49 protein-coding genes, 1 tRNA gene and 8 pseudogenes (1 of these 58 cut by a window edge) are annotated in these 56,245 nt (G+C 70.2%); 23 read left to right on the forward strand and 35 right to left on the reverse strand.

Annotated elements, in window-relative coordinates:
- A pseudogene (locus tag ACLB9X_RS28200) lies at nucleotides 1-115 on the reverse strand (IS630 family transposase); the annotation flags it as partial.
- Nucleotides 116-145: 30 nt separating this feature from the next.
- On the opposite strand from ACLB9X_RS28200, the pseudogene ACLB9X_RS28205 reads away from it, so the two are divergent.
- The 4 genes and pseudogenes from ACLB9X_RS28205 to ACLB9X_RS28220 all read left to right on the forward strand — a co-directional run.
- Nucleotides 146-565: pseudogene (locus ACLB9X_RS28205) on the forward strand (DUF4158 domain-containing protein); the annotation flags it as partial.
- Between the two features lie 303 nt (nucleotides 566-868).
- A complete protein-coding gene (locus ACLB9X_RS28210) occupies nucleotides 869-1,720 on the forward strand; it encodes a hypothetical protein (RefSeq protein ID WP_410363236.1) in 852 nt (283 codons plus the stop codon).
- A gap of 436 nt (nucleotides 1,721-2,156) precedes the next feature.
- Nucleotides 2,157-3,683: an ISL3 family transposase gene (locus tag ACLB9X_RS28215; RefSeq protein WP_410363315.1), complete on the forward strand. Its 1,527-nt coding sequence runs from the start codon at nucleotides 2,157-2,159 to the stop codon at nucleotides 3,681-3,683.
- Nucleotides 3,684-3,744: 61 nt separating this feature from the next.
- On the forward strand, nucleotides 3,745-4,161 hold the full coding sequence (locus ACLB9X_RS28220) for a DUF4259 domain-containing protein (RefSeq protein WP_410363237.1): 417 nt from the start codon (nucleotides 3,745-3,747) through the stop codon (nucleotides 4,159-4,161).
- A gap of 95 nt (nucleotides 4,162-4,256) precedes the next feature.
- Here ACLB9X_RS28220 and ACLB9X_RS28225 read toward each other — a convergent pair whose 3' ends face one another.
- A complete protein-coding gene (locus ACLB9X_RS28225) occupies nucleotides 4,257-4,979 on the reverse strand; it encodes an IS3 family transposase (protein WP_410363238.1) in 723 nt (240 codons plus the stop codon).
- Here ACLB9X_RS28225 and ACLB9X_RS28230 point away from each other — a divergent pair.
- The 3 genes and pseudogenes from ACLB9X_RS28230 to ACLB9X_RS28240 all read left to right on the forward strand — a co-directional run.
- Nucleotides 4,947-5,585 (forward strand): annotated as a pseudogene (locus ACLB9X_RS28230) (transposase family protein); the annotation flags it as partial. The gene ACLB9X_RS28225 and the pseudogene ACLB9X_RS28230 sit on opposite strands and share 33 nt — an antisense overlap.
- A gap of 115 nt (nucleotides 5,586-5,700) precedes the next feature.
- Nucleotides 5,701-8,436, forward strand: a complete 2,736-nt coding sequence (locus ACLB9X_RS28235) for an RHS repeat-associated core domain-containing protein (RefSeq protein WP_410363239.1) — start codon at nucleotides 5,701-5,703, stop codon at nucleotides 8,434-8,436.
- Nucleotides 8,437-8,532: 96 nt separating this feature from the next.
- The gene (locus tag ACLB9X_RS28240) at nucleotides 8,533-9,441 is read left to right on the forward strand and encodes a DUF4240 domain-containing protein (protein ID WP_410363240.1); all 909 of its coding nucleotides are present in this window, start codon (nucleotides 8,533-8,535) and stop codon (nucleotides 9,439-9,441) included.
- Between the two features lie 476 nt (nucleotides 9,442-9,917).
- Here ACLB9X_RS28240 and ACLB9X_RS28245 read toward each other — a convergent pair.
- Nucleotides 9,918-10,232, reverse strand: a pseudogene (locus tag ACLB9X_RS28245) (carbon starvation CstA family protein); the annotation flags it as partial.
- Between the two features lie 546 nt (nucleotides 10,233-10,778).
- Here ACLB9X_RS28245 and ACLB9X_RS28250 point away from each other — a divergent pair.
- The 3 genes from ACLB9X_RS28250 to ACLB9X_RS28260 are packed head-to-tail and all read left to right on the forward strand — an operon-like array spanning nucleotide 10,779 to nucleotide 13,284.
- Nucleotides 10,779-12,329, forward strand: a complete 1,551-nt coding sequence (locus tag ACLB9X_RS28250; protein WP_410363241.1) for a sodium:solute symporter — start codon at nucleotides 10,779-10,781, stop codon at nucleotides 12,327-12,329.
- A 59-nt stretch (nucleotides 12,330-12,388) separates the two neighbouring features.
- The gene (locus ACLB9X_RS28255; RefSeq protein ID WP_410363242.1) at nucleotides 12,389-13,027 is read left to right on the forward strand and encodes an RNA polymerase sigma factor; all 639 of its coding nucleotides are present in this window, start codon (nucleotides 12,389-12,391) and stop codon (nucleotides 13,025-13,027) included.
- Complete coding sequence (locus tag ACLB9X_RS28260; protein ID WP_410363243.1) at nucleotides 13,024-13,284, forward strand: hypothetical protein; 261 nt, start codon at nucleotides 13,024-13,026, stop codon at nucleotides 13,282-13,284. Before ACLB9X_RS28255 ends, ACLB9X_RS28260 begins: the two co-directional genes overlap by 4 nt.
- A 57-nt stretch (nucleotides 13,285-13,341) precedes the next feature.
- On the opposite strand, the gene ACLB9X_RS28265 is transcribed toward ACLB9X_RS28260, so the two are convergent.
- From ACLB9X_RS28265 to ACLB9X_RS28275, 3 genes and pseudogenes are all read right to left on the reverse strand, one after another.
- Entirely contained in the window at nucleotides 13,342-14,754 is a 1,413-nt protein-coding gene (locus ACLB9X_RS28265) for an aminotransferase class V-fold PLP-dependent enzyme (protein WP_410363244.1), read from the reverse strand.
- Nucleotides 14,755-14,836: 82 nt separating this feature from the next.
- Entirely contained in the window at nucleotides 14,837-15,355 is a 519-nt protein-coding gene (locus tag ACLB9X_RS28270; protein WP_410363245.1) for a RidA family protein, read from the reverse strand.
- A 134-nt stretch (nucleotides 15,356-15,489) separates the two neighbouring features.
- Nucleotides 15,490-15,576: pseudogene (locus ACLB9X_RS28275) on the reverse strand (Scr1 family TA system antitoxin-like transcriptional regulator); the annotation flags it as partial.
- A gap of 282 nt (nucleotides 15,577-15,858) precedes the next feature.
- Between ACLB9X_RS28275 and ACLB9X_RS28280 the strand changes: the two are divergent.
- The 4 genes from ACLB9X_RS28280 to ACLB9X_RS28295 all read left to right on the forward strand — a co-directional run bounded on the left by ACLB9X_RS28280 (nucleotide 15,859) and on the right by ACLB9X_RS28295 (nucleotide 19,072).
- Nucleotides 15,859-17,712 (forward strand): AAA domain-containing protein, encoded by a 1,854-nt coding sequence (locus ACLB9X_RS28280; RefSeq protein ID WP_410363246.1) that lies wholly within the window; start codon nucleotides 15,859-15,861, stop codon nucleotides 17,710-17,712.
- A 261-nt stretch (nucleotides 17,713-17,973) separates the two neighbouring features.
- Nucleotides 17,974-18,312 (forward strand): hypothetical protein, encoded by a 339-nt coding sequence (locus ACLB9X_RS28285; RefSeq protein ID WP_410363247.1) that lies wholly within the window; start codon nucleotides 17,974-17,976, stop codon nucleotides 18,310-18,312.
- Between the two features lie 65 nt (nucleotides 18,313-18,377).
- Nucleotides 18,378-18,677, forward strand: a complete 300-nt coding sequence (locus ACLB9X_RS28290) for a hypothetical protein (protein WP_410363248.1) — start codon at nucleotides 18,378-18,380, stop codon at nucleotides 18,675-18,677.
- On the forward strand, nucleotides 18,674-19,072 hold the full coding sequence (locus ACLB9X_RS28295; RefSeq protein WP_410363249.1) for a PIN domain-containing protein: 399 nt from the start codon (nucleotides 18,674-18,676) through the stop codon (nucleotides 19,070-19,072). Before ACLB9X_RS28290 ends, ACLB9X_RS28295 begins: the two co-directional genes overlap by 4 nt.
- A 16-nt stretch (nucleotides 19,073-19,088) precedes the next feature.
- Here the strand turns inward: ACLB9X_RS28295 and ACLB9X_RS28300 are convergent.
- Nucleotides 19,089-20,708 (reverse strand): annotated as a pseudogene (locus tag ACLB9X_RS28300) (DNA/RNA helicase domain-containing protein).
- Nucleotides 20,709-21,161: 453 nt separating this feature from the next.
- Here ACLB9X_RS28300 and ACLB9X_RS28305 point away from each other — a divergent pair.
- A pseudogene (locus ACLB9X_RS28305) lies at nucleotides 21,162-21,272 on the forward strand (N-formylglutamate amidohydrolase); the annotation flags it as partial.
- Nucleotides 21,273-21,453: 181 nt separating this feature from the next.
- On the opposite strand, the gene ACLB9X_RS28310 reads toward ACLB9X_RS28305, so the two are convergent.
- On the reverse strand, nucleotides 21,454-23,043 hold the full coding sequence (locus tag ACLB9X_RS28310; protein ID WP_410363250.1) for an ABC transporter substrate-binding protein: 1,590 nt from the start codon (nucleotides 23,041-23,043) through the stop codon (nucleotides 21,454-21,456).
- Between the two features lie 180 nt (nucleotides 23,044-23,223).
- Between ACLB9X_RS28310 and ACLB9X_RS28315 the strand changes: the two genes are divergently transcribed.
- A complete protein-coding gene (locus ACLB9X_RS28315) occupies nucleotides 23,224-24,054 on the forward strand; it encodes a DUF6177 family protein (RefSeq protein WP_410363251.1) in 831 nt (276 codons plus the stop codon).
- A gap of 191 nt (nucleotides 24,055-24,245) precedes the next feature.
- On the opposite strand, the gene ACLB9X_RS28320 is transcribed toward ACLB9X_RS28315, so the two are convergent.
- From ACLB9X_RS28320 to ACLB9X_RS28340, 5 genes are all read right to left on the reverse strand, one after another.
- A complete protein-coding gene (locus tag ACLB9X_RS28320) occupies nucleotides 24,246-24,674 on the reverse strand; it encodes an ATP-binding protein (protein WP_410363316.1) in 429 nt (142 codons plus the stop codon).
- 161 nt (nucleotides 24,675-24,835) lie between these two features.
- The gene (locus ACLB9X_RS28325) at nucleotides 24,836-26,116 is read right to left on the reverse strand and encodes a hypothetical protein (protein ID WP_410363252.1); all 1,281 of its coding nucleotides are present in this window, start codon (nucleotides 26,114-26,116) and stop codon (nucleotides 24,836-24,838) included.
- Complete coding sequence (locus ACLB9X_RS28330; protein WP_410363253.1) at nucleotides 26,113-26,376, reverse strand: hypothetical protein; 264 nt, start codon at nucleotides 26,374-26,376, stop codon at nucleotides 26,113-26,115. The genes ACLB9X_RS28325 and ACLB9X_RS28330 overlap by 4 nt, the downstream gene beginning before the upstream one ends.
- Nucleotides 26,373-29,033: an SUMF1/EgtB/PvdO family nonheme iron enzyme gene (locus ACLB9X_RS28335; protein WP_410363254.1), complete on the reverse strand. Its 2,661-nt coding sequence runs from the start codon at nucleotides 29,031-29,033 to the stop codon at nucleotides 26,373-26,375. Before ACLB9X_RS28335 ends, ACLB9X_RS28330 begins: the two co-directional genes overlap by 4 nt.
- Complete coding sequence (locus ACLB9X_RS28340; protein ID WP_410363255.1) at nucleotides 29,030-29,806, reverse strand: class I SAM-dependent methyltransferase; 777 nt, start codon at nucleotides 29,804-29,806, stop codon at nucleotides 29,030-29,032. Before ACLB9X_RS28340 ends, ACLB9X_RS28335 begins: the two co-directional genes overlap by 4 nt.
- Before the next feature lie 293 nt (nucleotides 29,807-30,099).
- Here ACLB9X_RS28340 and ACLB9X_RS28345 point away from each other — a divergent pair, with 293 nt between their 5' ends.
- The gene (locus ACLB9X_RS28345; RefSeq protein ID WP_410363256.1) at nucleotides 30,100-30,957 is read left to right on the forward strand and encodes a Scr1 family TA system antitoxin-like transcriptional regulator; all 858 of its coding nucleotides are present in this window, start codon (nucleotides 30,100-30,102) and stop codon (nucleotides 30,955-30,957) included.
- On the forward strand, nucleotides 30,954-31,157 hold the full coding sequence (locus ACLB9X_RS28350) for a DUF397 domain-containing protein (RefSeq protein ID WP_410363257.1): 204 nt from the start codon (nucleotides 30,954-30,956) through the stop codon (nucleotides 31,155-31,157). Before ACLB9X_RS28345 ends, ACLB9X_RS28350 begins: the two co-directional genes overlap by 4 nt.
- Before the next feature lie 78 nt (nucleotides 31,158-31,235).
- On the opposite strand, the gene ACLB9X_RS28355 is transcribed toward ACLB9X_RS28350, so the two are convergent.
- Nucleotides 31,236-31,937: a DUF4190 domain-containing protein gene (locus ACLB9X_RS28355; RefSeq protein WP_410363258.1), complete on the reverse strand. Its 702-nt coding sequence runs from the start codon at nucleotides 31,935-31,937 to the stop codon at nucleotides 31,236-31,238.
- A gap of 357 nt (nucleotides 31,938-32,294) precedes the next feature.
- Nucleotides 32,295-32,747 (reverse strand): DUF6336 family protein, encoded by a 453-nt coding sequence (locus ACLB9X_RS28360; RefSeq protein WP_410363259.1) that lies wholly within the window; start codon nucleotides 32,745-32,747, stop codon nucleotides 32,295-32,297.
- 181 nt (nucleotides 32,748-32,928) lie between these two features.
- Here ACLB9X_RS28360 and ACLB9X_RS28365 point away from each other — a divergent pair, with 181 nt between their 5' ends.
- The 4 genes from ACLB9X_RS28365 (at nucleotide 32,929) to ACLB9X_RS28380 (ending at nucleotide 35,732) form a co-directional block, all read left to right on the forward strand.
- The gene (locus ACLB9X_RS28365; protein WP_410363260.1) at nucleotides 32,929-33,741 is read left to right on the forward strand and encodes an N-formylglutamate amidohydrolase; all 813 of its coding nucleotides are present in this window, start codon (nucleotides 32,929-32,931) and stop codon (nucleotides 33,739-33,741) included.
- On the forward strand, nucleotides 33,738-34,277 hold the full coding sequence (locus ACLB9X_RS28370) for a nucleotide triphosphate diphosphatase NUDT15 (protein WP_410363261.1): 540 nt from the start codon (nucleotides 33,738-33,740) through the stop codon (nucleotides 34,275-34,277). The genes ACLB9X_RS28365 and ACLB9X_RS28370 overlap by 4 nt, the downstream gene beginning before the upstream one ends.
- Before the next feature lie 73 nt (nucleotides 34,278-34,350).
- Nucleotides 34,351-35,007, forward strand: coding sequence for a hypothetical protein (locus ACLB9X_RS28375; RefSeq protein ID WP_410363262.1), 657 nt, complete (start codon nucleotides 34,351-34,353; stop codon nucleotides 35,005-35,007).
- 266 nt (nucleotides 35,008-35,273) lie between these two features.
- Nucleotides 35,274-35,732, forward strand: coding sequence for a hypothetical protein (locus tag ACLB9X_RS28380; RefSeq protein ID WP_410363263.1), 459 nt, complete (start codon nucleotides 35,274-35,276; stop codon nucleotides 35,730-35,732).
- A 265-nt stretch (nucleotides 35,733-35,997) separates the two neighbouring features.
- On the opposite strand, the gene rbsD is transcribed toward ACLB9X_RS28380, so the two are convergent.
- From rbsD to ACLB9X_RS28430, 10 genes are all read right to left on the reverse strand, one after another.
- Nucleotides 35,998-36,387 carry a D-ribose pyranase gene (gene rbsD, locus ACLB9X_RS28385; RefSeq protein WP_410363264.1) on the reverse strand — a complete coding sequence of 130 codons (390 nt, stop codon included), beginning with the start codon at nucleotides 36,385-36,387 and terminating at the stop codon, nucleotides 35,998-36,000.
- Entirely contained in the window at nucleotides 36,384-37,283 is a 900-nt protein-coding gene (locus ACLB9X_RS28390; RefSeq protein WP_410363317.1) for a ribokinase, read from the reverse strand. The genes rbsD and ACLB9X_RS28390 overlap by 4 nt, the downstream gene beginning before the upstream one ends.
- A gap of 89 nt (nucleotides 37,284-37,372) precedes the next feature.
- Entirely contained in the window at nucleotides 37,373-39,316 is a 1,944-nt protein-coding gene (locus ACLB9X_RS28395) for a substrate-binding domain-containing protein (protein WP_410363265.1), read from the reverse strand.
- The gene (locus ACLB9X_RS28400; protein WP_410363266.1) at nucleotides 39,306-40,841 is read right to left on the reverse strand and encodes a sugar ABC transporter ATP-binding protein; all 1,536 of its coding nucleotides are present in this window, start codon (nucleotides 40,839-40,841) and stop codon (nucleotides 39,306-39,308) included. The genes ACLB9X_RS28395 and ACLB9X_RS28400 overlap by 11 nt, the downstream gene beginning before the upstream one ends.
- Nucleotides 40,838-41,863 carry a LacI family DNA-binding transcriptional regulator gene (locus ACLB9X_RS28405; RefSeq protein ID WP_410363267.1) on the reverse strand — a complete coding sequence of 342 codons (1,026 nt, stop codon included), beginning with the start codon at nucleotides 41,861-41,863 and terminating at the stop codon, nucleotides 40,838-40,840. Before ACLB9X_RS28405 ends, ACLB9X_RS28400 begins: the two co-directional genes overlap by 4 nt.
- A gap of 249 nt (nucleotides 41,864-42,112) precedes the next feature.
- The gene (locus ACLB9X_RS28410) at nucleotides 42,113-42,541 is read right to left on the reverse strand and encodes a DUF2809 domain-containing protein (RefSeq protein ID WP_410363268.1); all 429 of its coding nucleotides are present in this window, start codon (nucleotides 42,539-42,541) and stop codon (nucleotides 42,113-42,115) included.
- Nucleotides 42,542-42,598: 57 nt separating this feature from the next.
- Nucleotides 42,599-43,645 (reverse strand): DMT family transporter, encoded by a 1,047-nt coding sequence (locus ACLB9X_RS28415; protein ID WP_410363269.1) that lies wholly within the window; start codon nucleotides 43,643-43,645, stop codon nucleotides 42,599-42,601.
- Nucleotides 43,642-44,247: a TetR/AcrR family transcriptional regulator gene (locus ACLB9X_RS28420; RefSeq protein ID WP_410363270.1), complete on the reverse strand. Its 606-nt coding sequence runs from the start codon at nucleotides 44,245-44,247 to the stop codon at nucleotides 43,642-43,644. Before ACLB9X_RS28420 ends, ACLB9X_RS28415 begins: the two co-directional genes overlap by 4 nt.
- A gap of 87 nt (nucleotides 44,248-44,334) precedes the next feature.
- Nucleotides 44,335-45,384, reverse strand: a complete 1,050-nt coding sequence (locus tag ACLB9X_RS28425; protein ID WP_410363318.1) for an alpha/beta hydrolase — start codon at nucleotides 45,382-45,384, stop codon at nucleotides 44,335-44,337.
- Nucleotides 45,385-45,668: 284 nt separating this feature from the next.
- Nucleotides 45,669-45,756 (reverse strand) — tRNA-Leu (locus ACLB9X_RS28430).
- A gap of 161 nt (nucleotides 45,757-45,917) precedes the next feature.
- Here ACLB9X_RS28430 and ACLB9X_RS28435 point away from each other — a divergent pair.
- A pseudogene (locus ACLB9X_RS28435) lies at nucleotides 45,918-46,328 on the forward strand (DUF2254 family protein); the annotation flags it as partial.
- A gap of 48 nt (nucleotides 46,329-46,376) precedes the next feature.
- Here ACLB9X_RS28435 and ACLB9X_RS28440 read toward each other — a convergent pair.
- The 10 genes from ACLB9X_RS28440 to ACLB9X_RS28485 form a co-directional block, all read right to left on the reverse strand.
- On the reverse strand, nucleotides 46,377-47,000 hold the full coding sequence (locus ACLB9X_RS28440) for an HAD family acid phosphatase (protein WP_410363271.1): 624 nt from the start codon (nucleotides 46,998-47,000) through the stop codon (nucleotides 46,377-46,379).
- 191 nt (nucleotides 47,001-47,191) lie between these two features.
- Nucleotides 47,192-48,373 (reverse strand): sugar phosphate isomerase/epimerase family protein, encoded by a 1,182-nt coding sequence (locus tag ACLB9X_RS28445; RefSeq protein WP_410363272.1) that lies wholly within the window; start codon nucleotides 48,371-48,373, stop codon nucleotides 47,192-47,194.
- 13 nt (nucleotides 48,374-48,386) lie between these two features.
- The gene (locus ACLB9X_RS28450) at nucleotides 48,387-49,811 is read right to left on the reverse strand and encodes an alkaline phosphatase family protein (RefSeq protein WP_410363273.1); all 1,425 of its coding nucleotides are present in this window, start codon (nucleotides 49,809-49,811) and stop codon (nucleotides 48,387-48,389) included.
- Nucleotides 49,808-50,980 (reverse strand): metabolite traffic protein EboE, encoded by a 1,173-nt coding sequence (eboE, locus tag ACLB9X_RS28455; protein ID WP_410363274.1) that lies wholly within the window; start codon nucleotides 50,978-50,980, stop codon nucleotides 49,808-49,810. The genes ACLB9X_RS28450 and eboE overlap by 4 nt, the downstream gene beginning before the upstream one ends.
- 15 nt (nucleotides 50,981-50,995) lie before the next feature.
- Nucleotides 50,996-51,844, reverse strand: coding sequence for a TatD family hydrolase (locus ACLB9X_RS28460; RefSeq protein ID WP_410363275.1), 849 nt, complete (start codon nucleotides 51,842-51,844; stop codon nucleotides 50,996-50,998).
- The gene (locus tag ACLB9X_RS28465) at nucleotides 51,844-52,524 is read right to left on the reverse strand and encodes an EboA domain-containing protein (RefSeq protein ID WP_410363276.1); all 681 of its coding nucleotides are present in this window, start codon (nucleotides 52,522-52,524) and stop codon (nucleotides 51,844-51,846) included. The genes ACLB9X_RS28460 and ACLB9X_RS28465 overlap by 1 nt, the downstream gene beginning before the upstream one ends.
- Nucleotides 52,521-53,411: a sugar phosphate isomerase/epimerase family protein gene (locus ACLB9X_RS28470; RefSeq protein WP_410363277.1), complete on the reverse strand. Its 891-nt coding sequence runs from the start codon at nucleotides 53,409-53,411 to the stop codon at nucleotides 52,521-52,523. Before ACLB9X_RS28470 ends, ACLB9X_RS28465 begins: the two co-directional genes overlap by 4 nt.
- Nucleotides 53,408-54,643 (reverse strand): UbiA family prenyltransferase, encoded by a 1,236-nt coding sequence (locus ACLB9X_RS28475; RefSeq protein WP_410363278.1) that lies wholly within the window; start codon nucleotides 54,641-54,643, stop codon nucleotides 53,408-53,410. Before ACLB9X_RS28475 ends, ACLB9X_RS28470 begins: the two co-directional genes overlap by 4 nt.
- On the reverse strand, nucleotides 54,640-55,788 hold the full coding sequence (locus ACLB9X_RS28480; RefSeq protein ID WP_410363279.1) for an inositol-3-phosphate synthase: 1,149 nt from the start codon (nucleotides 55,786-55,788) through the stop codon (nucleotides 54,640-54,642). Before ACLB9X_RS28480 ends, ACLB9X_RS28475 begins: the two co-directional genes overlap by 4 nt.
- Before the next feature lie 106 nt (nucleotides 55,789-55,894).
- Nucleotides 55,895-56,245: the 3' portion of a ThuA domain-containing protein gene (locus ACLB9X_RS28485; RefSeq protein ID WP_410363280.1), read on the reverse strand. Its footprint extends 3,339 nt past the window's final position; 351 of the gene's 3,690 nt are visible here — the last part of the coding sequence; its start codon lies beyond the right edge, outside the window — the gene reads right to left on this strand; the stop codon is at nucleotides 55,895-55,897.

The following is a 56,245-nucleotide window of genomic DNA, read 5'->3' on the forward strand; positions in this document are numbered from 1 at the left end:
CGAGCTTGTAGCAGGTCAACGCGGCGATCGAGAACCGCCGCTGCGAGCGCCCTCGGACCCGGATGACGGGTGTGCTGCCGCGCTTTGCCCAGGTGCGTGAGGTCGGCGGCGTCATCGAGAACCCGGCGCCGAGCACGGGGCGCGCTCGCAGACGGTGTACGAGCATGCGTGGGAGATCCGGGACGAGTACGACTACCGGGAGTTTGCCGCCGGCGAGGAGGAGCTGCGGGAGTTTCTGGCGGCGCGGGTGTGGTCGTCGCTGGAGGGGCCGCGCGCGTTGTTCGACCGGGCGGTGGTGTGGCTGGTGCAGGGTCGCCGTGCAGGCGCTGCACTCCGGGCACGGAAGGGGCGCCGAGTTCGCAGCCCACCAGGGGCCCGGAACGACCCGCGTGCCGCGGCACGTTCCGGATCGGCCGTCCCCCGTACGTATCCACTGGCGGCATCGCCGCGCCGGGACACCGTCTCCGGCATCCCTGCCGCGCTCCGCACCATGCTCGGCGGCCGTGGCCTGGGGTGCGGGCGTGCCGGCGCCGTCGGGACGCCGCACGCCCGGAGCCAGCCGTGAGCGCGGATCCGGTCCGCTCCTGGCGGCCTCTACCGAGAGCCTGGCCGTTGCGAAGGACCTCAACCTCCTTGGGGGGCGATGTGGCTCACAAGCAGGTAGGCCAAGGGCCTGGAGTCCCAATGGTCGCGACCTCTTCCCTGCCGGAGGGGACGCGGTCCTTGACGCTTCGGCCGGGCCCCGCCCTACGCGGGTCAGCCTTGCGGCAGGTCGATGGCGGCTGCCGACGAACGGCGGAAATCCGGCATGCCGTCAGTAGCTGGTTCACGCGGGCACGGCGCGTCCTGGTGCGCGAGCCAGCCTCGAATGCTGATCTGGTCCGTGACGGGAGGCACGATGCGAGGTCAGCAGGGCGACGGGCCAGCAGAGAACCAGGACAAGCCGTTCCTTCACAAGCCGCAGGGGGTGATCTCCGTAGTGGGAGGAGCGGTTGCGATCCTGGTCGCGATTCTGGGCCTGGTGTTCGACCTCTTCCCGGGGTGCACGCCAGAGCGGGATCCGCCGAAGCTGGAACTTTCCAACGTGGACGTCGCCCGGGAGCAGGACATCGCCGCCGACTGGACTTTGGGGGATGAGCCGCAACCGGTCATTCAGGACTGGGAGGCCTCGCTGCTCTCGATCGCCCTGCGCAACCGATCCGCGGACGAGGTGCTGGTGACAGGGGCGGAATTCGCGATCAGCGCGGTCACGGAGCTGGGCTGCCCGTACGGTGCGGGTGGTTCGGTGGTAATGGCCCGGTACGACATCAAGGTTCCCGATGGGTTCACACCTCCGGACATGTTGACTCGGCCGCTGAAGTTCGAGGTGCCGCCGCACGGCAACGAGCGCATCGGATTCACCGTGGGACCTGAGATCCTCCCGGAGGGCTCCTTGCCGAGGGTGTACACCTTCACCGTCACCCTCTTGGCGGACGACAAGAGCCGCCTGACGACCGACGCTGTGGTCTTCATGAACCCTCAGGGCACGAAGTCAGTGCTCCAGGCGGCAGAGGAGGCCATGCGGGATGGCAAAGGCTTGACGACGCCAGCCTGTGTAAGGGAGCAGGCGCGCAAGGCGCGCGAGATCGTCGAGGGCGCCACCCTGGTCTCCCCCGAGCTGAGGGAGTACGGCGACGAACTGAACAGGCTGGCGACCATGCCCACTCCCACTTCAGGCTGAACCCGCGGGAACGTTCGCTACGCCTGAGCTGCCCCGAGTTTCGTAGAGTCCGGTGATCTTGTTTCAGGCGGACTGCGGGGTTTGCTCTTGGCTTCGCCGGAACGCTTCCTCGTACTCGGCCGGCGGCACGTAGTCGAGCGCGGAGTGCAGACGCTCTTCGTTGTACCACGTGACCACTGGAAGATCGCCCGCTCGGCCTGGTCGACGTCCCGCCAAGGGCTGGCTTCGTTCATTTCAAGCGGCTCTGGCTCGCTTTCCGTGATGAGCGCACGCTGAGTGACGGCTGATGCTTCGATCAGGCTCCGGGAAGTTGCCTGAAAATGACCAGCGCCGATCTTGATGTGGTCGACAGTGCGGCCTCGTGGGAGAGACTTCGCCCCGTCTGGAGGGCCTGCTGTTACCGTCCATCGCGGACGTGTCGGTGCTGTCGCTGAACGTGAGCCACAAGGCGATACGCATCGACGTCCGCAGTACGACGGCCGGGGCGGCATGCCCGGACTGTGGGAGCGAGTCGACCCGGGTGCACAGCTCTTACCTGCGGTTTCCTGCAGACGTGCCGAGCGGGGGACGTCTGGTGGCCCTCCAACTGCGAGTTCGGCGGTTCTTCTGTCCGGAGCCTTCGTGTGCTCGGCGGACGTTCGCTGAGCAGATACCGGGGCTGACCCGGCGGCACAGCAGGTGGACGGAGCGGTTGCGGTCGACTCTCGCCGCGGTGGGTCTCGCCCTCGCAGGCCGGGCCGGCGCCCGGATGGCACGGGCCTTCGGGGTGTCCATCAGCCGCAGCGCGGTGTTGCGGCTGCTCGATGCATTGCCCGAACCCGAAGCCCCCGCCCCGCGGGTGGTGGGTGTTGATGAGTACGCCACACGCAAAGGACGGGTCTACGGCACGGTGCTCGTCGACGTCGAGACCCGCCGGCCGGTGGATCTGCTGCCTGACCGGGACGCGTCCAGCCTGGCCGCATGGCTCGCGAAGCGACCCGGGATCGAGATCGTCTGCCGGGACCGCGCACCGTTCTTCGCGGAAGGCGCCACAGCCGGGGCACCACAGGCGACGCAAATCGCCGACCGCTGGCATTTGTGGCACAACCTCGGGGAAGCGGCTGAGCGGGCTGTCGCCCGTCACCGCCAGTGCCTTCGCGTCCTGGTCCCCGATCCCGAGGGAAAGGCCGACGAACCGGCGCCGCCCGAGGAAGAGGCGGACTCTCCATGGCGGAGCGAGCGGTTCGCCAACCGCGTCCGAGCCAGGCACGCCACGGTCCACGCACTGATGGAAGCCGGCCACAGCCGCCGTTCCATCGGGCGCCAGCTGAACATGACCCACCGCACCGTCAAGAGCCTCGCCGACGCTGCGAAGCCGGAAGACCTCTTTCGTGGCCAGTGGCAGCACAACAGGACCTCCATCCTCGACGAGTACAAGCCCTACCTGGACGAACGCTGGGACGAGGGCTGCACCAACGCCTGGAAGCTCTGGGAGGAGATCGTTCCCTTGGGTTACCGAGGCAGCTACGGCCGGGTCAGCGCCTACCTGCGAGAGAAGCGGACCTCACCACGGCCGGTCACCGCGCAACCGCCGGCACCCCGCGTGGTGACGAGATGGATCCTCAGCCGACCCGAGACGCTGACCGAGATCGAACAGCTCCGGCTCAAGGCCGTCCTGGCCAACTGCCCCGAACTCGAAGCCCTGACCGGTCACGTCCGGTCCTTCGCCCAGATGCTCACCGAGCGCCAGGGCGAACGACTCCCGCAGTGGCTCGACGCCGTCCGCCAGGACGACCTCCCCAGCCTCCACACTCTTGCAGCCGGCATCGACCGCGACCGCGACGCCGTCACCGCCGGACTGACCCTGCCCTGGAACTCCGGCGTCGTCGAAGGACACGTCAACAGGATCAAGATGCTCAAGCGCCAGATGTTCGGCCGCGCCGGCTTCGCACTGCTCCGCAAGCGGGTCCTCCTCGCCCCGTGACCGATGTCAGAGGCGCCTGGAACCATGCCTTCGTCCGAGACAGCCTTACCAGGAGCCATGCATGGGAACGTGGGGAACCGGCCCGTTCGACAGCGACCTCGCCGCAGACTTCGTCGATCAACTTGAGGGACTCACCCACCAGCAGGTCATCGACGTACTGGAGCGGGCATTCCAGCGAGTCACCGACTCGGGAGAACGCGTCGATGGCGGAGACGGGGCCGAAGCCGTTGCCGCTGGCGCTCTCGTCGCCAGCACCCTCCCGGACAGCCCCATCGCGATCGACCCCGATGACGGCCCCAGCCAACCGCTGCCCGAACTGCCCGCCACCCTTCGCGCGTCGGCGAGACTCGCACTGGACCGGGTTCTCCGGGACGGATCAGAAATGGCAACCGGCTGGGTGGACAGCGCCGACGCCAACCAGTGGCGCCAGGAAGTGCGACAGATCCTCCAAGCACTCGAAACACCCACTGATCACTAACCGTGACCGCTTCACGGAAGTCGTGCCAGAACCACGACTCATGAACAAAGCCAAAGGGCCCTGCATCTCGATCAACTCAGCCTTGAAGGTGCCGTTCAGGGCCTCGGCCATCGCGTTGTCGTAGATGTCCGCGACCGAGCCGACCGAGGCCGAAGCCCGACGTCGGACAGCCTCTCGGTATACCGAATTGATACGTATGGCGACCCGCGGTCGCTGTGATGAATGAGGCCGGAATCTTTCTTGACCCTCCTTCCCCACAGCGCCATCTCCGGGGCATCCAGCAGAAGTTCGGTCCGCATGTGGTTCGCGACCTGCCAGCCGACGATCATCCGTGAGTAGACGTCCAGGACGAACGCCACGTATGCCCAGCCGGACCAGGTACGCACATACCTCATGTCAGCCACCCACAGCTGATCCGGCCGCGTAGCGGTGAAGTCGCGGTCGAGCACGCCCGGCGGGCGGGGCGCCGACGGCTCCGCCACGGTGGTCCGCCGCCGTTGCCCACGGATCACGCCCTCCAGGCCCAGCTCGGCCAGCAGCCGCTCGACGGTGCACCGGGCCACGTCGACGCCCTTGCGCCGAAGCGCGCGGGTGATCCGCCCGGCGCCATAGGTGCCGCCCGACTCCGCGTGGACAAGCTCGATAACCCTTCTCATCCTTTGGTTCGAGGGTGATGACGGCCGGTGGTCGGGTCCCGTGACGCGGCAGGGCTCCTGGTCGTTGCGGCTGGTGATCTCACTCGCCAACGTTGCGACACAGGAGCCCTGTTGGTCCCGTATCGTGCCATGCTCGACGTCCCGCACGAGGTCGTTGAGCACGTTTCCTGGCTCACCTACGCCCGAAGGTGTGAGCTGAACTCCCGCTGGCGCAGGCTGGGCTGCTTCCGGCAGGCCCTGCTGGTCCTGGTACACCTGCGCAAGAACGAGACCCTGGCCCAGGTCGCAGGAGGGTTTGGTGTCTCCACCGCCACCGCCGGCTGGTACGTGAGCGAGACGGTCGAGCTCCTCGCCGAGTGCGCTCCGAGCCTGCACGAGGCCCTGCGCGAGTCACCCCCGGAGGGGTTCGTCATCCTCGACGGCACCCTGATCGCCACTGATCGCATCGCGGCGGATGAGCCGTACTACTCGATGAAACACCGCCGTCACGGGATGAACGTACAGGTCGTGGCCGCCCCGGACGGAACACCCCTGTGGTTCTCGCGAGCGCTGCCCGGCCGCACGCATGACCTGACCGCGGCCCGCGCACACGGTGTGATCCAAGCCTGCCTGTCCCGTCAGCTCCTCGTCCTGGCCGACCGCGCCTACCAGGGCGCCGGAGCCACCGTGCGCACCCCTTACTACGGCCGCGACCTCCCCGAGAAGTACGCCCAGTTCAACCGGGACCACGCCCGGCTGCGGGCGCTGGCCGAACGTGCCTTCGCGCGCCCCTCCAGGGTGCCAGTGACCCTCCGCGTAATACATCGCCTCCCTGCCCCGTCTCTTGGAAGTGAAGGCGCACACGCCTCGCGAGGCGCTGGCTCCTGACCAGCACCTTCGCCCCATGGACTCGCACTCGGAGCACACGCGATGCCGCAGCCGTACACGGCCAGCACCATCACCGACCCCGTGCGTCTCCGGCCGTGAGGTCAACACGGCGACTCCGGGCGGGCACATCACCACCACCGAATACGACCGCTTCGGCAACACCGTTCGCGAACTCTCGGCAGGCAACCGCGCTCTCGCCCTCGGCATCAGCGCCGCAGACCGGGCCGTACAGGAGGACTTGGGCATCCGATTGCTGCCCAGTGCCGAGCGGGCGAACCTTCTGGCCGCCATCTCGGTCTTCAACGAGACCGGCACACGGGCACTGGAGAAGCTGGGTCCGCTGCGCCGCATCGATCTGACCGCCGACCTGAAGTCGGGGACCACCACCTTGGTCGCGGCGGGTACCTCGGTGACTGCCCGCAGCTGGGTCATCAACGAGTACGACACGAGCCGACCGACAGACGGCACGGCTAAGGTCAGGGACCAGCTCACCAAGAGCACCATAGGTGCCCAGGTTCGGGAGCATTCCACTGTCCACGGCGAGACCAGAACGTCCCAGATCTCCTACGACTGGGCAAAGGGTCTGCCGACCCAGACCGTGCAGGATCCTGGTGGCCTGGCGATCACCACCACGACCGAGTACGACGCCCAGGGGCGCGTCACCAAGCAGCTCCGGCCCGGAACTACCGGCACGGACGCCGCGACCCGCGTGACCACATACTGGACGGCCACGGGCACGGGCACCTGCCAAGGACGCCCGGAATGGGCTGACCTGGTCTGCTCCACCGGACCGGCCGGTGCCATCACCGGCGGCGGCACCAACCCGTCCCAGATGCCGACCACGACCACCGAATACAACTGGTGGGGCCGATCGGCCACGGTGCGCGACACGGCGAACGGCAGCACCCGTACCACCACGATCCAGTACGACGCGGTCGGCCGCCCCACCAGGACGGCCATCACTGGCGGAATCGGGCAGGCGGTTCCTGAGTCCACCACGGAATACGACCCGGCCACGGGCCATCCCGTGAAGCTGACCTCACCGACCGGCGGCACCATCATCAAGGCGTACGACAAGCTCGGCCGCCTGATCTCGTACACCGACGCCGACGGTGGTATCACCACCACCGAGTACGACCTGCTCAACCGTCCGGAAACAACGGACAACTCACCCTCGACTGTCACATACACCTACGACCATGCCGTCGAGCCGCGCGGCCTCGCCACGAAGGCCACCGACTCCGTTGCGGGTATCTTCCAGGCTGCCTACGACGCCGACGGCTCCGTCCTCTCGCAGAAGCTGCCCGGCGGCTACACCCTGCAGCACACAGAAGACACCACCGGGGCATCTGTCCGGCGGCGCACGTACACCCGCGACAGCGACGGCGTCAGCATCATGACCGACACGGTGACCCGGTCTGTTCTCGGGCAGGTCACCACCCACGCAGGCTGGTCCAACCAGTCCTACGCGTACGACAAGGCAGGTCGCCTCGCCACTGTCGAGGACACCGCCGATACCGTCTGCACGAGGCGGACGTACGCCTTTGACAGCCGCAGCAACCGCACGTCCCTGACCACCAACGCCGGCGCCCCCGGCGTCGACTGCCCCACCACAGGCGGCACCACCAACAACCACACCTACGACAGCGCCGACCGCATCGTCGACACCGGCTACACCTACGACGCCTTCGGCCGCGCCACCGCAACCCCCGGCAACGGCACGATGGCGTACTACGCCAACGACCTCGCCTACCAGCAGACCGCCAACGGAGAGCGCCAGACCTGGCAGCTCGACGCCAGGCTGCGGTTCCGGTCCTGGAAGACGGAGACTGGCAGCGGCTCCACCTGGACCCAGACCGCCTCCAAGATCAACCACTACGACAGCGACGGCGGCAACCCCCGCTGGATCATCGAGGACACCGCCACCGGGGCACTGACGCGCAACGTCAACGGCCTCGATGGCGGCCTGGCGGCCACCACCACCAAGACCGGCGGGACAGTCCTCCAGCTCACCAACATCCACGGAGACGTCAGCCTTCTGCTTCCTCTGGACACCAGCATCGCACCGACGGTGCTGGACGCTGACGAGTACGGAAACTCCAAGGTCGGCCGGACCGAGGCCCGGTACAGCTGGCTCGGAAGCCAGGGCGTCTCCAAGGACGCCCTCGGTGGTCTGCTGGTCGCGGGAGTTCGGGTGTACAACCCGGTAACGGGGCTCTTCCTGTCTCCCGACCCTGTCGTGGGAGGAAACCCCAACGCCTACGGTTATCCCACTGACCCGGTCAACTACATGGACGCGGACGGCCGCTACGCCATTGCCATGAACCCTGGGGCCCTCCTTGCCCTCGGAACCGCAATCCTGATCGGCTATATCATCCTTCTGGCAACCGCTTGGATCTGTCAGCAACTTGGGTGCTCGATCAGCCTACCCGGCCCAAACGTTGCCATTCCAGACAAGAACTCGGGTTCTGCCAAGAAGTACAAGAACACCAAGTACATCGGCTACATGATCTATTACAAGGGAAAGATCTGGAAATACGGGATATCTCGTGTCGGCAACAGCAGGCCGGCCAGTCAGATTCGCACCTGTAACAAGTACTACGGCACATCCAGCGGATGTAGGTACACCGTACTGAGGAGAAACTTGGGGGGATGGTTCTACGCCCGCAGTTGGGAAGCAGCCATGATCCTGCAGTACGTGGCCAGGCACGGCCACTGCCCACCCGGACAGGCGAAGAAAGTCTGCCGGTAAGATGCCGCATGCACAGGGCTGAGTGAAAAATAAGCGGGTGGGGTGCCACAATGGCGCCCCACCCGCTGCACTCGCCGGCAGAAAGGAGGCTAATCCATGACAGAAGAAGAGTTCTGGTCCCTCATCGACCTTCTTGGAGGCGTGGCAAACCAGCGCACCACTTCCGCACTGACAGAGGCCCTGACCAGAGAGGGAAAGGCTCGCACTGAAGAGTTCGCCGATATACTGACGGAAAAGCTTCAGCGACTCGAAAGTGAGTCCCTATCGGGAATCCCCACACGTGATGTGAATGATCCATCAGACGCGCCGCCCCTGCCACTGGTTGGTGACGCACTTATCAGTCTCCACTTCGCGGTTGTGGCAGCCGGTAAGTCACGATTCCATCAAATCCAGGAACATCCAGACCGGGTGGCTGACTGGGCCTGGGACTTCAGCGAGTCAGACGGCCTGGCCGATGCCGTCTCCATGGCCTACGAGAACACCACCGGACAACCATGGCCAGGCCCACCGCCTGGATTCCATGTAGATGAACCCGAAACGTCGACGGCCACTGTGACCGCGGATTTCCCATGGCTCAGCCTCGCTCTGCACGGCGACAACGACATTCCTGTGGCGTACTTCGATGCGGCTGGCACCGTAGTCGAGTTGATGCGGAGCGACTCGCAGTGGCGTACTTGGTGGTCGCGTGCCGAGCAGAGCGACCTGGCTATCGAGATCGAATACGGTTCTCGGACGGAGCGCAATAGCGTCACTACTAGAAAGGGACGGGCGTGGGCCTCGTTCCGCAGGAACGAGGCCCGCTTTCGCGGGTTGAACAAGGGTGCTCTTGCCTACCTGGCTGCCACTGACCTGGAAGAAGTCTTCACCCTCGTATCCACGTCCCTGAGCCTGCCTACGCCACCCCAGGTGCCTCGTCCGGCACAGGCAACCCCGCCGACGAGGCGAACCGAAGCGGCCCGCGCAAGGCTGGAGGAACTACGACAACGGCGTCACAAACGCCCCTGACGTCACACCATCAGACAGCGGCCAGGGTCGGGGAACCCTCGCGGACTTCGCCGAGGAGCACAAGACTGGCTGCGGATCTTCCAGATGCCCTCCTACGCACCGGAGTTGAGAGGCTCTATTCCTATCGATCTTGAGTGCGGTGTGATCGAATATGGCTGGTGGCGGGGGTGAACTCGGCCGAGTCTGCGCATGAAGACAGGGCCTCTTGGTATCTCGGAGTTGTTGAAGCAACGAGGTACACAGGACGCCCTGTTGTCGCAGTTGTACGCTCTTGAGCCATCCGAGTCCAACGCGTACGCCTCGTCGCGTGACTGTCTCGCGCACAGGTTCGGCAACGCGGCGGATCAGCCCGACCGGGCGCCGGTGTATGACACGGATCTGACGGATGAGCAGTGGGCGGAACTCAGGCCGCTGCTGCCGGTGCCGGCGTGGATGGCGGGCCGGGGCGGGCGCCCTGAGGGCCACTGCCACCACAAGATGCTCGACGCTGTTTTGCCGAACAGGACTCGGCGGTCGGTGAGTTGGTAGTCGATGCCGTCGTCCAGCCGCTCGGCCGGGGTGGCGCGGCGGTCGTCGAGTTCCAGGACGCGGCGGGCGATGAAGCGGGAGTAGAAGCGGTAGGCGATCGCGTACGAACTGAGGGCGGCCACGACCAGCCAGACGGCGGAGATCTCCTCGCCCCTGGCCAGTGCGACCATGCCCCAGGCGACGGCGCCGACGAGGGCGACGCCCGTCCAGGTCAGGATCGTTGTCGGAGTGGGTCTCGCGCTGCGGGCGCCGTTACGTAGCACAGTTGCTCCAGTTGCCGGGGTCTCCTGCACGAAGGCACGGAGAACACGCGAAGCGGATCGGGTGCGGGCGGCGCAGGGTCGCGACGCGCGGCGGATCCGCGGAACGGATTCACGGAGGAGTTGCGGTCGGCCGTGCGCGGGTTGACAGCCGGTTTCCGGAAGTTTTCGGCCACCGTCCTCAACCGCCGACGACCGACGCAGCGTTCGACGCCTGCCCCGCCTTGCCCGCTGCTGAAACGGGATGACGGGCAGCTGGAGGTGTCACACCGCGCGGTTCTTCCCCACGTCACGGGGTCTATCCCTTGGCTGAATTCAGTGGTTCACTCCTCATCTGTTGGGGGTTGCTTTCTCCGTGCTGGTGATGCGTTCGGCCTCGCGACGGCCGCCCGGCATGGCTTCTGCGTCCGTGTAGTTGCGCTCGGCCCCGCAGGGGTTTACCGCGACGTGGCCGGATTTCCCTCGCCGAGGGCCGGTGCGCCGTCGGGCTCCCGAGGGTGATCCAAGGGCCGTGAACGGGCAACAGGCCACAACGAGCGTGGAGGAGCCATGAGTAACCTCGCCCCAGTGATCACCTGTACGGCGGTCGTACTGGTGGCCTCGGCGATCGCACTGAAGGGTGCCCGCCTCGCCTCGGGCGGCACCGGGGTGAGGGCGGACCTCGAGGACTGGGCCCTGGCCGACCGCCGCCAGGGCGGTGGCCTCGTCTGGTGCCTGCTCGGCGGCACGATCTACACCGCGTACACGTTCACCGCCGTGCCGGGCGCCGTCTTCACCTCCGGCGGCATCGGGTTCTACGCCCTCCCGTACACCGTGATCATCTGCACGATCGCCTTCGTCCTGCTGCCGCGGCTGGCATCGGCGGCGCGCGCCCACGGTCACGTCACGGTCGCCGACTTCGTGCGGGAGCGGTACGGCTCTCCGCTGCTCGCGCTCGCGGTCGCGCTCACCGGGATCTTCGCCACGATGCCGTACATCGCGCTCCAGCTGATCGGGCTCCGGGCGGTCCTCAGCGTGCTGGGGCTGCGGCCCGACGGACTGCTGGGCGACGCCGCCCTCACGGCCGTGTTCGCCGTGCTGGCCGTCTCCACCTACCGGTACGGGGTGCGGGCGCCCACCCTGGTGTCGGTGGTGAAGGCCGTGCTGGTGGTGGGCGCCACGCTCAGCATCGGCGCACTCGTCCTCACCGACATCGGGTCCCCCGCCTCGCTGTTCGCCCGCGCCGACGCGGCGTTCGCGGCACGCGACGGTGTCGCCACGCTCGTCCCCGACCCTTCCCTGGCGCCGGCCTATGCGTCGCTGGCCCTGGGCTCGGCTCTCGCCCTGTTCGCCTTCCCCCACGTGCTCCAGGTGGCCTTCTCCGCCCGCACGACGGACGTCCTGCGGCGCTCGTCCGTCGGCCTGCTGGGCTGGACGACGATGCTCGGCCTGTTCGCCCTGTTCGGGATCGCGGCACTCGCCTCGGGTGTCCGCCCGCCGCCGGGCCGCTCCGAACTGGCGATCCCCCTGCTCGTCCTCGACCTCGCACCCGGTTGGGCGGCCGGACTCCTGCTGGGCGCCATCGTCGTGGCGGCGCTCGTGCCGGCCGCCGTGATGTCCATCGGCGCGGCGACCCTCTTCGCGCGCAACGTCTACCTGGAGTTCGTCAACCCCACCGCCACGGCGGCGCAGGTGACCCGGATGGCCCGGCTGATGTCGCTGGTCGTCAAGGTGGGCGCGCTGGCCTTCGCGCTCGGGCTGCGCGACCAGGCCGCGATCAACCTCCATCTGCTGGGGGCGGTGTGGGTGTTGCAGATCCTGCCGACGATCGCGCTGGGCCTGCTGCATCGCACCCCGCACCGCGTTTCTCTGCTCGCAGGATGGCTGCTCGGCATGGTCGTCGGCACGGCCCTGGTGAACGCGAGCGGCTACTCCTCCCTCGTGTCACTTGCCCTCGGCCCCGTAGAGGTCCAGGTGTACGCCGGCGTGGTCGGCCTCGCCGTCAACCTCGGCGTCGTCGCGCTGACCAGCCCGCTGCTGGACCGGCTCGGCGTGCCGCGCGGCCTGGCGGGAGTGCTGAGACCGGGCCGCTCGGCGTACGGCAGGGGGGTGGCGCGATGAGGCGTACCGAGCGCACGGAGCGTGTCGAACGCACAGAGCCTGTCGAGCGCACGGAGGGCATGGAGCGTACGGACCAGCCGTGGCGCCGTGGCCGCACCGCCACGGAGCCCGACGCCGTGGGGCCCGCCTCCCCACCTCCCGTCTCCTCCCCCGCCGGCACGCCGGAACCGATGCCCGCGGGCACCGAGCCCGGTGTGGACCTGCGGGACGTGGAACGGGAGACGGCGATGATCCGGCTCTTCGACGGCCACCATGCCCAACTGGTCCGCCTGGCCGTACTGTTGGGTGCCGAGCAGGACGCCGAGGACGTGGTGGCGGAGGCGTTCTGCGTACTGCACCACCGCTGGTACCGACTGCGTACGCCGGAGGCCGCGCCCGCGTACCTTCGTTCTGTGGTGTGCAACCTCGTCCGGATGCGAATACGGCGCCTTCAGGTGTCCCGTCGCCATGCCGACATGGAGGTCTCCGAGATCGCCTCCGCGGAGTCCACCGCGATGCTCCACGAGGACCAACGGCAGGTCGTGGACGCGCTGAAGAACCTGCCCACCCGGCAGCGGGAGGCACTGGTCCTCCGCTACTGGATGGACCTCAAGGAGAGGGAGATCGCCGAGTCGATGGGGATCAGCACCGGTGCGGTGAAGTCGCACATCTCCCGCGGGATGCACGCGTTGTCGCGGGCCATGGAGACCCATCGATGAGTGTGGACGACCCCGAGGCCCGGCTGCGCGACACCCTCGACTCGCTGGCGTCGACGGTGGTGCCGTCGCCCGACGCCTACGCCAGGGCCCGCTCGGAGTGGCAGCGGCGGGACCGGCGGCGCCGGCTCGTCATGCTGGTCCTCGCCGTACTGGTCGTGGCCGTCGCCGACGTGGTGGGTCTGTGGGCGCTCCACTCCTTCGCCGCCCCCGACCGGCCGCCGGGCCAGGAACGGATCGACGTGATCGTACAGCCATGAGCCCATGCAGGCGAAAGGGGGCCGCGGAGGGAACGCCGCGGCCCCTTGTCGAGGTACTCAGGCCATGTCGCCGGACAGCTCCCACAGTGCGTCGACGACCCGTTCCACGTCCTCCTTCTGGTGGAACAGGTGCGTGGACACCCGGACCGCCTGATGGGGCCTGGCCGAGCCGATGACGGGGAAGTCACTGGTGCGGATCACGATGCCGTACTCGTTCTTGAGCCGGGCGACCAGCGTGGTGGTCTTCTGCGCGTCGTGCACGTCACGCGGGTCGCGGAACGGCGCGAAGGAGGTGAGGGCGCACATCAGGCGCGGGTCGTCCTTGGGCGAGTACAGGGAGTCCACACCCCACCGCTCGACGATCAGCTCCTTGAGGTACGCCGACAGGCCGAGCACATGGTCCTCGATGCGCTGCCGCCCGATGCTGTCCCACACCTCGCAGACATGCCGCACGCCGGCCATGACCGCGAGGCTGCTGTTGCCGACGGTCTGGAGGTCGGAGCCGATGTCGTAGCTCTCGGTGGGGCCGTTCGAACGGGGCGGCACTCCTCCTTCGGAGGGGTAGCCGCTGGACACGACGGGCCAGAACTCCGGCAGGGGGTTGGGGTTGTAGCGGGGCAGGACCTTGTTGCGGATGTAGAGGACGCCCGTACCGCCCGGCCCGCACTGCCACTTCGCCGCCGACCCGGCAAGGAAGTCGACGCCCAGCTCGTGGAAGTTGTACGCCATCATGCCGGGAATGTGCGCACCGTCGACCACACTGATCAGGCCGTGGTCCTGCGCGAGCCTCGCCAGCATGGCGATGGGCAGCATGGTGCCGGTCTTGTAGGTGGGAGCGGAGAACACGAGCGCCTTGGTGCGCTTGGTGATGGCCCGCCGGAACAACTCGACGTAGTCCTCGGCACGTTGCCTGTTGCCGACAGGCAGGGCGACCCGCTTGATCACAACGCCGTGGCGGTCCCGGGCGATGGCCATGGGCACGTTGCCGCCGGAGTGCTCGTGATTGGTGGTGAGGATCTCGTCGCCCTCCTTGAGGGCGAGACCGGCGAGGATCTTCGACATGCCGTCGCTGGTGTTGTGGGAGATCACGAGCTCGTCGGGATCGCACCCGTAGCCGCGGGCCGCCACGGCACGGACGTCGGGGAAGTCGCTGTAGGCGGATATCGCCCCGGCGGCGACCTCGCGGTGGACCCGGTCGACGGTCTCGACGACCTCGCGGGGCGGCGAGCCGACGGTGCCGACGTTCATGAAGAGGACGTCCTTGTCCAGCATGAACAGCCGCTCCACCTCGCGCCAGTAGCCGGGGGACGACGGGGGCGGGAGGGTGGCGGCGGTCGCACCGGGCGTGGCGGCGTGTGCGGCCGGGGCGGCACCGGCGGTCCCGATACCGACGCTCGCGGCCCCGGCCCCCAGGAATCCGACGAAGCCGCGCCGGGAGACCCCGGAGCGTGTGCGCGTGTGTCTCGACATGATCATGTCCCTTCAGCGGTGACGCGACGAACGGCGATTCGATGGACGACGACTCAACGGACGCGACTCAACGGAACGCGACTCAACGGACGGCGATGGCGGAGATCTCGACCTTGGCGTCCCGCGGCACGCGGGCGACCTCGACGGTGGCGCGCGCGGGAGGCGCGGCGGACCCGAAGTACTCGGCGTAGGCGGCGTTGAAGCGCGCGAAGTCGTCGAGATCGGCGAGGTAGACGGTGGTGCTGACCACGTGAGACATGGACATCCCGTCGGCCTCGAGCACGGCCTCGACATTGCGCAGCACCTGCCGTGTCTGCTCCTCGACGGAGGCGCCGGCGGGAATGGCCCCGGTCCTGGGGTCGATGGGCAACTGCCCGGAGACGAAGGTGAAGTTCCCGGCGGAGATCCCCTGCGAGTAGGGCCCGATGGCGGCGGGCGCGTCGGGGGTGGCGACGACACGGTGCCGGGGACTCTGCTGGTCGGTGGTCTCGGCGACGGCGGAGGCGCCGCCGAGGCCGAGGAACAGGGCGGCGGTGGCGGCGAGGGCGGTCACACCCCGCCGCCGCCCACTGCCCCAACCGTCTTGCTTCGAGGTCTGCATTCGCACGTCCTCCCGCACACATCAGCACATGGACACGCCCTCGTTCGGGGCGTCGTTGCGTGCTGGTTGGTTGCGGGAGGGCGGGGGGAGGTTTACGGGCGGGGCAGTGAAATTCAGATATGCGCACACGGCACCGCGTAGGCCTCGGTCTGCAGCAGCCCTGGCGCCACCCGGCACTCGTACGTGCACAGGCTGACAGCCGTGGCCTCCAGCTGCGCCCACGGGCCCGGGGCGTCATCCGGGCCGATCTCGCGACGGCGCAACAGCAGCACACGCAGGCGACGCAGAGCCGCGACGCGGCGAACTCCGCTCAGGCCGGCGCCCGGAGGGAAATCGCCGAACAGACGGCCCTGATCGAGAAGATCGGCATCCCACGCGGTCTGTTCGCCGACCGGAAGCAGAAGCAACTGGACGACGCAGAGGCGGCCGTCGCCGGTGCCCGTGGCCGCCTGGAGTCGATCACATCGAACCTCGCCGCTGCCGAGCGCACCCGGCGGCATGCCATGGCGGAGGTGACCCGGCTGCTGTCTGCCCTGCCGGTCGAGGAGGCCAAGGTGTCCGGCCTGCCGGGTCGGGCATTGCTGGTGTCGCAGGCCGACCGGCTGCAGCAGGAGATCAACACGATCGAGGAGCAGCGCCGCCAGATCAAGGATACGGTCCGCTCGAAGTGCCGGGTCCTCGGCGCGACCGTCGCCAAAGCCGTCCAGTCGCGCAAGCTGCTCGACCGGGTCGACGTAGTCGTCATCGACGAGGCGGGGATGGTCGACCTTCCCTCCGCCTGGTACGCCGCAGGTCTCGCCGGAAAGCGGGTCGTCGTGGCCGGCGACTTCCGTCAGCTTCCGGCCGTGACCAAGGGCAGCGACGACCGCAAGGCGACGCCGGAGGAACGCGACCACGCGCTGCAGTGGTGCGCGCGTGACGTCTTCCACGCGGCGGGGATGGTCGGGGCGTCCGGGTCCGTCGTACCGGACAACCGGCTCGTGGCACTGAACACCCAGTACCGGATGCGCAGTCCCATCTGCGATCTGGTCAACACCGTCGCCTATCCGGACGCGCCGCTCTCCACTGGACGCGGCGACAGCTCCCGCATCCCCTTCAATCCGCTCGTCGAGGCGCCGGTGATCCTCATCGACACGTCGAAGCAGCGGATCGCCGGGCGGGACCACCTCACGAACACGGTGCACGAGGCGGCCGTCCATGAACTCGTCCGCGGCCTCCAGTACGAGGGCGTGCTGCCCGGCCGCAAGGCGGAGGACGTACTCGCCGGCGAGCAGGCTACAGACCGGCTGGCGGTGATCGCCCCGTATCGGGCGCAGGTGCAGGCTCTCAAGAGCAGCCTGGCATACCGGTTCGGAAAGCCCTACGAGGGCCTTGTGGACACCGTCCACCGTTTCCAGGGGAGCCAGCGGCCGATTGTCATCCTCGACACGACGGCCGGTTCGGGCAGGTCACCGGGCTACTTCTTCAACGGCAGCGGACTGTCTTCGCACACCTGCCGTCTGCTCAACGTCGCGCTGAGCCGGGCGCAGGACCATCTGGTCGTCCTCGCGGACGTCGAGCACCTGCGGGAGCATCTGACCGCCGGCAGTGAGGCGCTGCGCATGCTCGATCACCTCGCGGCGAACGCACAGTGCATGTCCGTGGACCAGCTCATCCCGGTCCGTGATGCCGCCCAGTTGTCGGCCCTGTCCGAGGAGGAACTGGCCCGGCCCGCGTTCTTCCCCGCCGACGAAGTCCCCGCAGCCGTCCAGTGGGACATCGCACGGGCAGAGCGCACCATCGAGCTGTACTCACCGTTCCTCGACCGCCAGCCGGTCCGCACCTGGTCGGCGCACCTTGCAAAGCGCGTTGTGGACGGCGTGCAGGTGACAGTCACGACACGGGATCCGCAAGAGCAGACGACCGATGCGGCGGCTGAACGCGTCCAAGGACTGGTCGACGAGCTGCGTTCGGTGGGCTGCCGGGTCGAGTACCGGGAGCGGATGCACGAGAAGGTGCTGATCCTGGACCGCACCGTGCTGTGGCACGGCTCGCTCAATCTCCTGGCCAACAAAGGCCCCACAGACCTGATGATGCGCCTCACGGACCCGCTGGCGTGCGAGCGGGTTGGGCGGGTCATCGAGCGCGCCCGCAAGGAGAAGGCAGCGTGGAACCCGCGAACGGCAGGGGCAGGGAGAGCCGGCGGAGGGAGTGGCGCCGACGGAGAGCGCCTCTATCTCGAAGTTCCATACGCCGACAAGGACGAGGCGAAGAAGCTCCTCGGCGCGCGGTGGGATCCCGCCCGCGGGAAGTGGTACGTGGACGCGGCCAAGGTCAGCCGCGAGCAAGCTGCGCGCTGGCTGCCGCCGTCGCCCTGATTGCTGCCGGACTGTCGTACATGCGACCTAGACTCATCAGCACACGGGCGCGCGCGAAGAGCAACGATTTCGTACAGCACCTCCTGGAGCACTTCAACTGGCAGCGGACAGGTCGCCGACAGCCAGGACGCTGACCGGCCGTCGGCCTGATCGGCCGGTTTCGCAACCGGATCGTCTTGTCAGTGACCTGCGCTTGTATGGGGGCATGACTGTCCATGATGTCGCAGCCGCGCTTCCCTCCATCCGTGATCTGCGGGCCCTGTGCCGCTCGCCTTCAGGGACGGCGACATACCCAATGTGACCTTCTGCCTGTGGCGTCAGGTCGATGACGACCGCTGGCGCACCGGCCGGATCGAGTTCCCGAGCGCTCACTCGGACCCGGACGGCTCGGGATGGATGTTCGACCTTCTCCTCGATCCGAGACCCGAGGCCTTCCAGTCGTTCGCCGAGGACCACTACGAGCGCCCCGTCGACCTGGACGCCGTGCGGCACATCTGCGAGCAGCGGTCACTGACTGGGCATGTGGTGGCCCGGCTGAATCCGGACGTCTCCTTTGCGGACGTCGTGCGGGAGGCGAAGGACATCGGCTACCCGGTCTGACCATGCCAGGAGGCCGCTTCGGGCCGAGCTGGCCGACGCCCGGCAACGCCGGTATGGTCGATGGTATGGCAACCAAGAAGTACACCGTCACGCTCCCCGAGGAGCTGGCCGAGGCCATCCGTGCCGAAGTGGGGCCGGGCGGCTTCAGCCGCTATGTCACGCACGCCATAGAGCGTCAGCGTGAGAGAGAGCGCCTCGGTGAGGCGGTCGACTGGTGGGAGTCCGAGTACGGCGAGGTCACCGACGCCGAGATGGCCGACGCCGCAGCGGAGCGCCGGGACATCGAGCGCCTGCACGCACAGCTGGCTCAGGACCGGCAGGCAGCGGACCATCCGGCGTCCGACGGGAACGGGCGGGCCGCGTGACGGACGAGGCGATCTACCTGCTCGACAGCGAGGGCCTGTCGCAGTGGGTGCGAGGTGAGCGCCGGATGGGCCTCCGACTCAAGGAGGCACACCGGCTCGGCATCCGGGTCATGACCACGTCAATGACGCTGATCGAGGCGTACGACGTGAAGGCGTACCGCCCGGCCTGGCACTGGGCGCTGTCGCGCATCCACGTCGAGCCGGTCACAGAGGACGTCGCCGACGAGGCAATCGCCCTCCTCCGGGAGGCAGGGCTGCACGGCCACAAGTACGCCATCGACGCGGCGCTCGCAGCCGTCGCCCTGCGTCAGCACGGGCCCGTCACCGTCTTCACCTCCGACGAGGACGACATACGCAAGCTCTGCGGCAACCGCGTGGTGGTCGTCAAGCTCTGACGGCGCCGGCCGCCCGTCACACCGCAGCCGGCTGCCGCTCCAGGCTGCCCACCAGCTCCCGCAGTTTCGCCCGCGTCTCCGGGTCCGTCGAGTACACGACGGTGCCGACCATGCCGCGCGTGAGCAGCACCTTGTAGGTGTTACGGATCAGCCGGTCGACGTCCGCGTCCGGTGTGGACTTCTTGAAAACCGGGTCCTTGGACGCCGTACGGTCTGTAACCCAGAGGTCGCCGCGCCAGACCAAATCAGGGCCGATGATGACGCCTGACCAGTCGTACTCGAAGCCCTGGGCGGTGTAGACACAGCCGACCTGGCCGAAGCCCGCCGGGTCGGTGGCCCACAGGGCCGAGGGCGGGGCGCCCGAGATGGCGCGGTCGCCGCGCAGGTTCCAGGGGCGGGCCCAGACGCCGATGACGACGTCCGCAGGGAGTGGGTCGCCCGGCTTGGGCTCCTTCGACCAGGGCCAGCAGCAGCCGGCCGACATGCGGGCGCCGTAGCCCTGATCGCGGCGGCCTTCGAGGAACGTCTCCATCTCCTCGGGGCTCTCGGCGACCACGAGCTGCATACGGTTGTCCGGGTCCCAGGTCACCGGGCCGCCCGGCTCCAGGCCGAGGAGCCGTACGACCCACCCAGGTAGGCGTCACTGCCGCCGCAGCGGAACTGGCTGTCGAGCGGTATGACATGGCACTCGAAGCCCTTCTTCGCGGCGGCCGCCCTGATCTCGGCCACCGTGCCCATCTCCCCCGGCCGCACCACTTGGTGTTCGTCGAGAAGGAAGACGGGGACGCGTGCGACGTCGATGAGCTCCTCGATCTGCGGCCGGCCGGTGCGGTGGGCGGCCGGAGTATAGCGGTTGGCTGACGTCTCGCGGATGCGATCGCTTGGCCTTATCGACGGCGTTGAGCACCATCCGGTACGCGACCTGTTGTTCGTCGAGGAGAACGAACTGCTCCCGGTGGCGGACCTCGTCGGCGGCCACCGCTATGAGTTGCTTGGACGGGACGGGCTTACCCGCGAGCAGTTCGTCTGCCGCGACGGCGCCGGCATGCTTGTCGCTCAACTTGGTGCGGAGGTGGTCGAGGAACGCGCCGCGCTGCTGCGCGGTGAAGAGGCGGCCGCGGTCGTCCGTCTCGATCGCACGCAGGCCCGACGCACCGAACTCGGTGGCGTTGTGAAGGTAGGCGACACCAGAGATGCGTCCGGGGTGGGGCGCGAGCGCGCCGTTGAAGTTGACAAGGTACTCGCTGCGTACCTGCTCGATCGGGTTGAGGACGGCGTATGCGTAAGCGCCGATGCGGCACAGGGCCGGATCGTCCTCGTCTGGTTCGGCCTGGCTCCACTGCTTGAGTTCGACCACCACGTACGACGGTTCGCCTGTCGTGGGGTGGACGCCGGCGAGACGACATCCGCGCGCTTGCTGTTGACGGCAGCGCGTACTCGATCAGCACCTCGACGTCACCCAGGCCGGCCTCGTTGAGGGCGTTGACCAGGGCGGGATGCTGCGCTCCCAGGAACGGGCTTCCGAGGCGCTGGGGCGGTAGCCGTGCATGTGGGAGAACTGCTCGGTCAGATGCAGGAACAGCGAACTGTCCAGCACTGCGGCCGCGACCGACGTGGCTGACGCACGGAACAACAAGGATCCCCCAGGCAGCACGAAGTGACTCGTGCGGGTGGGGGCATGTCCTTCGAGACTCCACCGGGGTGGAGCGGAAGCCCGTCGGGCCGCGATGACGATGTGATCAAGAATACCTGTGCGAGAGGTGATGTGGAGTGGCATCGGCAAGCCGTCCCGACGGCGGACCGGTTCCCGGTGCGGGAGCGGCTGCGCGCTGCCGCACCGGGAACCGGTGGGGCCGTACCGTGATTCGGCCCCGCCAGCAGGTCACACCTTGTCGTCGAGCCTGACCAGCGCCGCGTGGAGTGCCGGCTCGACGCGCAGGCGCGTGCCGTCCCGGTCCAGGACCTGGAGGGTCCAGGCAGGTGACGGCCCACCGTGCGTCGTCAGGGGTGAGGCCGGCGAGTTCAGCCGCTGCCACGCAGTCGGCGCGGGCGTTCCATCCGGTCCCGAGCTGGTCGACGATCGCGTCGCGCGCTGATGATCGAGATCCGGCGGGACGTGTACATGAAGGAGCCGGGCGGCGCCGCCCATGCGGGGCTCGAGAGGTTGGCCGGCGCACTGGTGGACCTTGTGGATGCCGTGGTCGACATCCGAGTGGCAAGTAGGGGAACGGCATGGCCGCTGCTCGGCGTTCTGCCACCCGCCGCGCCGAGGCCGGAGGTTCGGTCTGGCAGCATTCCGTTCACGGGCGATTGTGGAGCCTGCGAGAGCAGCCCGTGCGTCCCCGGCGCCCAGCGGGCAGCCGGGGCGCCGGGAGGGCGAGTCAGCTCTTCTTGATCTCCCAGAAGCGGAAGACGGTCGATGCGTCCAGGGTCCACTCGAGCCCCGTGATGTTGCGGTAGGCCACCGCGTACTGCTTGCCCTGCCAGAGCGGCAGGATGGGCAGTTCCGCCGCGACCAGGTCCTGGAGTTCCCCGTACTGCTGCTCGGTGGCGGCCCGGTCGGCGACGGCGGCGGTCCCGGGGAGGATCGAGCCGGTGATCCTCTTGTTCTGGTAGTGGTTGCCGAGGACGTTGTCCTGGCCGAAGAAGGGCTGTGTGAAGTTGTCGGGGTCGGGGTAGTCGGGGATCCAGCCCTTCACGTAGACGCCGTACTTCCCGGCCGCGATGTCCTTCTCGTACTGCTCGAATCCGACCGACTTGACCGTCACATCGAACAGGCCGCTGTCGTTGAGCTGCTGGGCGATCGCGTGGAACTCCTGGTCCGTGGCGGGGCCGTAGCGGCTCGGCGTGGACCAGAGGGTGAGCTTCACCTTGTCGTTGATGCCGGCGGAGCGCAGTGCCTGCTTCGCCCGCTGGGGCTGCGGAGTGCCGCCGTACATGTCGAAGTAGGCGGTGTTGTGGCCGGTGATGCCGGCCGGGACGATCGAGTACAGCGAGGTCGCCGTGGACTGGTAGACGTCCCGGACCAGGGCGTCGCGGTCGATGAGATACGCGATGGCCTTGCGTACGCCGAGCTTGCCGACGACCGGGTCGTTGAGGTTGAAGACCAGGTGCTGCACCTCTGCGCTGGTGCCCTCGATGACCCCGATCCCCTGGGCGTCGGCCGACGCCGAGCTCTGAAGCTCGGATATGTCCTCCGCGGTCAGTCCTCGGTAGGCGATGTCGACCCGCCCCTCGCCGAGTGCCGATGCCAGCGCCTTCTGGTCGCTGTGGAAGAGCTTGAGGGTGATGCCCGAGTTCTGCGCCTTGGCGGTGCCCCGGTAGCCGGAGTTGAGCGAGAAGACCGCCTCGTCCTTGCCGTACGAGTCGAGCTTGTACGGCCCCGAGCCTACTGCCTTGCCGTCGGTGCGCAGCTCGTCGGCCTCGTACTCACGATGGTCGACGATGGAGCCGGCGCCCGAGGCGATCTTGCTCGGGAAGGTGGCGTCGGGGACGTTGAGCCGGAAGACGACCGTCTTCTCGTCCGGCGTCTCGATCTTGTCGATGGTGGAGAGCAGCGGCAGGGGCCCCGCGTCGCTGGCGATCTCCCGCACACGCTCGAAGGAGAACTTCACGTCCTTGGACGTCAGAGGGTTGCCGTTGCTGAATGTCAGACCGTCGCGCAGTGTGCAGCGGTAGACCGTGCTGCCACCCTCGTCGAAGGCGCAGCGCTCGGCCGCCTCCGGCTGTGGGGTGGCGCTGCCCTTGGGGAAGCTGAGCAGCGACTGGAAGACGTTGTTGAACAGCAGCCAGGAACCGGGGTCGTAGCCTGCCGCCGGATCAGTGGCGAGGACCTCGTCCGACATTCCGATGACCAGCGAGTCGCTGCCGTCACTACCGGCACCGCCCTCCTGGTTGCCGCAGCCGCTCAACAGGCCGGCCGCCAGCCCGGCCGCGAGCGGGGTGGTCAGCCACTTGTTACGTGCCTTCACAGAACCGTGCCTCTGAATCTCTTGTGCCATAGGGCGGTGTTGTGCCCTGCCGAATACTACAAGTCGGACAGCTCCCAGGCGCAGCCGGCCGGAAGCCGCGTAAACGGAGGTGGCGCAGCGCCCTGCACACCTTCTCCGTGAGCATCTCGGGCGGGACAGCCCGGCGCGTCGCGGCGGCCTGTGACAAACGTTCCCGCCCGCTGGATCATCCACAACCCCGGCAGCGGCTACTACGACGGCCTGACGGGCGCCGTACTCCACTGGCACGAAGGCCGCTTCACCCCAGTGCCCGCGACGGACGGCGACGGCGACGCTCCGATCGCGGACGCCTTCCACACCGGCGCCGACACCCAGGACGAAAGACAGCTCCACGTCTCCATCCGCACCACACACCCCGCCACCGACGACCTCCTCCTCGGCGACGCGCTGGAAACCGCTTGGCGGACGCTCACCGGCGCCCCACCCGCCGGCTGGGCCACCGCCGAACCCGTCACCCTCCCCTGGTCACCGCGACAGCTCACTGAACTCGCCCGCACCCGCGCCCAGAATGCCGCCCCCACCTGGCTCGTCGCCGTCGGCACCCCGAACCGGCCGGCGATCGCGATCTGCCGCATCACTCGCACCCCGGCCGGAGTCGAGGAACACATCACCCTCGCCATCGGCCACCCGCGGGACCAGACGCCGCGCCTCGACGCCCTCCCCACACTGGCCGAGTCCCTCGCCACCCGGCACAACCTCACCTCGATGCTCACGTACCTGCGCCCCGCCCGGGCAGACCTGACCACTCCGCCCCACCACGAACCGCCCCCGGTCCCGCTCTCCTTCACCCTCGGCCCCGACGCCGCACACGCCACCGGCCACACCCACGCCGAATCCGTCCAGCACCCGCGCCCGACTCGACTCGGCCCCGCCGCCCGTCCCGCCCTGCACTACACGCTCGGAGAGGGCACCGACCCCATCGCCTGGCAGCACCTCCACCACCTCAATAGCCGCCTGAAAAGCCGCCGATGATTCCCGTGGAACACCCTGACCGGCTCTGTCCAGGAGCTTCGACAGCACCGGCTCGAAGCAGCGGCCCGTCTCCGCGTCGCGCGGGCGAACCATCCCGGTATCACGCGGCAGGGTCTCTCCCGGGTTCTTTTGATTCGAGGTTGGCCGCGACAGCTCCCAAGAGGGCGGTGCCCCCGGGGGCACACCTGCGGTCACGCCCTTCCTCGGGCAGGTGAGACCTCCGCCCAGACCGTCTTCCCGGACGGCGGGTACGGCAGCACACCCCAGCCGTCGGTCAGTGCGTCCACGATGACCAACCCGCGACCGTCCTCGTCGGCGACGGGGCATGCGGCAGGGAGCCGGTCACCGCGCGGGTCGGTGACCTCGATCCGCAACCGCGAGTCGGGAAGCAGCATCAGCCCCAGGCGGAAACCCCGTCCGGGCAGACGCCCGTGGACGACCGCATTCGCGGCGAGCTCGGCGACGACGACCTCCGCGGCTTCCACTCGCTCGCTGTCGCGCGGCCATCCCCACTGCACGAGCTGCTCGACGGTGAGCAGCCGCGCCAGGCGGGCGCCGCGGCGCGTCGCGCTGAGCAGCTGGGTGAACTGCAATACGGCCGCGTGCGGTTGAGGGGGCATGTGGATCTGTACGGATTCGCTCGTCACACCATTCAGCGTGGCGATGCACAACGCCGCTGACCAGCAACGACGGGGGTACGCACCTGGTACGTACCGGTCTCGGCAGCCTGCCGTACCGGAGCGTCCACGGTTCCCGCGTGGGGCCCTGGGACTGCACCCGGTCAGAGCTTCCCACCGCCCCGGAGCGACGACAGCACCAGTCGGCCGTACCGGGTCGTCAGCGCGCCCGCCGTGACGAGGACGGACACACCGAGCGCCACGAGCAGATGCGTGGGCGACTTGTCTCCGAGCACCTGGAGTATGCCAATAGCCGTTCCGAGCGGAAGGCCCAGGATGGTCAGGATGCCCAGAGCCCCGCTGATCTGCAGGCTCTCGCGCGTCTGCACGAGTCGGCTGTAGTCGGCGGCTTCCGCGAGGATCTCGCCGAAGCGAGCGGGCAGACGGTGCTGCTCCTGGAAGGCGAGCAGCAGCTCGTTCGCAGGACCGTGCGCGGTCAGGTGCTGGCGCCAGTAGGTGCTGCGGAAGACGGCGATGTTCCGCTCCAGCGCGGCGACGCGGCGGGCGAGGCGCGGAGAGTCGAAGACGTCGGAGAGTTCGTCCGTCAACTCGTCGATGTGGTCACGCTGCAGCGAGCCGAGCAGCAGTGCGTCCAGGTAGACCGTGCGCGAGTGCAGGGCGCCGAATTCGAAGAAGTCGCCCGGCCCGGTGTCGGAACGGTGGCCGAGGAACGCGGCTCCCTGACGCAGGACGAGTGCACTCCAGTCGGCCGAGATCCGGACGGCACCGGCGAGTTGCTCGCGGGCCGTCTCGGGGGCCAGGGGGAAGTCGTCCGGGTTCGATCGGGACGCCAGCTGCCACAGCCAGCGGTCGGCTCCGGCGGGCAGCTCTCCTTCGGTTCCGAGGCGGTGCACCGGTGTGTGCTCAGGACCGGGAGTCATGAAGGCGACGGTGTACGGGCGGGCGATGGCGAACGGTCCGTCGCCGTCGCGTACTTCCGCGATGCCGGCGAGGAGTTCGGACGGGGTCAGCGGACCCGAGAGCGGGGCGGGCAGCGCGGCGGCCGGTCCCCTTGTCGCTATGGCGCGCAGCACGGGCAGCAGGGGCCGGTCCACGCTCAGGTGCAGTACGGCCAGTGCGTGATCCGGGTTGCGGGCCGTGGCCGTACGCAGGAGCTCCATGCCGAGCAGCCGCAGCCCGTCGTGCTCGACCTCAAGCGGCCGGTACCACCGCCGGGGCCTGCCGGGCGCCCCGTACAGGACGCGGGCGGATGCGGGGGCGAAGTACGTCGACCGTGTCACTGCGTCGGTGCGGCGGCTCCCGAGCTCGAACGGAAAGGGCCCTTCCTCCCAGTCCGGTGTGCGCCGCAGTCGCACGGGCAGGACGACGGTCAGCTCCTGGCGGGCGCCGGTGACGGTGTCGAGCGCCTGCATGGAGGCGGTCATCCGTAGTACTCCGAGGGGTCGGGCTGGTCGAGTCGGACGACGAACTCCGCCCTGCCGTAGCCCTCGGCGGAGATGTGGAAGCGAACCCTCTCCCCGGTGCGGATGGTCCGGAATCCCTCGGTCACGATCTGCCGGTAGTCGAAGCTGTAGTAACGCTGGTCCTCGTCGTCCTGGACGGTGTAGGAGCCGACGCTGCCGTTGAGGCCTCCGCCGCTCCCCCGCCGGTCGACGATCGTGCCGTGGCGCGGCCCGGTGCTCATCGTTCCGCCTTCTGTGTGCTCGATGGTTCGGTGACGTCCTGGACGCAGCGGAAGCCGACCGCGTTACTGCTTCCGCGTTTGCGATACATGCCCTTGCTGCTGGTCTGCACGGCCCGCATCGGGTTGTCGTAGCTGCCGCCGCAGATCACCGCTTCGCCTGCGTCGGCGAGGCTGGTGGACGTCCATTCCCAGCAGTTGCCGACCATGTCCGCAACGCCGAACGGTGAGCGGTTGCCGGGCCGCCGGTCCGCCGGCGTGACCCCGGCGCGGCGTACCGCGTCCTGGGCGAAGTCGCGGTACCAGGCTTGGTAGGTGACGACCGGGCGGCCGACCCAGAAGTCCGCGCAGTTGACGCGTGCGGTGTCGGGTTCGTCGCCCCAGGGGAAGAGGCGGCCGTCGGTGCCGCGCGCGGCAGCCTCCCATTCGAGGGACGTCGGCAGGCGTTTGCCTTCGAATGCGGCGAAGGCGTAGGCACTCCACCAGCTGACGCAGACGGCGGGGTGGGTCTCGTAGCTCGGGTTCTCGTAGTAGTCGGGGGCGCGCAGGCGGTCCGTCCAGGGGTGGTGCGTGACGTTGGCCGGCTGTTCGGGGTGGTCCCAGGTGGAAGTGCCGTCGCTGTTCAGCGCTGCGAGGAAGCGGCGGTAGCGTCCGACGGTGACCGCATGCCGGTCGAAGCGCACCGGTCGGTCCACGCGGTGCAGCAGCAGCCGCTCTGCCGGGCCGACGAGATACGTCCCGGCGGGCAGTACGCAGTCGTCGCGAGAGGGCTCGGCCGGCAGCCCGGCCAGGAAGGCCCGGACCTGCTCGGTGAGGAACGCGCCGCCCGGAATCTCGGCGGCGGCATCCCGGTGTGCGGGCTCCGCGAGGTAGCGGGCGGCCAGGAGTTCCTGGTAGGCGGTGTGGACGAAGGCGACCTGCTCGGGTCCGGCCGGACGCAGCAGCGGGAAGAGTACGCAGGCATCGAATGCGAGACGGCCGTCCGCGAACGCCGATGCCCCGAGCAGTCGATGCAGGTCGAGGAGGGAGAAGACCGTCCGGTCCGCGAGGAAGGCCAGGCCGAACGCCTCGGGCAGGAGCTGCCCGAGGTCCGGTCGGCCGGCATCGGCGAGGATGCGGTCGATGTGGGTGCCGAGGATGTCGGCGAGCGGTCGGCCGCCGGGCAGTTCGAGTGTGGCGGTGAGGTGCTTCTCCAGCGGTGTGTCGTCGGGTTCGGCGAGACGCACCACGTGGAAGTGGGGGACGAGAGCCGGGTCGACCCCGTTGGCGTACAGCTGCTCGACCAGTTGCTCGGAGCGGCCCGCGCCGCTGTCCAGCAGTTGGCGGACCTGCGGGGAGTCGGCCAGGAACGACACACGTGAGCTCATGACCACCGCGGATTCGGCAGACAGGACCGCCGCGAGGTCCGCGAAGAGACGCAGGAAGCCGGCAGCGCTCGGCTCCTCGACACCCTCGTCGACGGCGTCGAGAACGCAGAGCGCGGTGCCGGAGCGGATCAGGTAAAGGAAGAGGTCGTAGGCGCGGGCGCGGTCTTCGGCCGCCATCGAGGGGGCGAGGAGACGGCCCGCGTACTCGGCGAAGGCTTCGTCCTTCGGTTTCAGGCCGAGGTCGAAGTAGAAGCGGAAGCGGCGGACGTCTGGGTCGACTGCCAGTGCGCGTAACAGGGTGCTCTTGCCACTGCCGGGGCGGCCGGTGACGAGGACGTTGGCGCTGCCGTGTGCGAGGCGCGTCAGCAGCCCGACCGCGTCCCCGGATTCAGCGACCGTGATGTCGCCGGTGTGCGGGTCGGTGGAGAGCACCGCTGCGGCGACCGTCGTCCGAGGACCGACGGGTTCGCCCGCGGTCATCACGGGACCGAGGTGGGTGTCGAGGTTGACGAGGGTGTCGACGAATCCGTCGTAGCGCACGACCCGGAAGTCGAGCCCGAGCAACTGGTGCAGTGCGCCGGAGCCGTCGTCCTCGTGGTTCTCCAGGATGACGAAGCGTGTCAGCTTCGGCAGTCGCGTACGCAGCAGCTCGCCGCCACTGGAGCCGAGGACGGCGCTCAGGTCGTCGGCGTCGCGGGAGAGCATCAGCTCCACGTATTCCAGCCGTATCCCGGCCTCGCGGCAGAAGAGCTGGTAGACGGTGTCGGGACTGAGGACGAAGCGCTTGGCCTGCCGGTACCCGAGGGTGACGTACAGGCCGGCCAGGAACTCGCAACGGGCAGCGACCTCGGGAGCCATGTCGGGTTCGCCGCCGAGGAGGGCGGCGCTGCCCGTGTCCGTGAACCAGACCAGTACGTCGACGAGTCGGCGTACGGCGAGCAGGCCGTCCTCCTCGCTGATGTCGTAGCCGTCGTGGGTGGAGCGGTTGCGCAGCCGCCGGATGTCGTCGAGTGCGTCCATCACGGTGCTGCTGCGGATGTGCGGACGGCAGCGTTTCACCAGGTCGTTCAGCGCCTTGGTGGAGGGGTCGCCCTCGATGCCGTGATGCCGCCACAGCTCCTTGAGTAGTTTCTCGGTCAGCTTGCCGATGAGGGCGACGGCGTTCTCGGGATAGCCGTCGTTCAGGGAGCGCAGCGGACGTTCGAGGTCCAGGCCGAGGCGGTCCGCGATGCGCGAGTGGTCGTCGAGCTCGCTGCGTAAGCGCCGGAGGCGTTCGTCCACCACGGCGCTCACGCGTCCTCCCCGCGCCGCTCGCCGAGAATGAAGGCGAATCGGTCGGGGAAGACCAGGACGGGCTCGGGATGGGCGGCGCGCATCTCTTCGATTCCCTTCTCGATCTCGTTGTCGGTGAAGGTGGAGAGCAGCGACATGTAGCGTGCGCGGACCATGCCGCAGTACTTGTCCCGGTCGATGCGGAGTTCGTGCTCGACATGCCCGAACCCGGCCTCGAGCCCTGCCGCCTGCAGGTGTCCGACGATGTCCTCCGGGGCGGGCTGCAGTTCCTCGAAGCGGGTGAGGGCGGCAGCGAACAGGGGGTACTGGATGGTGGCCGGAAGCATGACCACGAGGAGGCGACCACCAGGTGCCAAGCGGTCGGCGAGGCCGCGGAGTGTGCCGGCCTGGTCGGGCAGATGATGCACCGACTCCTTGAGCCACATCGCGTCGAGCTGCTCGTACGGGAGGGCGCAGCGCCCCTGGGCGATGTCCTCGGCGGAGGCGACAACGGGCGTCAGGCCGGCCGGAGGCGGCGTGCCGAGCCGGCGCAGCATCGCGGCGGAGGGGTCGACGCACAGGATGGGGTGGCTCGGCTGCAGCGCCTTGACGACCTCGCGGGCGAACAGGCCGGTGCCGGAGCCGATGTCGGCGATCCGGTCGGTCGAGGTGAGGCGCAGCGCCTCGGCGATACGGGCGGACATCCACGGGACGTAGTCCGGCCCGTAGACCCAGTGCTCGTCGTACTCGGCGGCAAGTTCGTCGTAGTGCCCCCGCACATCGCGCCGCTCCACGATCCCCCTCGTGCGTCACTGCTTCTGAAATTGCGTCACTGCTTCTGAAATACCGACCAGCGACAGGCTATCGCGGGGTGCAGACGCGGCAACAGCGCGTAATGCGACGTCCGTTGCTTCATGACCACGGGCGGCCGTCCCACCGCGCCGGGCGGTGGCTGGACACACGATGGGGTGCCTTGTCGCCCGTATCGGGGTACGGCGTGGTCGCCGCACCATAACCTTCCGTTGACGACCGGTACACGGTGGGTGTGTACCGGGGCAGCACGCATCGAGAGCGGGGGGCACGGGCGGTGGACCTCACGGGGCAGGCCGACGACAACGACGAGGCCGAGGACGCGGCGGATCTGTTCCGGGTCGTCGGGCGGCAGTTGCGGCTGCTGAGGGAACGGGCCGGGTTGACGCAGAAGGAGCTGGGGGAACGGCTCGGCTACAGCGAGGAGCTGATCCGCTCATTGGAACGCGGGCGCAGGACGCCGCAGGCGGAGTTCCTGGATGCGGCGGACGAGCTGCTGGGCGCGGGTGGGCTGCTGCGGGCGGCGACGGAGGACGTGGCGCGGGCGAAGGCTCGGGCGCGGGTGAAGCATCCGGCGTGGTTCCGGGACTACGCCAAGCTGGAGCAGGATGCGGTCGAGATCCATGACTACAGTTCTCTGGCGCTTCCTGGGCTCCTCCAGACCGAAGCACACGCACGCGCCGTCTTCACCAGCCGGCAACCACTGCTGTCGGACGACATCGTTGAACAGCGGGTCCTCGCACGGCTGGAACGCCAGAAGATCCTCACTCAGTGGCCGCCACCACTGACGACCTTCACCATCGAGGAGTCCGTCCTTCGGCGGCCGACTGGCGGGGAGGACGTGCATCATCACCAGTTGCGGCAACTCCTCAAGTTTGCCGCTCTGCGCAGCGTCGAGTTGCAGGTCATGCCGACCCAGCTGGAGCAGCATCCAAGCCTCGGAGGCCCCTTCATCCTGCTCACGCCAAAGGGACGGCAGCAGGTTGGCTACTTGGAGATCCAGAACACGAGCAAGCTGGTCACCGATCCCGAAGAGGTACGTATTCTGGCGGCGCGATACGGAAGCATCCGCGGTCAGGCACTCAACCCACGAGAGTCTGCGACGCTGATCGAGAAGATCTTGGGAGAACTGTGAGCACTCATCAGCGCATCGAGTCCGCCGACCTCGCCTGGTTCAAGAGCACTCACAGCAGTGGCGAGGGAGGCGCCTGCATCGAGGTCGCCGTCACCGAGCGCGCCATGCTCGTACGGGACTCGAAGGACGTCACGCTCCCCCACCTCAGCGTGAGCCACACCGGCTGGGCGGATTTCGTGCGGTACGCCGTCGAAGGCTGAGCACCAACCCTGCAGCTCAGTCCGCACGAAGGGCGTCATCGCAGCCGCCCGCACGGCGGCTGCGATGACGTAGAACGCTCAGAAGTCGTGGCGGTTGGCCTCGATGACCTTGCATTCGAGCTTCTTCGCACCCTCGAGCTTGTCGGAGGACACCAGGACGCCCGCGTCCTCGTCCTTGAAGGTCTGGCCGGGGGCCAGGTTCTCCGCGGTCGACAGGAAGTCGCTGATCTTCTTGCCGTCGGCGAGGACCTCACCCTCGAGGAAGTACGAGTACCGGCGGTCACCGTTGTTGGTGTAGTCGATGTGCAGCGCGAGCTCCTTGCCGCCCCATTCCGAGGTGGTGACATCGCACTTGGAGAGGCGGAAGTCCTTCAGGACCGGGTTCTCATCCGTGCCCTCGCCGGTCTTGGCGCTGCCGTCGTCGACCTTCGCCGAGTCGTACGACTTGTCGAGCTCTTTCTGCGTCTCCTTGACGGCCTCGTCGACCGCGGACACGAACACGGCGTTCATGACGAAGAACATCACCACCGAGACGAGCGAGGTGACCAGGGCGGTGATCGACGCTCCCTTGCCCTTTCCGACCTTCCCGGACTTGTTCAGACCGATGGCACCGAAGATGAGGCCGAGGATCGCGAGCGGCCACACGATCACGTTGACCAGAGGGATGAAGCTGAAGATCACCGCGATGATACCGAGCACCAGGCCGGCCGTGGCCAGGCCGTTGCTCCTGGCCGGCTGACCGCCGTCGACAACTGGTCCGGTCGGCTGAACGTAAGACATGGAAGATCCCCCCACGGGATGCCGTGTATGGACCCCGGCGCACAGCCGGGTCGATCACCAGGTGGTTGACGTGCACACGACCTGGTCGCTGACCAGTCGCGCATGCATGAGACCCCCACCCTCGAACCAGACGACGAGGAACCCCACCCCATCGCAAGCCCAGAAAGCAAAGCATGACATGAAAAACGTCGTCAATTGCCTGACATGTTCGACGCACAGCCTATCGTTGTGGTCGGTATCGGCAGGCGCTGGGCAGCACGAACGCCCTCGTGGACGCGTTCCGCTCCGGTTCCAACTCCATGGTGGAGACCCGCGCCTGCTGGACCGCGTGACCGTGTGGGCATCACACGGCCCCGCTCAGGACCCGTACAGCCAGCTGTCGTACGGAGCGATGTCGACTAGGTGGTAGAGGCCGATAGCGCCGGGGAAGAGCACCAGCGCGAGCACGCCGAGACGGAAGAGTGCCGGTCCCATGACCGTGACGGCGTCCGTCTGACCGGTGATGGTCCGCCAGTCGCGCCACCGTCGGACATCGCCCCTGCAGACGGCCCAGAAGAAACCGCCGAACACGAGGCACACCCCCGAACCGACCATGGAAAACCCCGCCACGACGGCCAGGAACGTCTCGCGGTCGTGGTGGTCGGCGACGAACAGCGAGACGACGGCCAGCAGGACCACCGCGGCGACTCCTTGCACGGCTCCGCGGACCACCACGTCCGTGAAGCGCAGTCGCGGGAGGCGTACGCCGTCCGCGTCGGTCATCGGCGCGGGGACCGGCTCCGGGCGGGGTCGCTGGGTGCTGCGCGTCATGTCGGCACGCTACCCGGCGCTTTCGCGGGGCGATGCGGGGGGCCTGGTCACGCACGACTTCGGTGTCGGACCCTCCCGTTAGAGTCGTTCACAGGTCGCCCCCGCGGGCGGACCACACCACCGGTGGGGAGGCGCGCTTGCCAGCCCGAGTTCGATCCACAGCAACCACAAGGAAATTGGCGTGAACGACAGCCCGCCGTCCTTCCACCTCCTCCCCGGCGCTCCCGACTCCCCCGTCCTCCTGCATGTCCCCCACTCCTCCCGCGCCATACCCGCCGACGTCCGGCGCGGCATCGTGCTCGACGATGCGGCGCTGGTGCTGGAGCTGGACCACATCACGGACTCGCACACCGCGGAGATCGCCGCGGCGGCTGCCACAGCCGCCGGTGTGACGCCCTGGCGGTTCGTCAACCAGCTGTCCCGGCTGGTGATCGACCCCGAGCGTTTCCCCGACGAGCGGGAGGAGATGCTCGCTGTCGGGATGGGCGCGATCTACACGCGGACCACACACCGCGAGCCGCTGCGGCCCGATGGGTACGACGGCGGCGACCTGGTCCGACGCTACTTCGAGCCGTACGCCGCCGCCATGACCGCGGCCGTCGACGCACGGCTCGCCGCCGCCGGGCGCGCCGTGGTCATCGACGTGCACTCGTACCCGACCGAGCCCCTGCCGTACGAGCTGCACGGTGACGGGCCCCGGCCGCCGATCTGCCTGGGGACCGATCCGGTCCACACGCCGGCCTGGCTGCTGGACGCGGCACGCGAGGCGTTCGCCGGGTTCGGCGGGACCGGGACGGACAGCCCGTTCGCGGGGACGTACGTGCCGTTGAAGCATTACGGGCGGGACGAGCGTGTCAGCGCGCTGATGATCGAGATCCGGCGGGACGTGTACATGAAGGAGCCGGGCGGAGCCGCACATGCGGGTCTCGGGAGGTTGGCCGGCGCACTGGCGGGCCTTGTGGATGCGGTGGCGAACGAAGGAGAAGCCGGATGAACCGTGGCCCGCAGCCCGCGGAACGGCCCGAGCGGGCCTTTCCGACTCCCAATGGGCTCGTCGGCGTCGGTGTCGTCGTGCTCGACGCTCGGAGTGCGGACCTGCGGGAGCAGTCGGACGGAGATGCCGTCCCGGCCCTTCACGGGCGGGTGCTGCTCGGGCTCGGTCACGACGGCGTGTGGGAGCTACCCGGTGGCAAGGTCGACCCCGGGGAGAGCTTCGAGGAGGCCGCCGTGCGTGAACTGGCCGAGGAGACGGGGCTACGGGCGGACGCGGACGGCGTCCGCATCGGCGCTGTCCTCGTGGACGGCACACGCGGGGTCAGCAGGGTCACCGCTGCCGCGCTGGTCGCGGCGGCGTCGGGCACGGCCGAGGTCCGTGAACCGGAGAAGATCGCCGGCTGGGAGTGGTGGCCCCTGGACGCCCTGCCGGAGCCGCTGTTCGCGCCCTCGGCCGCCGTGCTCGACAGCTGGCGGCCGACGCCGGGGCTGAGGGATGAGGCGTTTCACGGCTACCCGGTCGGCGGGGACCGATAGCCGCGCGGCTGACACCGTCGGCGCGACCCGGCCTCCCCCTGTCAATGTCAGTGGCGTGCGCTTTGATGGCCGCATGACCGTTCACGACGTTGCCGCCGCCCTTCCCGACATTCCCGCCGTGCGCAGGCTGTGCCGGGCCGTCGCCGTGGCCGAGGCCGTGCTCAATCCCGGGGACTACCGCACCTACTCCTTCGACGCCAACTGGTCGGAGACGGAAGAGGTCTTCTCGATGCGCAACGGCGGCGGTGACGAGTTCGACGTCGTCTTCTCACCGGCGGGTGCGTACATACGCGGCTTCGACCACGAGTCGCCGATGAGCCCTTATGACGGTGACGTGGTATGGCCGGGTGTCGTCGACGCGGTGCCCGAGGTCTTCCGGTCCTGTGTCGAGGAGCCTGCGTTCTCGCACGGATACATGCCCCTGGTGACCGCGTGCCTGTGGCGCGAGGCGGGCGACGACAGCTGGCACACGGGCCCGGTCGAGTATCCCGAGGGCGAGGCCGATCCGGACGGTTCCGGCTGGCTGTTCGAGCTCCTGGTCGATCCCACGCCGGAGGCCTTCCAGTCGTTCGCGGAGGATTACTACGAGCAGCCCGTCGACATCAAACCCGTGCGCCACATATACGAGGAGCGTCCGTTGACCGAGGACGTCGTGGCCCGTCTCAACCCGCGGGCGTCCTTCGCCGACGTCATGGCGGAGGTCGCCGCGACGGGCTACCCGGGCCGGTGACCCCCGGGTTCGACGTCGCCGCCGCGCTGCGCGGTGGTGTGGCGGGCCTGGAGCATGCCTGGGCGTTCGTGCGTGACTTCGCCGCCGCGTGGACCGGGCACCCGCTGCGTGACGGCGATGGCTGCTCAGAAGGCGAAGTGGCCGCCGCTGAGCACGCATTGGGGTTCGCGTTGCCGCGAGTCGTGTGCGACGGGTAAGCGCTGCTCGGGCGGCGGGCCGATCTGACGACCGGGCAGGATCCGCTCGTACCGCCCAGTGGGCTGTACGTGGACGACGGCTACGACGGCGGCGGCGTGCTGGTGTTCCGCCGCGAGAACCAGGACTGCGCGTCGTGGGGCATCCCCATGGACCGTATCGCGGACGAGGACCCGCCGGTCGTCGTCGAGGCGGTCGACGGGTGGCTCCCGTTCCTGGAGCGGATGTCCACCGCGTGGGTGGAGCTGGTTCTCAGCGAGACGCTGCTGTCCTCCGGCCGCCGGTACGACGCCTGCGAACTTCCGGACGCCCTGCTGCCGGCGCTCGAGTGCGAGTACGCGCGGGTGGATCTGCCCGACCATCCGCTGTGGGCGGGGGCCGCCGACTCGCCCTTGCGCTGGTACGCCGCTCCCGGCCGCGTACTGCGGCGTGACGGGCTCGCGGACCACTCCTGGGTACACGCCGGCGGGCAGACGGCAGCGCACCTCGACCTCATGCGCGGACAGCTGCCCGGTCCCTGGGTCTGTTGACCGCCGTCGACCGGCAGACCGTTCAGACGGTCTCGGCACGGGCGTCAAGTACGGCGGTGCGGGGGCGCGCCGGAAAAACGCCGGCTGGGGGCGGTGGTCCTCCGGGCCGCCGAGGCGCTCTGAACGCGTGCGCGGCGGTCAGGCCCGCTACACCGCCGCCCAGCACGGCGACCGGCCCGGGCGCCGTGGTGGCGCCGGGGGCCGCGGCCACCGCGCTGACGCTCCGGGCGGGCCGCGCCGGGCCGCCCCGTGACAGCCGCGCCGGTCAGAAGAACACGCCGCAGCGCAGCAGCACGTTCGCGTACGGTCGCGCCTCGCCCGTACGCACCACCAGGCGCGCACCCGCCGACAGCGACTTCAGGTCGTCGTGCGGGACGAAGTTCAGGTCGGGGAGGCTGCGTTCCAGCAGGGTCGCCGCGTCCGGGTTGGCCGTGTGGATCTCGGTGGCCGCCGTTCCGGCCTCGACCACCAGCTCGGCGAGGAGGCCGTCGAGCACGTCCACGAAGGACGGGACGCCGGCGACGAATGCGAGGTCCACCACCTTCGGTCCCGGCGGGATCGGCATCCCGGCGTCGCAGACCAGGACCGTGTCGCCGTGGCCCAGTGCGGCCACGGCTCCTGCGAGATGGCGGTTGAGGATGCCGGAGCGTTTCACCGGTCCGCGACTTCCTCCGCCGTCGGGTACGACTCCTGGGCGCCCCGCCTCGTGACTGCCACCGCGCCGACCCGTACCGCGAAGCGGGCCGCCTCCGCCAGGCTGTCGCCCTGTCCGACGCGCCAGGCGAGCGCGGCCGTGAAGGCGTCCCCGGCCCCGGTGGTGTCCACCGCGTCGGCCTTCGGGGCCGGGACACGTACGGCTCCGGCGGCGGACGCCACCAGCGCGCCCTCCGCGCCGAGCGTGATCACCACCGACTTCGGGCCGAGGGCCAGCAGCCCCTGAGCCCGGTCCTCGGGTTCGGGGCCGGCCGCCGGGCCCAGGATGAAGGCGGCCTCGTGCTCGTTGACCACCAAGGGGTCGCAGGCGGCGAGCACTTCGTCGGGCAGGGGCGCGGGCGGAGACGGGTTCAGCACGAGACGGGTGGTGGGTGGCAGGCAACGCGCCACCTCGGCGACGGACTCCAGCGGGATCTCCAGCTGGAGCGAGACCACCCGGGCGCGGTCGAGCAGGCCGCTCGCGGCCCGGATGTCGGCCGGGGTCAGGCGGGCGTTGGCGCCCGGTGCAACCACGATGCTGTTGTCGCCCGACGGGTCGACCGTGATCAGGGCGACGCCGGTGGGCGCCCCGCCGGTCAGCACGGCGTCGGTGTCGACCCCGGCGGCGCGCTGCGACTGGAGCAGCAGCCTGCCGTGGGCGTCGTCGCCGACCCGGGCGAGCAGTGCGGTCCGCGCGCCGAGCCGGGCGGCGGCCACCGCCTGGTTGGCGCCCTTCCCGCCCGGGTGGACGGCCAGGTCCGAACCGAGGACGGTCTCGCCGGGCCCGGGGCGGCGCTCGACGCCGACGACGAGGTCCGCGTTGGCCGACCCGACGACCAGCAGGTCGTAGTCGTACATTCCTGTCCTGCCTGTTCCGCTGTCGCTCTCGTGCGTCACGGGCGACGTGCCGCCGTTGTCCCGCGTCACGCGCTTCTGGCTGTCGTGCGTCACGAGAAGTCGGCCACGTTCTTCTGCGTCACGACCTTCACGGGCACCTTCACCATCTGCTCGACGTCCTTGCCCTGCGCCGCCCGGACGGCGTTCCGCACGGCGATCCTCCCGAGCTCGGCGGGCTGCTGGGCGATCGACGCGTACAGCGTGCCCGCCTCGACCGCCTTGAGCCCGTCGGGGGTTCCGTCGAAGCCGACGACGGCCACGTCCTTGCCCGCCCTGCTGCCGAGCGCCTTGACCGCGCCGAGGGCCATCTCGTCGTTCTCGGCGAAGACGCCGGTGACGCCGGGGTTGGCCTGGAGCAGGTTGGTCATGACGTCGAGGCCCTTGGTGCGGTCGAAGTCCGCGGGCTGCTTGGCGACGACCTGGATGCCCGGGTACGCCTTGATGCCCTCGGCGAAGCCGGCGCCGCGCTCGCGGCTGGCGGAGGTGCCGGCCGTGCCCTGGAGGATCACGATGCGGCCCTTGCCGCCGAGGCGTTCGGCCAGGGTCTTCGCGGCGAGCCTGCCGCCGGCCACGTTGTCCGAGGCGACGAGTGCCGCGGTCTCGGCCTCGTTGACGCCGCGGTCGGCGGCGATCACCGGGATGTCCGCCTTGTTGGCACCGCGTACGGCGGGGCCGATGGCGTCCGAGTCGACCGGGTTGACGATGACGGACGTCACGCCGGAACTGGTGAAGTTCTGCAGCTGGTTGGCCTGCTGGGAGGCGTCGTTCTGCGCGTCGGTGACTGTGAGGTCGATCCCGGCGGCCTTCGCCTCCGCCTCGGCACCTTCCCGCATCTGCACAAAGAAGGGGTTGTTGAGGGTCGACAGCGACATGCCCACCTTGGTGGTGGTCGAGGAGGAGCCCGGGTTGAGGACCGACACGGCGCCGACGACGGCGGCGACGCAGACCGCCGCGACGGCGAGCTGGATCGCACCGCGCTTCCCGCCGCCGCCGGAGGCCCCGGCGGCGACGGGCGTGGCGCCGGCGCGGCGGCGGACGGTGTCGAGCAGGACGGCGAGGGCGATGACGACGCCGATGACGACCTGCTGCCAGAAGGCGGACACCGAGAGCAGGTTGAGGCCGTTGCGCAGGACGGCGAGGATCAGCGCGCCGATCAGGGTGCCGGACGCCTTGCCGACGCCGCCCGCGAGGCTCGCGCCGCCGATGACGACGGCGGCGATCGCATCGAGTTCGTAGCCCTGGGCGGCCTGCGGCTGGGCGGAGACCAGCCGGGAGGCGAGGACGATGCCGGCGACGGCGGCGAAGAGGCCGGACAGGGCGTAGATGACGAGCTTCTGGCGCTGGACGCGCAGGCCGGACAGGCGGGCCGCTTCCTCGTTGCCGCCGATCGCGTACATCGAGCGGCCGATGTAGGTGCGGGTCAGGATCAGCGCCGTGACGAGGCCCATGGCGACCATCACGAGGACGGGGACGGGGAGCCAGCCGCCGAGGGTGTCGCCGAGGACGGAGACGGAGTCGGGGAAGGCGATGGGGCTGCCCTGCGAGATGACGAGGGACAGGCCGCGGCCGATCGACAGCATGGCCAGCGTCGCGATGAACGGCGGCAGTTTGCCGTACGAGACGAGGGCGCCGTTGACGAATCCGCAGGCCAGACCGGTGGCGACGGCGAGGACGACCGCGAGCCAGACGGGGACGCCTTCGGAGGTGGCCGTCCAGGCGAGCACGGTCGCCGAGAGCGCGGCGACGGAGCCGACGGACAGGTCGATGCCGGCAGAGACGATGACGAAGGTGACGCCGAAGGCGAGGATCGCGGTGACGGCGGCCTGGACACCGACGTTGAAGAGGTTCTGCGTGGTCAGGAAGTCGCCGGAGAGCAGCGACATGGCGACGACCAGGGCCACGAGGGCGGTCAGCGCGCCGTTGTCGAGGAGTATGCGGCGGACGGGCCAGGCGCCGCCCGCGCCCGTGTCGTGCTTCAGCGTGTCAGTGGCCACGGGGGCCCTCCTCTTCCTTCACTGCGGTGTTCGTCGTGGGGGCCGAGACGGCGAGGGTCATCACGGCGTCCTGGGTCGCCTCGTCGGCGGGGAGTTCGCCGGCGATCCGGCCCTGCGCCATGACCAGGACGCGGTCGCTCATGCCGAGGACCTCGGGCAGGTCGCTGGAGATCATGAGGACGGCGTGGCCGGAGGCGGTGAGTTCGTTGATGAGCTGGTAGATCTCGACCTTGGCGCCGACGTCGATGCCCCGGGTGGGCTCGTCGAGGATCAGCACCCTGGTGTCGGCGAGCAGCCACTTGCCGATGACGACCTTCTGCTGGTTGCCGCCGGAGAGGGTGCGCACGTGCTGGCCGAGGCCCGCCATGCGGACGCCGAGCTGCTCGGCGATCCTCGCGGCGGCGGTGCGCTGCGCCTTGAGGTCGACGAGGCCGCCGCGGGTGGCCGCGCGCAGGGTGACCAGGCCCAGGTTCTCCTGTACGGAGGCGTCGAGGACGAGGCCCTGGCCCTTGCGGTCCTCGGGGACGAGGCCGATGCCCGCGCCCATCGCTGCGTTCACGTCCCGGGCGGGCAGGGTGGTGCCGAGGACGTCGACGGTTCCGGCGTCGTACGGGTCGGCGCCGAAGACGGCGCGGGCGACCTCGGTGCGGCCGGCACCGACGAGCCCGGCGAGGCCGACGACCTCGCCCGCCCGCACCTCGAAGCTGACGTCGTGGAAGACGCCGTCCCGGGTCAGGTCGCGGACGGACAGCAACGGCTGCCCGGTCTCGGGCCGTTCACGCGGATACTGCTGCTCGATGCTGCGTCCGACCATGAGCCGTACGAGCTCGTCCTCCGGTGTGGAGGCGGGCACCTGGCCCACGGACCGGCCGTCACGCAGGACGGTGACGCGGTCGCCGAGCGCGGCGATCTCTTCCAGGTGGTGGGTGATGAAGACGATGCCCACGCCCTCGTCGCGCAGCTGCCGCACGATCGTGAACAGCCTGTCGATCTCCTCGGAGGTGAGGACCGCGGTCGGCTCGTCCATGATCAGGACGCGGGCGTCGAGGCTGAGGGCCTTGGCGATCTCGACCATCTGGAGCCGCGCGATGCCCAGTTCGCGTACGCGCGCCCGCGGCGAGACGTCGACGCCCACGCGCCGGAGCAGCTCTTCGGCGTCGGCCTCCATCCTCCTGCGGTCGATCATCCCGAAGCGCCGCGGCTGGCGGCCGAGGAAGATGTTCTCGGCGACCGTCAGGTCGGGCACCAGGTTGAACTCCTGGTAGATGGTGGCGATGCCGAGCCGTTCGGCGTCCTGGGCGCCGTGGATGCGGACCTCGCGCCCGTCGGCGACGATGCGGCCGGCGTCGGGGCGGTAGGCACCGGAGAGCATCTTGATGAGGGTGCTCTTGCCGGCGCCGTTCTCGCCGAGCAGGACGTGCACCTCGCCGCGGCGCAGGTCGAAGTCGACGGCGTCGAGCGCGACGACTCCGGGGAACGTCTTGCGTATGCCTTCGATGCGCAGCAACGCGTCGGGGCTGCTCACACGGTGCTCCTCTGGTTCGGGTCGGTCGAGGGGGTTTCGCCGCAGGAGCGGCGTACGACGAGGCGGGCGGGGAGGGTGACCGACTCGGGCGTACGGCCCTCGATCAGGGCGCTCAGGGCCCGGACGGCGGCCCGGGCGAGCTCGGCGGTCGGTTGCGCGATGGCCGTGATCGGCGGGTCGGTGTGCACGAACCACGGGATGTCGTCGAACGCGGCGAGGCCGATGTCCCGGGGGACGCCGAGGCCGCGGGCGCGGATGGCGTCGAGGGCGCCGAGTGCCATGAGGTTGTCGGCGGCGAAGACGACATCGGGGCGTTCGGGCAGGTCGAGGAAGCGCTCGGTGGCGCGGCGGCCGCTCGCGGCCTGGAAGTCGCCCTGGCCGATGAGGTCGTCGGGGAGCGGGAGCCCGTGTTCGCCCAGTGCCTCGCGGAACGCCTCGACGCGTTCGCGGCCGGTGGTGGTGGCCGCCGGGCCGGCGATGATGGCGAGCCGACGGTGGCCGAGGCCGTGCAGATGGGCGACCAGGTCGCGGATCGCGGCGCGGCCGTCGGCGCGGACGACGGGGACGTCGACGCCCGGGAGCCAGCGGTCGAGGAAGACCATGGGCGTGCTGCCGTGGGCGGCGTCGAGGGTGAGCGGGGAGCGTCCGTCGGCGGGCGACACGAGCAGGCCGTCGATGCGCCGGTCGAGCAGGGTGCGGACGTGGTGGTCCTGGAGCTCGGGGCGCTCGTCGGCGTTGCCGATGATGACGCTGTAGCCGAGGGCGCGGGCCTCTTCCTCGACGAAGCGGGCGAGCTCGGTGAAGTACGGGTTGAGGACGTCGCTGATGACGAGCCCGAGGGTGCGGGTCTGGTCGGTGCGCAGCGACCGGGCCACGGCGTTGGGCCGGTAGCCGAGGGCGTCGACGGCGGCGAGGACGCGGGCGCGGGCCTCGGCGCTGACGGACGGGTGGTTGTTCAGGGCGCGCGAGACGGTGGCGACGGACAGCCCCGCCGCGGCGGCGACATCCTTGATGCCGGCCATGTCCGGACCACCTCCTTGTGGTTCCGTGAGCCTTCGTCCAGGCCGTATCGAGCCATGGAAACGATTACAAGACTGAATGGAATCGATTACATGGCCGGAATGCAAGAGCCCGGTCGGAGAGCGAGATCAGATCGTGATGCGGGCGCTCAGGCGAGCGGGCGGGCCGGGTGCCTCCCGAGCGCCGTCACGCGCGGGCGGCGGACGGAGCGGCCGTACCGCCCGACCGCCTCACGAGCGAGCCGTGGAGGTTCAGGAGCGAGCCGCGGCCGGGGCCGCCGTACCGCCCGACCGCCTGACGAGCGAGCCGTGGACACACCAGCCCAGGGCCGCGCCCACGGCGTACCAGACGAGGTCGGGCGCGTTGAAGGTGGAGCCGAGGACGAGGCGGGCGACGGCGCTGTGCCGGGACAACTCGGCGGGGACATCGGTGAGTTGCAGGGCTTCGACCGCCCAGCTGAACGCCAGCGCCACCCCCGCTGCCACCGCGGGCCGCGTCCGGGGCGCCAGGCACACGACCAGCGCAAGAACGAGGACCGTGTAGAGCGCGTCCCCCGCGTACGTGGCGACGCTCCCGTGCGCCAGCGCCCTGACCCCGAGCCCCGCCCCGACCATCACAACCACCGCTGCGGCAGCGGCCAACCGGGTGCGCCACGGCCCGCCCATTCCCTGAAGGATCATGCGAGCACACTAGAACCACCCCGGGCCCGGCCGGTGGCCTGCCCGCCGCCCAGCCGATCAACCCTCCGCCGTGTACGCCTGCGCTGGAGCGGGCGTGCCGCCTGGGTGCGCCATGCCCTCCCGCCCCGCATCGCCGGCATGGTCCGCCGCGGCAGTGTGCAGGAGGCGGCGTCGGCTCCGGCTGCCACCAGCGCCGGTCGGCGTGGTCAGCACGGCGAGGCACATGACGACGAGCGCGATACCGGCCCACCCGGCGGCGGGGAGGCGTTCGCCGACGACCAGGACGGCGAGGACGGCCGCGACGGCCGGTTCGAGCAGGGACAGGGTGGTGGCCGTGCTGGCGGGTACGTGCGCGAGTCCCCAGCCGAACAGGACGTAGCCGGCGAACATCGGGACCAGCGCCATGTAGATGCCGACGGCCGCGTTGGACGGGGAGTCCACGAGCGGAGCGCCGGTCACCAGCAGAACGGGGGCGAGGAGCAGACCTCCGAGCCCGAAGACGGCGCCCATCGCCGCACGTGAGGGAACCTCATGGGTGATCAACCGGTGCGCGGCCCAGGAGTAGAGGGCGTACGTCCCGGCCGCGACGAGTCCCAGGCCGACGCCCAGCAGCGTGTCGGCCACGGCCAACTGGCCCGCGCCGTCCGAGGCATGGGCGGCTTCCGCCACGCACAGCAGGACCGTGCCGAGCAGGCCGAGGCCGGCCGCGAGCATCCAGCGGCGTGTGAGCCGGCGGCCGTCCATGACGCGTTCGATCACCGCCGAGGCCAGAGGGGCGGTGCCGAGCGACACCACGGTGCCCACAGCGACGCCGGCCAGGTGCATGGAGCTGTAGAACGCGAGGGGATACACCGCCACCGACGCCGCCCCGAGCAGCACCGTGCCGCGCCGGTCGCGCAGGCGGCGAGCGTGGCGGGCGAGCTGCGGGGCGGCGACGAGGGCCTGGAGGAGTCCGCCCAGGCCCATGGCGACGGCGCCGATGGCGAGCGGGCCCACCTCCGGGGCGAACGTGGCGGCCGTCCCTGTCGTACCCCAGAGCACCGAGGCGGCCAGCACGCACAGCGCCCCCCATCCGGCGGAACGGCCGCGGTCGAGCCCCTTCACAGCCGGTCCAGCAGGGTCGCGGCCAGCGAGCGGGCGTGCTGGAGACGATCGCCGTCACCCTCCAGCCCCGCGCGGGCCATCGCGCCCTCCAGGAGGAAGGCCAGGTGCTCCGCCATCGTGCGCACCTCGTCGGGGCGGTCGGGCAGCAGCTCCTCCAGGTGGCCGGCGATCAGCCGCTCGACCTCCTCCTTGTGAGCGCGCACCACGGCTCGGCCCTCGTGGCCGGACGGGAGTTCGGCGGCGGCGTTGAGCAGGCCGCAGCCACGGAACCCGTGGGCGTAGGCGAACGCCGCGTGGTCGGCGTAGGCATCGAAGACCGCCAGCACTCCTCCACGCGGCCCCTCGGCCTGTTCCAGTCGTGCGCGGTAGAGGTCGAGCCACTCCTCGTGCCGGGCGTCCAGGTAGGCCCGGACCAGATCGGCCTTGGAGGAGAAGTTGTTGTAGAGGCTCATCTTCGCCACGCCGGCCTCGGCGGTGATCGTGTCGATGCCGGTCGCCGCCACACCGTCGGCGTAGAAACGCCGGGCCGCCGCCTCCAGCAGCCGCCGGCGGGCCGGACGCCGCCTTCCGCCGGCTGTCGCACTCACGCCTGTCTCGCCCATCACAATCCAAACTAGGTAGGTAGGTCTACCTAGCATACGGGATGGGCTACCGACGCGTGCGGTAGCCGTCCCGGTCCCGGGCCGGGTTCAGCCGTCGGCGCGCAGAGCGCCGAGCAGCACCGGCAGTGAGGCGTGCAGCTCGCGCTCCCAGTACGCCCAGCCATGAGTGCCCGGCCCGTAGAAGTGGGTGGTCACGTGTTTCGCGCCCACGCGTTCCAGCTCGGCGGCGAGGGCGTGGTTCTGCCGGTTGAAGTCGGCCTCCAGGGCGCTCGTGCGGCCCGGCGGGTCCAGGGGGCCGGTCGCGCCGTCGCCGCACGACAGGTACACGGGCACCGACGTGAGCCGCTTGGCAAGGTGGAACGGGTCGTGGGCCTGCCAGATGCGGCGCTGGGCGACCGGGTCGCCCCAGACCCGCAGCGGGTCGTTGCCCTGACCGGCGAAGAAACCCATAATGCGGTCGACCGACTCGTCGTTCAGCAGCGGATGCGCCGAACCGGAGTACGCGGCAGCCGCCTTGAACATTCCGGGGTGCCGGGCCGCGTACTGCAGGGCGCCCTGGCCTCCCATCGACAGTCCGGCCACGACGCGGTGGCTGCCGGCACCCCAGTGGCGCTCCAGGAGCCGGCGCAGTTCCACGGTGTGGAAGGTCTCCCACGCGGGGTCGCCACCCTGGCCGTGGTTCCACCAGTCGCTGTACCAGCCGTTCCAGCCGGCTTCCGGCATCACCACGAGGACGTTGCGCAGACTGTCGGTCTCGGCGACGTCGGTCAGGCGCGTCCACGAGGTGTAGTCGCCGCAGCAGCCGTGCAGCAGCCAGAAGGTCGGCCAGTGCCGGCGCCGGTCGCTCGGGTCCCAGCCGTCGGGAGTGAGCAGGCGGACCTTGACCGTCCGGCCGCCCAGGGCCTGCGACCGTACCGACAGGTCGATCTGCCGGTCCGCGACCGAGGTGACCGCGACGACCTCGGCGCCGTGCGGCGCCGGGCCACGGGAGGCGTCGGCTTCCCGCTCCCCGGCGACGGTGGCCGCCGCCGGCGCCGTGGGCGGGACGGCCAGCGCCGGGGCGGTCGGCGTGAGGGTGGCCAGCAGTACGGCGAGGACGAGCAGGAGACGGGCTCTTCGGGTCGGGACGGCGGTCACGGTCGCGATCACGGCGGCTCCCTGCGATGCGGTTCGTTGCTGCCTCAAGGGTTCGACGGGCTGCACCGGCACGCCACTCCTCGGTGATGAATCGCGCATGACAACGCCTGGGTACGCGGGGTGCAGCTTCGAAAAAGGGTCCCACCGAGCGGGAGGGGACGGGAGACCCCGCGAACGAGACCGCCAAGCAGCGGTGCGCTCCGGTTCGTCACCGAGGGTCGTACCGGCATCGCAGCAGCCGCGCGGCGAAAAAAGAAAAACCCCAGATCAACTGGGGTCTCTGCTGGTGTCCGAGGGGGGACTTGAACCCCCACGCCCGATAAAGGGCACTAGCACCTCAAGCTAGCGCGTCTGCCATTCCGCCACCCGGACCGGTGGTCGGCCCCGGTCTCCCGCGGCGACATGGACAACAATACCAGGGGTTCGAGGTGCCCTTCACCCACATAACCCGTGGTCAGGGGGTGCCCAAGGGCCCGACACCGCGACATGACGGCATGTGTCCGCACAGACGCGCAGCGTACGGCTACGTTTCGCCGGGCGGCTGCCCGCAGAGGAGGCGCGATCGGGCACCAGGGCGGGCCGGGACCCTGCGGGACGTCCATGTCGCCCGGCTCGTGCGGGCCGCGCGGCGCAAGGGGGTGGTCCTGCGACTGGTCCCCCGCATCGAGGACTTCGTCGTGCCGGGGACACCCGTGCTCGCCGTGCACGGCGGGCGGGGCGGTCTGCCGTCGGGGCGCATCCTGCGGTCAGCCGTGACGGTGGGCGTGCAGCGGACCCGGCGGCTGGTGGCCGGGCTCGACGACCTGCGGCCGCTCGTGCCCGAGGCGCGGCGCGAGCCGCTGGAGCGGCATCGCGCGCTGCTGGTGCCGGCCGTGCGCGCCGCCCTGCCCGAGGCGGCCGAGCGCGCGTTCGCGCTGGAGCCCGACCGCCAGGGCATTGGTTGAGCCTTCGGGGTGTACGGGTGACGTGAACGGCCGGCCGTACGGCCAGGGTTACGACAACTGGCCGTCGTAGTCCGGCAGTTTGAACGTCCGCTCCGCGTGGCCGCCGACCAGGTCGGTGGTGTTGTTGCCGATGTTGGCGATGATCGTGTAGCCCTTGGCCTCGATCTCGGCGCGCTTCTCGGTCTTGTAGGCGCTGACCTCCTCGAACAGGTCGGGCAGGTCGCGCACGTACAGGCCGTCGACCGGGTAGCCGGTCTTCTTGAGGTTCCAGTCGGTGAGGGAGTGGATGATGCCGGGGCGCGCGGTGACGAAGAAGACGGCCACACCGCGGGAGTCGGCGTAGCGGGCGAGGTCGCGCATCGTGGCGATGGCCGGGGTGGGCAGCTCCCAGAACGGGTGGAAGTGCGTCTCCAGCGAGGTGTTGTCGATGTCGAGGACGATCGCCTGCTTCTCGCCGGACGCGTCGTCCGTGCGCTGCTCGATGTACGGGCGGGCCTCGGCGACGACGGCGGCGACGTCGCGCAGCCAGGTGTCGTAGTCGACGCTCTGCGTTCTCGCCGTGGCTGTCGCCGCCGTCGTGTCGGCCTCGGCCGATGCGACGGGGAGGGCCGCGACGAAGCTGAGGGTGGCGGCGGTCGCGGTGACGCGGACCGTCCAAGTGCGTGCATGCATGGGGGGTTCTCCTGGGTGTGGAGGAGCTCAGGGAGCCCGTTCGGCCGTGATCGGGCGAACGGGTTGACATGCTCGCGCTTAATGATGGACGGCAGGCGACGTTCTTACTACCGGTCGGTAGCGTGTTTTCGTGCGCGTGTTCCCGAACGGCCCGTCCGGAGCCCCCTGTTCACCGGACGGGCCGGTCCGCGTCAGCGCTGGGCGCGCAGCGCCGCGAGGTTGTCGTAGCTGATCCGCGCGACCTCCAGGGACTGTCCCGGATTCGTGGCGCTGGGCGCGCCGTCGTGCTCGATCATCGGGTTGTGGTAGTTCTTCGCGCCCACGCGCCGGAAGAACGTGCGGTAGTCGATGTCGCCCTCGCCGAACGTCACCATGTCGTAGCCCTGGCCGTTCTGGGTGTTGACCGTGCCGTCCTTGGCGTGGAACAGCGGGTAGCGGGGGTTGTGTCGCGCCACCAGGCCCGCCGGGTCGAAGACCTGCTCCCGCGTCGACCCGTCGTGGGCGGTGTAGGTGTGGAACTTGTACTGGGCGACGTGCGCCCAGTAGATGTCCATCTCCAGCCAGACGAGCCGCGGGTCGGTCACCTCCAGGAAGTACTCCAGCTTGCGGATACCGGAGCTGCGGGTCGGGCGGCCCAGGGCGTCGAGCGGACCGCCGTCGAGCAGGAAGCCGTACGCGGAGTCGTGGTTGTGGGTGTAGAGCTTGACGCCCTCGCGGCGGGCGATCTCACCCAGCGCGTTCCACTTGTCGGCGGCGACGTCCCAGTCCGCCCGGTAGGAGCTGCCGGTGGGGTCGCCGCCGGTGCCCATGTGGGGCATGCCCAGGATGTTGGCGATCTCCAAATGGCGCTTGAAGGTGTCGAGATCGGTGGGGGTGAGGGGCCATGAGCTGGGGATGAAGCCGTGGTTGCCCTGTGCCCGCAGCCCGTACTCGTCCAGCCAGGAGCGCAGCAGTCGGGCGCCCGCCGCGGTCTCCAGGTTCGCGCCGCCCGGGGCGTTCGGGTGCTGGCGGTAGCCGGCGAACTCCACCTGGCGGTAGCCGTAACGGGACAGCTGCTGGAAGACCTCGCGGAACCCGGACGGCAGGTCGGTGAGCTGGGGGTCGCGGCCCGTCGCGTCGCGGACGGTGTAGAGGATGATGCCGCGCTTGTGGGGCGGGATCAGGGCGGAACGGCCGTGGTCGCCGTCTCTGTCGTCCCCGGTGTCCTGGGCAAGGGCGGGTGCGGCGCCGACGACGGGGGCCGCGATCGCCGCGGCTGCGGCGGCGGTGCAGGTGCTGAGGAACCGTCGGCGGCTGACACCGAGGGCGCGGCGCAGGCGGTCGTCGGTGGCGGTCTCTTCGGGATACGCGGTCACGGTGATGGCCTCTCTCATTCGATTGAACACTTCACGCGGGTCGCTCTGCACGCGCGGCAGGGCCCTGGCGGTCGACCCCGGCGAGACGGAGCAGCAGGGACTTCACATCGGTGGCCGCGGTGCGGCCGGCCACGGCGCGGGGGGTGGAGCACAGGATGAGCGGACCTTGCTCGTCGCTCGCGGGGAGCCGGCCATGGCTGCCGCGCACGGGTGAGGGGTCGAGGGGCACGACCGCGAGGCGGTAGCGCATGCCGAGCTTCTTGCGGGCCACGGCGGTGGCGGCCTTGAGCCGTACGTAGGGGTCCTCGGGGTCCATGAACAGCTCGACGGGGTCGTAGCCGGGTTTGCGGTGGATCTCGACGAGTTGCGCGAAGTCGGGGGCGCGGGCGTCGTCGAGCCAGTAGTAGTACGTGAACCAGGCGTCGGGATCGGCGACGGCGACGAGCTCCCCCGAGCGGGGGTGGTCGAGACCGTGGGCCTTCTTGCCCTCGTCGCCGAGGATCTCGTCGATGCCGGGCAGGTCCGTCAGGGCCTCGCGCGTGACGTCGAGGTCCTCGGGGCGACGCACGTACACATGGGCGAGCTGGTGGTCGGCGACGGCGAAGGCCCGTGACGTCATCGGGTCGAGGTACTCCATGCCGTCCTGGGTGTGGACCTCGAGGAGCCCGGCACGGCGCAGGGCGCGGTTGATGTCGACGGGGCGGCTGACGCGGGTGATGCCGTACTCGGACAGGGCGACGACGGTGCGGCCCTCCTGCCGCGCGTCCTTGAGGAGGGGGCCGATGACGGTGTCGAGGTCGGCGGCGGCCCGGTGGGAGCGCGGGTCGTCGGGCCCGTAGCGCTGGAGGTCGTAGTCGAGGTGTGGCAGGTAGCACAGCGTCAGGTCGGGGTGGCGGGTGCGCATGATGTGGCGGGTGACGTCGACGATCCACTGGCTGGAGACGATGTCCGCGCCCGGCCCCCAGAAGCGGAAGAGGGGGAAGGTGCCGAACTTCTCGGTGAGTTCGTCGTGGAGGGCGGGCGGCCGGGTGTAGCAGTCGGGCTCCTTGCGGCCGTCGGCGTAGTAGACCGGACGCGGGGTGACGGTGATGTCGGTGTCGGCGCCCATGGCGTACCACCAGCAGATGTTGGCGACGGTGTAGCCGGGGTGGGCGCGGCGGGCGGCGTCCCAGATCTTGTCGCCGGAGACGAGGCCGTTGTGCTGGCGCCACAGCAGGACGTCGCCGAGCTCGCGGAAGTACCAGCCGTTGCCGACGATGCCGTGTTCGGAGGGGAGGGTGCCGGTGAGGAAGGTGGACTGGGCGGCGCAGGTGACGGCGGGCAGCACGGTGCTCAGGGCGGCCTGGGAGCCCGCTGCTGCCATCGCCTTGAGCTGGGGCATGTGGTCGAGGAGCTCGGGTGTGAGACCGACGACGTCCAGGACGAGCAGGGGGGTGGGGAGTCGGGTGTCGTTCATGGCAGTTCCTTGAGGCCGAGGTCGGTCAGCAGGTCGCGGGCCAGGGTGAGTTCGGCGGCGATGCCGTCGGCGAGCTGGGTGCGGTTGCGGGGCCGCAGCTCGGGCGGGAGGGCCTGCCAGGTGTAGGTCTCGACCTCCAGGTGACGGGTGCGGGGTGCGGGGCCGCCGACGAGCCGGGTCAGGGTGTCCTGGAGCACGGGCAGGGTGGAGGTGAGCGGCGGTGCGGGCGGCGCGTGCAGGGGGACGTGGAAGTGGGCGCGCCAGGGGGCGCCGTCGGGGAGGGCGCCACCGCCGACGGCCTCGGCGAGGTCGTCGGTGCCGCGGAGCCCGGCGGCGGTCCGGGTGCGGGTCTGGTGCAGGAAGCGCGGCTCGGCGAAGGCGGCGAGGGCCTCGCGCACGTCCGGCAGGTGGGGGTGTTCGGCGTGCAGGGCGGCGGACAGCTGGGCCTTGGGGATCGTGATGCCGGCCGCGGCGAGTTGGGCCAGCGCGGTCTGCGGGTCCTCGAAGGAGGTGGCGAGATGGCACGTGTCGACGCAGATGCCGATGCGGTGGCCGGCACCGATGTCGGTGAGCGGGCCGATGGCGTCGGCGGTGGTCTCCACGGTGCAGCCGGGCTCGGGTTCGAGGGCGATCCGGATGGACCTGCCGGTCAGTTCCTCCAGGGCGTCCAGCCGCTCGGCGAGCGTCGTCAGGGCCGTGCGGGCCATGCGGGCCGACCGCTCGTCGAAGGCGGTACGCCAGGCGAGCGGCAGGGTGGAGACGGTGCCTTCGGTGACGTCGTCGGGCAGCAGGGCGGCGAGGAGGCGGGCGAGGTCGGTGGTGTGGGCGAGGCGTTCGGGGTCGGCCCAGTCGGGCTTGTACACGCGGTACTTGACCTCGTCGGCGCCGAAGCCCTCGTAGGGGAAGCCGTTGAGGGTGACGACCTCCAGTCCGCGCCGGTCGAGTTCCAGGCGCAGGCCGCGCAGGGCGGCGGGGTCGTTGATCAGCGTGTGGGCCGCGTCCCTGGCGAGCCACAGCCCGATGCCGAGCCGGTCCCTGCCGAGGCGTCTGCGGACGGGTTCGCTGTGGTCCCGCAGCTGGGCGAGGACTCCGTCGAGGGTCTCGGCGGGGTGGACGTTGGTGCAGTACGAGAGGTGGACGGTGGACCCGTCGGGGTGGCGGAAGCGCATCCGGGGCTCCTCCCCTCATTCCCCGCCGCGGAGGATCGAATTGCCCTCGTGGAGTGCTTCGGGGGCGGGCACGTCGAGCTGGAGACGGCCGCTGAGGCCGTAGAAGGCGACCGGGTTGCGCCACAGGACCTGGTCGACGTCGTCCTCGGTGAAGCCCGCGGCGAGCATCGCGTCGGCGACCTTGCGGGTCTTGAGCGGGTCGCTCCTGCCCCAGTCGGCGGCCGAGTTGACGAGCACCTTCTCCGTTCCGTACGTCTTCAGGATCGTGACCATGCGGTCCTCGTCCATCTTGGTGTCGGGATAGATGGAGAAGCCGAGCCAGCAGCCGCTGTCGATCGCGTGCTTGACGGTCGTCTCGTTGAGGTGGTCGAGCAGGACGCGCTCGGTCGGGAGCTCCGACTCGCGGACGACGTCGACGGTGCGGTGGAGTCCGGCCAGCTTGTCCCGGTGCGGGGTGTGGACGAGGGCGGGCAGGCCGTGGTCGGCGGCCAGCTGGAGCTGGGCGGCCAGCGCGGTGTCCTCGGCCGGTGTCATGGAGTCGTAGCCGATCTCGCCGACGGCGACGACGCCGTCCTTGACGAGATAGCGGGGCAGGGCGTCGAGGACGGGCGCGCAGCGCGGGTCGTTGGCCTCCTTGGGGTTGAGGGCGATGGTGCAGTGGTGCGCGATGCCGTACTGGGCGGCGCGGAAGGGCTCCCAGCCGAGGAGCGCGTCGAAGTAGTCGAAGAAGCTGGCCGGGGAGGTGCGCGGCTGGCCGAGCCAGAACGACGGTTCCACGAGGGCCCGGACACCGGACGCGTACATCGCCTGGTAGTCGTCGGTGGTGCGGGAGGTCATGTGGATGTGGGGATCGAAGATGCGCATCAGGACTCCTCCTCGGGCTGCTCGGGGGACGGGGCGGGCGCCGTGACCGCGGGGCCGGTCCGGTCGCCGGTCAGGGTCAGCACACGGGAGAGGTCCGCGGGGACGTCGCGGCCCGCGGCGCTGCGCTCGGCGGCGAAGTCGGCGAGCATGCGGGCGAGTTCGCCGTCGCCGGCGGCGCGCGTGTCCAGACCCGCCACGGCGTCGACGGGGACGCCGGTGAAGAGGCACTTGAGGACGGCGTGCCGCCAGGCGTGCGGATCGAGGTGGCTCGCGGCGTAGGGGCCGACCGCGGCGGCGACGAGCCGGGTGTCGTTGGTGCGCAGCGCGTCGTCGACCAGCGGCAGGGCCTGCGGACCGTGGACGAGCTCGGGCAGCGCGAGGAGCACGGCGCGGCGCTCGGCGGCGCTGCCCTGCTGGTAGAGGCGGATGAGGGTGTCCAGGCCGGCGCGGGCCTCGCCGAGGATCAGGATGCGGGCGGCGTCGGCGTGCTTCTGGCTGCAGTGCCGGCCGGCGGCGGCGAAGCGCAGTTCCCAGGAGTGGGTCGCGTAGGGGGAGGAGGCGTTCGGTGGCGAGGCGGCGGCTTCAGCGGCCTCGGTGAGCGCGTCGCCGAGCCAGGCACGGGCGGGGGTGTCGAGCTGCTCCTCGAGTTCCTTGCGGGAGGGTGCCGGTGCGGGCGTCACGATGCCGGTGCTCCTTTCGTGCCGGTGGTGCGGGCCGGGTCTGCTGCGTGGAGGAACTCGATCGAGGCTCGGGCCAGTTCGGGGCCCGCGTGGGAGTGGCGGGGCAGTTCGACCACCGTGAGGCCCTCGTATCCGGTGGCGGCGAGGGCGTCGAGGACAGGCGGGAAGTCGATCTCGCCGTCGCCGAAGGGCAGGTGCTCGTGGACGCCGCGGCGCATGTCCTCGATCTGGACGTGCCGCAGCCAGGGGGCCGCGGCCCTGATGCAGTCGGCGGGCGGTACCGTTTCCAGGCACTGGCAGTGACCGATGTCGAGGGTGAGGCCGAGGGGCGACGGGTTGCCGAGCGCGGTACGCAGGTGGTGGAAGTCGTCGAGGGTGGCGAGGAGGTGCCCGGGCTCCGGCTCGATCGCCACGGGTACGCCGGCCGCCGCGGCGGCGTCGAGTACGGGCCAGAGCCCGTCCTCCAGGCGCTTCCAGGCCGTGTCGGCGTCGGTGCCGGGAGGGGTGATGCCGCTGAAGCAGTGCACGGCGTGGGCGCCGAGGTCCCCGGCGACGTCCACGGCGGTGCGGAGCAGCCCGGTGCGGGCGGCGCGGGCGTCGGGATCGGGGTCGAGGAGGGAGGGCCCGTGCTTGCGGCGGGGGTCGAGGACGTAGCGGGCGCCGGTCTCCACGGCACAGGTCAGGCCGAGTGCGCCCAGCCGGCGGGCGACGCGGGCGGTGCGGGCGGCGAGGTCGGGAGCGAGCGGGTCGAGGTGCATGTGGTCGAGGGTCAGCCCGACACCGTCGTAGCCGAGGTCGGCGAGCAGGGCGAGGGCGTCGTCGAGGCGCAGGTCGGTGAGGCCGTTGGTGCCGTAGCCGAGGCGGAGCGGGGAGGGGTGGGTGGTCATGTGGGGCTGACCTTCCGTGCGAGCCTGCGGGCGATCGGCACGAGCCCCATGACGGCGAGGCCGGTGAGGGGGGCGCCGGAGCGGGCGGCGAGGGCGGCCTGGAGCGGGATCATGGCGCGGATGCCGCCGCCGACGGCGCGCTGGGTGAGGGGCGGGGAGGGGTTGAGGGCGGCGTGGAGGTAGCCGGTGCCGGCGGTACGCAGGTACGCGGCGGCGAGCAGTGCTTGGACCGCGGCCGCCGCTGCTCGGCCGGGTGGCCGTGGCGCGGTGCGGGCGGCGAGGGCGGCGAGGGCGGTGGTGCCGGCGAGTGCGGTGGCGGGGGCGAGGGTTGAGCCGCCGTGTGCCTCGTGGCGGGAGACGGAGGTGACGGCGTAGGTGTGGGCGGCGAGGGCGGCGGCGGCGCGGGCCGACGTGGAGAGTCCCCCACCCCGCCCCTTCCCCAAACCCTGACGGGACACGGGGGGCTCCGCCCCCGGCCCCCCGGCGGCAGCTGCGCGCCGCGAACCGCGGGCGGGCGCCGCGAGCGGGCGGGGAGCGCGGCGCGCTCCGGGCGGCGTGGGGAGTCCCCCACCCCACCCCTTCCCGAAACCCTGACGGGAACCTGGGGGCTCCGCCCCCGGCCCCCCGGCGGCGGCTGCGCGCCGCACACCGCGGGCGGACACCCCCGACGGCGTACCCTCCAACCCGCCGGCGGGCGCTCCCGAGGGCGTGAACCGGCCGGTCCCGGGCACCCGCGTCGCGGACAGCGTTGCCGTGGTGCCCAGGAGGAGGTCGAGGGCGCGGGCTGTGGCCATCGTGGCGGGAGCCGCCGGGGTGTGCTTGAGGTGGAGGTCGTACGCCCAGACCGTCGCCGACAGGGCCGTCGCCACGGCCAGGGCGGGACGGCCCGCGCGCGACGCCAGGGCGAGGCCCGCAGCGGTGAGGGCGCCGGCCGCCGTCAGGGCCGCGCCCGGTGTGATGCGGCCGGAGGGGATCGGGCGGTGCGGGCGGTCGACGGCGTCCTCGTCGTGGTCGGCCCAGTCGTTGAGCGCCATGCCCGCCTCGTACAGGCACAGGGAGGCGCCCACGGCGAGTGCCGTGCCCCGGTTGGGGCGCAGTCCGGCCGCGGCGGCGCCCGCGAGGGCGTCGCCGGGGACGGTGAACAGGGCGGAGACCCGCAGCAGTTCGGCCCAGTCACCCAATGTGGCACGGCCCGGCGGCGGCGCGAGGCGGGACAGCAGGGAGCGGATCACCGGGTCTCCCGCAGGCGGTCGGCGAAGGACAGGAGCGCGGTGAACTGTTCGGACAGGCCCGCCGGGCCGCCGTCCGGGTCCTTGAAGTAGAAGCCGAGTTCGGGCAGGGGCCCCGAGATGCCTGCCTCGTGGGCGCGGGCGACGAGCCGGGCGAGGTCGAGGACGAGGGGCGCGGCGAGTGCCGAGTCGCAGCCCTGCCAGATGGTCTGCAGGACCATGCGGGAGCCGAGGAAGCCGTCGAAGGCGATGTGGTCCCACGCGGTCTTCCAGTCGCCGAGCTCGGGGACGTCGTCGATGTGGACCTCGCCCTGGGGGCTGTGGCCGAGGGTGTCGGCGAGGACGCGTTCCTTGCCGGCGTTCTTGGCGGCCGCGGCGGCGGGGTCGGCGAGGGCCGCTCCGTCTCCGCCGCCCAGCAGGTTGGTGCCGGACCAGGCCCGTACGGACAGGGCGCGCTGGACGAACATCGGGGCGAGGACGGAGCGCAGGAGGGTCTGACCGGTCTTGCCGTCGCGGCCGGCGTGGGGAAGTCCACTGGCCGCGACGGCGTCGGTGAGGGCGGCGGTGCGCAGCCCGGTGGACGGGGTGAAGTTCACGTACGGGCAGCCGGCGCGGACGGCGGCGGCCGCGTAGAGGGAGCTGGGCTGCAGCCGGACGTCGTCCGGTCCCGGGAGGGGCTCGGTGGAGGACACGTTGACGACGACGACCCGGGTCAGTGCGTTGCGCGAGCGGAACGAGACGAGGTCGGCGGCGAAGGCCGTGATGAGTTCCTCGTCGGTGCGGGTGTCCCCGGCGAGCGGGCCGCCGGGTCGTATCTCCCGGTCGGCGGCGGCGAGGTCGGTGCGGACGGCACCCGCGAGGCCGTGCGGGAGGACGCCCGCTTCGGTGAGGTGCTCGGCCCGCTTGGGCAGCGGGCAGTTGGCGGTGTCGTGGCCGCCGAAGACGAGTGAGGGCAGGGCGGGCAGACCGGTGCCGGCGAACGGCGGGGTCTCGGTGACCATGCCGGTCGGCGGATGCAGTCCGGCGGTTACCGCCGCGCATCCGGCGACCGCGGTGGTGGCCACCGATCCGCGTGCTCCGACGAACCAGACCCCGGTACGGGGCTCCGTCGCGTTCCCGTCGTTGGTCACGGGCTGCCTCCCTGCCATGTCGATGTTCCGATGGGGATGGAGGACGGCGGGCGGGGGTACGGCGCCTCCCCGCCCGCCGCCGGCTCGGTGGCGGCCCTCAGTGGGTCGCGCCCCCGGAGGGGGACTACGAGGGCAGTTCCTTCAGCTGGATGTCACGGAAGGACACCTGGTCCGCGGCGCCGTGGTTCTGGATGCCGATGTAGCCGTCCCTGAGGCTGCGGGCCGGGTCGGTGTTGGTGAAGTCGTTGATCTTCTCGCCGTTGAGGAAGACCCGCAGGCGTTCGCCCTCGACCCGGATCTCGTAGGTGTTCCACTCGCCGGGCGGCCGCAGCACGCGGTCGCGGGTCTGGATGTCGGCCGACTGGAAGCCGTAGACGGCGCCGGTGGTGCGGTCGGGGGCGTCGGTGGCGTCGATCTGGACCTCGTAGCCGTTGTTGACCGCCGACCAGGGGTCGTCGGAGGCGGGGAAGCCGAC

This window comes from Streptomyces sp. 5K101 (assembly GCF_046506645.1).
Lineage (GTDB): Bacteria > Actinomycetota > Actinomycetes > Streptomycetales > Streptomycetaceae > Streptomyces.

Coding starts and splice junctions, on each gene's coding strand:
- ACLB9X_RS28210 (WP_410363236.1), top strand. CDS start 869: ATGCTGATCTGGTCCGTGACGGGAGGCACGATGCGAGGTCAGCAGGGC.
- ACLB9X_RS28220 (WP_410363237.1), top strand. CDS start 3,745: ATGGGAACGTGGGGAACCGGCCCGTTCGACAGCGACCTCGCCGCAGAC.
- ACLB9X_RS28235 (WP_410363239.1), top strand. CDS start 5,701: ATGGACTCGCACTCGGAGCACACGCGATGCCGCAGCCGTACACGGCCA.
- ACLB9X_RS28240 (WP_410363240.1), top strand. CDS start 8,533: ATGACAGAAGAAGAGTTCTGGTCCCTCATCGACCTTCTTGGAGGCGTG.
- ACLB9X_RS28250 (WP_410363241.1), top strand. CDS start 10,779: ATGAGTAACCTCGCCCCAGTGATCACCTGTACGGCGGTCGTACTGGTG.
- ACLB9X_RS28255 (WP_410363242.1), top strand. CDS start 12,389: ATGGAGCGTACGGACCAGCCGTGGCGCCGTGGCCGCACCGCCACGGAG.
- ACLB9X_RS28260 (WP_410363243.1), top strand. CDS start 13,024: ATGAGTGTGGACGACCCCGAGGCCCGGCTGCGCGACACCCTCGACTCG.
- ACLB9X_RS28265 (WP_410363244.1), bottom strand. CDS start 14,754: ATGTCGAGACACACGCGCACACGCTCCGGGGTCTCCCGGCGCGGCTTC.
- ACLB9X_RS28270 (WP_410363245.1), bottom strand. CDS start 15,355: ATGCAGACCTCGAAGCAAGACGGTTGGGGCAGTGGGCGGCGGCGGGGT.
- ACLB9X_RS28280 (WP_410363246.1), top strand. CDS start 15,859: ATGGCGGAGGTGACCCGGCTGCTGTCTGCCCTGCCGGTCGAGGAGGCC.
- ACLB9X_RS28290 (WP_410363248.1), top strand. CDS start 18,378: ATGGCAACCAAGAAGTACACCGTCACGCTCCCCGAGGAGCTGGCCGAG.
- ACLB9X_RS28320 (WP_410363316.1), bottom strand. CDS start 24,674: ATGCCCCCTCAACCGCACGCGGCCGTATTGCAGTTCACCCAGCTGCTC.
- ACLB9X_RS28325 (WP_410363252.1), bottom strand. CDS start 26,116: ATGACCGCCTCCATGCAGGCGCTCGACACCGTCACCGGCGCCCGCCAG.
- ACLB9X_RS28330 (WP_410363253.1), bottom strand. CDS start 26,376: ATGAGCACCGGGCCGCGCCACGGCACGATCGTCGACCGGCGGGGGAGC.
- ACLB9X_RS28355 (WP_410363258.1), bottom strand. CDS start 31,937: ATGTCTTACGTTCAGCCGACCGGACCAGTTGTCGACGGCGGTCAGCCG.
- ACLB9X_RS28360 (WP_410363259.1), bottom strand. CDS start 32,747: ATGACGCGCAGCACCCAGCGACCCCGCCCGGAGCCGGTCCCCGCGCCG.
- ACLB9X_RS28370 (WP_410363261.1), top strand. CDS start 33,738: ATGAACCGTGGCCCGCAGCCCGCGGAACGGCCCGAGCGGGCCTTTCCG.
- ACLB9X_RS28375 (WP_410363262.1), top strand. CDS start 34,351: ATGACCGTTCACGACGTTGCCGCCGCCCTTCCCGACATTCCCGCCGTG.
- ACLB9X_RS28390 (WP_410363317.1), bottom strand. CDS start 37,283: ATGTACGACTACGACCTGCTGGTCGTCGGGTCGGCCAACGCGGACCTC.
- ACLB9X_RS28405 (WP_410363267.1), bottom strand. CDS start 41,863: ATGGCCGGCATCAAGGATGTCGCCGCCGCGGCGGGGCTGTCCGTCGCC.
- ACLB9X_RS28410 (WP_410363268.1), bottom strand. CDS start 42,541: ATGATCCTTCAGGGAATGGGCGGGCCGTGGCGCACCCGGTTGGCCGCT.
- ACLB9X_RS28420 (WP_410363270.1), bottom strand. CDS start 44,247: ATGGGCGAGACAGGCGTGAGTGCGACAGCCGGCGGAAGGCGGCGTCCG.
- ACLB9X_RS28440 (WP_410363271.1), bottom strand. CDS start 47,000: ATGCATGCACGCACTTGGACGGTCCGCGTCACCGCGACCGCCGCCACC.
- ACLB9X_RS28445 (WP_410363272.1), bottom strand. CDS start 48,373: ATGAGAGAGGCCATCACCGTGACCGCGTATCCCGAAGAGACCGCCACC.
- ACLB9X_RS28450 (WP_410363273.1), bottom strand. CDS start 49,811: ATGAACGACACCCGACTCCCCACCCCCCTGCTCGTCCTGGACGTCGTC.
- eboE (WP_410363274.1), bottom strand. CDS start 50,980: ATGCGCTTCCGCCACCCCGACGGGTCCACCGTCCACCTCTCGTACTGC.
- ACLB9X_RS28460 (WP_410363275.1), bottom strand. CDS start 51,844: ATGCGCATCTTCGATCCCCACATCCACATGACCTCCCGCACCACCGAC.
- ACLB9X_RS28470 (WP_410363277.1), bottom strand. CDS start 53,411: ATGACCACCCACCCCTCCCCGCTCCGCCTCGGCTACGGCACCAACGGC.
- ACLB9X_RS28480 (WP_410363279.1), bottom strand. CDS start 55,788: ATGGCAGGGAGGCAGCCCGTGACCAACGACGGGAACGCGACGGAGCCC.